The organism is Phenylobacterium aquaticum (assembly GCF_022695515.1).
Classification (GTDB): domain Bacteria; phylum Pseudomonadota; class Alphaproteobacteria; order Caulobacterales; family Caulobacteraceae; genus Phenylobacterium; species Phenylobacterium aquaticum.
The window spans coordinates 55,323-110,873 of sequence record NZ_JALDPT010000010.1 but is presented as its reverse complement, the minus strand read 5'-3'; the positions used below and the strand labels follow the sequence as shown (position 1 = coordinate 110,873).

Below are 55,551 nucleotides of genomic sequence, written 5' to 3'. Positions count from 1 at the left end.
GGTTCTGCTCCATCAGGGCCAGCGCGCGATTGTAGAAGGCGTCGGCGAATTTCGGATCCAGGGCGATGGCCCGGTCATATTCGGCGATGGCCTCGTCCTGCTGGCCGCGGCCGGCGGCGTCCAGGCCGCGGGCGTTGAACACGAAGGCCGCCTTGGGTTCGGCCGCCGCGGCGCGTCGAAGTCGGCCTTGGCGCCGGCGAGATCCTTGAGGCTCGCCCGCGCGCCGGCCCGGCTGACCAGGAGGCGGGCGTCGGCGGGCGCGAGCGCCAGGCCCTGATCGAAGGACTTGAGGGCCTCGCGGGACTTGCCCTGGTCGACCAGCAGATCGCCCCGCTCCCGCCAGGCCAGGGCCGATTTCGGGTCGTCCTTCACCGCCCGGTCATAGGCCTTCAGCGCGCGGGCCGCGTCGCCCGCCGCGCCCCAGGACTCGGCGGCGTAGAGAAAGTCGCCGGCCCGCTCATAGGCCGGGGCGGCCTGGGCCCAGTCGCCGGCGTCGGCATAGACCGCCGCGCGCAGCCCCCAGGCGGCGGAATCGTCGGGGGACAGGCGAAGCGCCTGATCCGCGGCCTCGGCGGCGGTCGACGGATCGCCCAGTGCGCGCGCTCCTGACCCATTTCGTACCAGGCGCCGGAAGACTGCGGGTCCAGTTCGGCGGCCTTGCGGAAGTCCGCCAGGGCGGCCTTGTGGTCGCCCAAGGCGCTGCGGTGCAGGCCCCGATTGTTGAACCCGTCGAAGTCCGGCGAGAGGCTGACCGCCTTCTCGTCGTCGGCCAGGGCGGCCTTGAAGTCCCCCTGGGCGGCGCGGATGTCGGCCCGCAGCAGCAGGGCCTCGGCGTCATCGGCCTTGAGCGCGAGGGCGGCGGCGACCTCTTTCTCGGCCAGAGCGGGGCGATCCGTGTCCAGGTAGAGCCGGCCCAGGGATTTGTGCGCGACGCCGTGCTCGGGATCGCGTTTCACGAGATCCTCCAGCACCGCGATGGTCTCCGGAATCTTGTTCTGTGCGCGCAGCACGGCGGCGCGGATGAACAGCCCCGCGCCCGTCTCGGGCGACAGCTTGAACAGCCGGTCGGCGGTGGCGAGCGCGCCGGCGTAGTCGTCCCGGCTGGCCTGCATATAGCCCAGGTCATAGAGCGCGGTCTGGTCCTCGGGATCAGCCTTCACGGCGGCCTTGAAGTCCGCCAGGGCCTCGGTGTCCCGACCCAGCTCCCGATAGGCCTCGCCGCGGCGCGCCAGGATGTCGCCGTCCCCGGGCGCGGCCTGGTGCGCCCGCTCAAAATAGGCGAGCGCTTCCGCCCAGCGGCCGGCGTCCGCGCTTCAGCCGGCCCGCACCGCAAGGGCGTAGGGATTGTCGGGCGCGATGGCCAGGGCCTTGTCATAGGCGTCCCGTTCCGCCTCCGGCGGGGCGCCGGAGGCCCGCAGGATCGCGCCCAGGTTCAGCAGGGTGCGGATGCTGCGCGGATCGGCGGCCAGGGCCGCCCGCACATCCGCCAGGGCGGCGGGGAATTGACCAAGGTTCTGCTCCGCCTCCGCGCGGAGATTCAGGGCGAGCGCGTTCCCCGGGGCCAGGGCCAGGGCCGCGTTCGCCTCGGCGATGGCGTCCTTGGGCCGGTCGAGATCCAGCATCAGGCTGCTGCGGATGTTCAGGACCGCGACCTTGTCCGCGGTGGGGAGGGCGGCGTCCTGCAGCAGGGCGGCGCAGGCGGTGAGCCGCGCGGTCGCGGGCTCCTCGGCCTTGGCGCAGGTCTCGGCGGCCGAGCCCGCCAGGGCCGGCAGGGGGGCGAGCAGCAGGGTCAGGGCCGCGAAGGCCGGGGCGCGGGTCATCGGGCGGTCTCCTCCGGACCAGGCAGGACGGTGATCTGCAGGGGGGCTGGGCCGAGCCAGCGGCGGGCGGCGGCGCGCACCTCCTCCAGGCCGATCGCGCCCACCAGCTGCGGGTTCTGGCTCAGGTCGCGGACATGCTGGGGCTGGCGACTGGAGCCCGACAGATAGGCCGCCCAGATGGCGTTGGCCTGGCGACGCTCGGCCATGCCGCTCAGCCGCGGCTGGCGGACCGCCTCCAGCTCGGCGGCGGTGATCTCGCCGCGCGAAAGCCGTGCGGCGACGGCCAGGGCCTCGACCCGCACCGCCTCGACATCGGCGGGATAGGTCTCGACCTGGGCCTCCAGCACGCCCTGGTCGCCGCCGTCGGTGACATAGGCGTGGACCTCGGGCGAATAGGTCTTGCCCAGCCGGTCGCGGGCCCCGTGGACCAGGGCGTCGGAGAAGATGTCGGCCAGGAGATCGACGGCGGCTTCCTCGCGGCGGGTGTCCGCCCCGCCCACGAACAGGGGCCAGGTCAGGCCGACCATGGCCCGGTCGGACGGTCCCTGGTGGGTCAGGCGCACGGGGGCCGCGGGGGTTTCGCCGAACCGCAGGAAGACGATGTCGGGCCGCGCCCGAGGGCGATCGGCGCGCGGCGGGAGGGCGCCGAAGGTGCGGGCGACCAGGGCCGTGGCGGTCTTCTCGTCCACGTCGCCCACCAGGGTGACCTCCAGCGGCGCCTCGGTCAGCGGCCCCTTGAACAGCCGGGCGACCTCGGCGGCGGTCGGCGCCGTGAACTGGGCGCGGGGCGGCGGGACCTGGCCGGCGCGGGGCGCCAGCAGGGCGAATGGGACCGCCGAGACGAGGCTCGACGGATCTGTCCGATAGTCGCGATAGGCCTGGTCGACCGCGGCGTGGATGCGGGCGTCGATCTGCGGCCGGAAGCCGGGATCGCTGACATAGGCGGCCATCACCTCAAGCTGGGTCTCCAGATTGCTGGTGAGCGGCGAGGCCGACAGTTCGAAGGCCTTGTCCTGGACCTCGAACTGGAACGGCCAGTCCAGGGGCGCGAGCGCGTTGTCGATCTCGCGATAGGACTGCTTGCCGAGCCCGCCGAACAGCACCAGGTCGGCGACCACCCGGGCCGTGAACAGCTCGCCGGGCGGGATCTCGCGCCGTCCCGCCCCCAGGGCGATGCGCACCTCCACCGAATCCTTGGCGAAGGTGGTGGTCTTGAAGTTCAGCACCACCCCGTTCTGGAAGGTCAGGCGCACGAAATCCGGGCTCGCCTCGCGGCGCTTCCGACCCGGCCGCGGCCGAAATCCTCATAGGCCCAGGTCGGGGTCGGCGGATCCTGGAAGGCGGCCAGCGCCGGGGCCGCCTCGGCCTGACGCCAGGCGTCGATCAGGGCCGCGCGGGCCGGCGGCGCCTCGCCCTGGGCGTCGATCAGCGGCCCGGAGCCGGCCCAGTCGCGGACGGCGGCCAGGCGGACGTCCTCCGGAGTCACGTTCTCCATCTCCACCCCGTAGGCCCGCAGCAGCTGGCGGGGTTCGACGAAGACCGCGCGGGTCAGCAGGGTCTGCAGGATCTCGTCCGCCAGGTCGTTGGCGGTCTCGGTGGAGACCACGGAGATCCCGCCGCGCAGGGTCGCGCGGCGAACCTCCAGGGCCGCCTCCAGCTCCGTCTCGGTCGGACCGTCCTGGCGCAGCCGGCGGAATTCGGCCTCGGCGGCCGCCAGGGCCCCGGCCCAGGCCTGGCCCTTTGGCGCGATCTCCAGGCAGGTGGCCGCCGCGTCGCGCGCGGCGCCATAGATCGACGCCTGGCCGTCGAGAAGGGTCGGGTCGTGATCGGCGCGGGCCGCCAGCCGGGCGTTGAGGATGGTGACCCACAGATCCTGCAGGTCGGCGGCGCGCCGGTCCGCCAGGCTGAGCGCGCCCACCGGCCCGCCGGGCCTCAGCCGGCAGACATCCAGGCGGTCGGACAAGCCGGCGTCGGGAAGGGTCAGGGCGTCCACGCCCCGCCGCGGATCGGGGGCGGCCCGCGAGGCCCGCGCCGGCAGCGGTCCGGCCGTCTTCCAGGTCTCGAAGGCCCCCTTGATCCAGCCCTCCATCACCTCGACCGGCAGGTCGCCGGCCATCGCGACGACGGCGTGTTCGGGGCGGTACCAGCGGTCGTGGAAGCGGCGCAGATCCTCCGCCGAGGCCCGGCGCAGGACGGCCTCCAGACCGATCGGCGCCCGGGCCGTCGACCGCAGCTCCGGCCCCTGGAACCGGGTGATCGCGTCCTCGGCCACCTGGTCGTTGGAGTTGCGCGCCTCCTTCTCGGCCAGCACCACGCCCCGTTCGCGCTCCACCGCCTCAGGGGCGAAGACCACCCCGTCGGCGACGTCCCGCAGCCAGCGGAAGGCGAGGCCCAGGCGGGCGGCGTCCCCGTCCGGCAGGTCGAGCTGGTAGAAGGTGGAGAACATCTGGGTGAAGGCGTTGTGGTCGCGGCCCGCCGCGACGCCCAGCTCGGCCAGGTCGTGCTCCAGCCGGCCCTCCTCGAAGTGGGTGGTGGCGCGGAACGCCATGTGCTCGACGAAGTGGGCGAGGCCGCGCTCGCTCTCGGCCTCCTCATAGCTGCCGACATCGACGGCGAAGCGGATGGAGACCGAGCCCTTGGGCGCGGCGCTGCGGATCACCGCATAGCGCAGACCGTTGTCCAGGGTCCCGCTGCGCAGGGCGGGGTCCTGGGGCAGGTCCGCCGCCGCCGTGGACTGAGCCTGAGCGGGCGCGGCGCCGACCAGGGCGCCTAGCAGCAAGACTCCCAGGAACAGCGTCGTCGCGCCGCCCCGTCCGCAGGTCCTTTTCACCCCGTTCCCCCTCACGCTCCCGCAACCCAAGGTACTCAAAACTGGGATTTCGCCAATCTTTTTGTTCACGCCCTGTTCGCATCCCGCTTGGCAGGCGGCCGACGGATCGCCAAACTGGAGGTCGCGGCGCGCTTCCCGGCGTCGTCGATGAGGGACGCCCACATGGATCAGACGCCGTCGCACTGGCTGGTGAAGTCCGAGCCCGCCAAATACGGCTTCGACGACCTGGTGCGCGACGGCCGCACGGTCTGGGACGGGGTGCGCAACAACCAGGCCGCCCTCTATCTCAAGGCCATGAAGCTGGGCGACGAGACCTTCGTCTATCACTCGGTCGACGGCCTGGCGGTGGTGGGGATCGCCAAGGTGGTGCGCGAGGCCTTCCTGGATCCCAGCGATCCGGCCGGCCGCTTCGTGGCGGTGGAGTTCGCCCCGGTCCGGGCGCTGAAGTCGCCGGTGACGCTCGCCCGCATGAAGGCCGAACCGGTGCTCGCCGGCATGGCCATGTTCCGCCAGTTCCGCCTGTCGGTCTGCCCGATCACGCCGGAGGAATGGGACGTGATCCTGAGGATGTCGGAGACTTAAGGCTCCACCGTCATCTGGGTCTGGAGGATCAGGGCCAGCAGCTTGCCCTCGGCGCTGGTGACCTTGGTCTGCCAGACGCTGGAGCGCCGGCCGATATGCAAAGGCGTCGCTTCGCCGGTCACCGTGGTCCCGACCTTGGCCGAGCCCAGGAAATTGGTCTTGGACTCCAGCGTCGTGGTCCGCGCGCCGGGGGGCAGGTTCAGGAAGCCGCCGATGGCGCCCAGCGCATCGGCGAAGGCCATGAAGGCGCCGCCGTGCAATATGCCGCCGGCCGTGCAGAGGTCCTCGCGCACCACCAGGTTTCCGACCACCCGGTCCTTGGCCCGCTCGGTGATCTCGACCCCCATCAGGTTTGAGAACGGCATTCCGGTGTCCTGCGCCATCATCCTGTCCTTGCTGGTCAACCGCGGCCTCGCCTTGCGCCCGCCGCCCCTTAGGCGTAACGGGACGCTCCGCTTTTCATAGGGAGAGACCCCGATGGGCTATCGCGTCGCCATCGTGGGCGCCACAGGCAATGTGGGCCGCGAGATGTTGAACATCCTCGAGGAAGTCGATTTCCCCGTCGACAAGATCCACGCCATCGCCAGCCGCAAGTCGATCGGCGTCGAGGTCTCGTTCGGCGACAAGATCATCAAGTGCCAGGACGTGGAGCAGTTCGACTTCTCCACCGTCGACCTGGTGCTGATGAGCGTCTCGGGCGCCTTCTCCAAGCAGTGGGCCGCCAAGATCGGCGAGGCCGGTCCGATCGTGATCGACAACTCCTCGGCCTGGCGCATGGACCCCGACGTCCCCCTGATCGTGCCGGAGGTGAATCCCGACGACGTCGAGTGGGCCGACCGCAAGAACATCATCGCCAACCCCAACTGCTCCACCGCCCAGCTGGTGGTGGCCCTGAAGCCGCTGCATGACCGCGCGCGCATCAAGCGGGTGGTGGTCTCGACCTATCAGTCGGTCTCCGGGGCCGGCAAGGAAGGCATGGACGAGCTGTGGGACCAGACCAAGGGCGTCTTCGTCCTCGGCGCGCCGGAACCCAAGAAGTTCCCCAAGCAGATCGCCTTCAATGTGATCCCCTATATCGGCGCCTTCGACGACGACGGCTACACCGACGAAGAAGCCAAGATGTGGAATGAAACCCACAAGATGATCGATCCCGACATCAAGCTGACCGTCACCTGCGTGCGGGTGCCGGTGATGGTGGGTCACTCCGAGGCTGTGAACATCGAGTTCCACGAACACCTCGACGCCGACGAGGCCCGCGACCTCCTCCGCGACAGCCCCGGCCTGGTGGTCATCGATCAGCGTCACGACAAGGGCTACATGACGCCGAAGGAGGCCCAGGGCGAGTTCCCGGTCTTCGTCAGCCGCATCCGCAATGACCCGACCGTCGAGCATGGGCTGAACATGTGGGTCGTGGCCGACAATCTGCGCAAGGGCGCGGCGCTCAACGCCGTCCAGATCGCCCAGCTGCTGCACGAGCGCGGCCTGATCGGCCAGAAGACCCTGGCCTAGCGCCTCAGCGGGGAGGGCGCGCGTCCTCCCCCTGTCATCCCGGTTTCCCCGCAGGGGAAGACCGGGACCTATAGTCACCGATCCAACCTGCAGGCCCTGCGCGTATGGGTCCCGGACAAGCGCTGCGCGCTTTCCGGGATGACATCTGTGGGGGATGGCGCGGCGTCGCGACGTTGATAGATAAAATCTATCTCAATCCCAAAAACTATCAATTTCACCAATGCTGCGGCGCGGTGTAGGACAGCTCTCGTTTCCTCCCGAAACGCCAACCTTGAGAGCGCGATGTCCCTTATCAATACCGAAATCAAGCCGTTCAAAGCCGAAGCCTTCCAGAACGGCAAGTTCATCACCGTCACGGACGCCGACCTGAAGGGCAAGTGGTCGGTGGTGTTCTTCTACCCGGCCGACTTCACCTTCGTCTGCCCGACGAGCTCGAGGACCTGGCCGATAACTACGCCGAGTTCAAGAAGCTGGGCGTCGAGATCTATTCGGTCTCCACCGACACCCACTTCGCCCACAAGGCCTGGCACGACACTTCGGAAGCCGTGAAGAAGATCCAGTACGTGATGGTCGGCGACCCCACGACGACGATCTCGCGCAACTTCGACGTCCTCATCGAGGAAGCCGGCCTGGCCGATCGCGGCACCTTCGTGATCGACCCCGAGGGCAAGATCCAGATCGTCGAGATCACCGCCGGCGGCATCGGCCGTGACGCGCTCGAACTGCTGCGCAAGGTGAAGGCCGCCCAGTACGTGGCCTCGCACCCGGGCGAAGTCTGCCCCGCCAAGTGGCAGGAAGGCGAGAAGACCCTCGCCCCGTCGCTCGACCTGGTCGGCAAGATCTAAACGAACTGCCCCGCGTCGCCGCCGCCCGTCCCCCGTCTCCCCCAGACAGGGCGGCGGCGACGCACCCCCTTTGAATTTCCGCAATTCGCGCTGTCGCGCAGGAGCCCGCCATGCTGGACGCAAGCCTGAAGTCCCAGCTCAAGACCTATCTGGAGAACCTCCGCCATCCGGTGGAGCTGGTCGCCAGCCTCGACGCCCAGCCCAGGTCGGCCGAGATGCGCGACCTGCTGGAAGACATCGTCTCGGTCTCCGACAAGGTCTCGCTCCGCCTCGACGGCGACGACGCCCGCACGCCGAGCTTCGGCATCACCCTGCCCGGCGAGACCCCGCGCATCGTCTTCGCGGGCCTGCCCATGGGTCACGAATTCACCTCCCTGGTGCTGGCCCTGCTGCAGGTCGGCGGCCACCCGCCGCGCGTCTCCGACGAGGTCATCGCCCAGATCAAGGCCCTGCCCGGCCCGTTCAGCTTCGAGACCTATTTCTCGCTGACCTGCCAGAACTGCCCCGACGTGGTGCAGGCGCTGAACCTGATGAGCGTGCTCAATCCCAACATCCGCCACACGGCCATCGACGGCGCCCTGTTCCAGGCCGAGGTCGAGGCCCGCAAGGTCATGGCCGTGCCGACAGTGCTCGCGAACGGCGAGACCTTCGACCAGGGCCGGATGAGCGTCGAACAGATCCTGGCCAAGCTCGACACCGGCGCGATCGCCCGTGAGGCGGAGAAGATCGCCGCCAAGCCGGTGTTCGACGTGCTGGTGGTGGGCGGCGGCCCGGCCGGCGCGGCCGCGGCGGTCTATGCGGCCCGCAAGGGCATCGCCACCGGCCTGGCGGCCGAGCGCTTCGGCGGCCAGGTGCTCGACACCATGGCCATTGAGAACTTCATCTCCGTGCCGCACACCGAGGGCCCCAAGCTGGTCTCCGGCCTGGAAGCCCATGTCCGCGACTATGATGTCGACGTCATGAACCTGCAGAAGGCGGTGGGCCTGACCCAATCGGGCGGCCTGACCGAGATCGCGCTGGAGAGCGGCGCGACCCTGAAGGCCAAGACCGTCATCCTGGCCCCCGGGGCCCGCTGGCGGCAGATGGGCGTCCCCGGCGAGGAGACCTACCGCAACAAGGGCGTGGCCTATTGCCCGCACTGCGACGGCCCGCTCTACAAGGGCAAGCGCGTGGCGGTGATCGGCGGCGGCAATTCCGGCGTCGAGGCGGCCATCGACCTGGCGGGCATCGTCGCCCACGTCACCCTGATCGAGTTCGACAGCCAGCTGCGGGCCGACGCCGTGCTGCAGCGCAAGCTGTTCAGCCTGAAGAACGTCACGGTGCTGACCTCGGCGCTGACCACCGAGGTTCTGGGCGACGGCGAGAAGGTCATCGGCCTGACCTGGCAGGACCGCACGGACCAGTCCCTGCACGGGCTGGAGCTGGAGGGGATCTTCGTCCAGATCGGCCTGGTGCCCAACACCGAGTGGCTGAAGGGGGCTCTGGCCCTGTCGCCGCGCGGGGAGATCGAGGTCGACGCCCATGGCGCCACCTCGCTCAAGGGCGTGTTCGCGGCCGGCGACGCCACCACCACGCCGTTCAAGCAGATCATCATCGCCGCCGGCGACGGGGCGAAAGCCGCGCTCTCGGCCTTCGACCACCTGATCCGCCTCGCCCCAGTCGAGGCCGAGGCGCAGGCGGCTTAGGCCCCGCGTGTTCCCTCTCCCGCTCTGCGGGAGAGGGTTAGGGTGAGGGCTCTTTCGGCCAATGCCTTCTCCCTGACGTCGGGGATCGCCCCTCACCCAACCCTCTCCCCGCAATGCGGGGCGAGGGCTTTTGGGCGCAGTGATCGGCCAATCTATCGCACTTCAATCTGCGATAGATAATTCCTATATTCCACCCATGCTCCCCACCATCCGCCAGCTGCAGTACCTCAAGCTCCTCGCCGAGCATGGGTCGTTCGGGCGCGCCGCTGAGGCCGCCCATGTCACCCAGCCGACCCTGTCGGCGGGCATCCAGGAACTGGAGCGCACGCTCGGCGCGCCGGTGGTCGACCGGGCCCGCTCCGGCGTCATCCTGACCGCCGTGGGCGAGGCCGCGCTCACCCGCGCCAATGTCATCCTCAACGAGGCCGAGGAGCTGGTGCAGTCGGCGCGCAACGCCGCCCAGCCCCTGACCGGCCGCTTCCGCCTGGGCGTCATCCCGACGGTCGCCCCCTTCCTGCTGCCCAAGGCCCTGCCGATCCTGCGCGCCCGCTTCCCCAAGCTGCGGCTCTTCCTGCGCGAGGACCTGACCCAGCGCCTGATCGCGGCGCTCAAGGCCGGCCAGCTGGACGCCGCCTTGATCGCTCTGCCCTTCGACATGTCGGGCCTCGCCCATGCCCACGTCTCCGACGACGAACTGCTGGCGGCGCTTCCGGCCAATCACCGGCTGCTGGCCGGCGGCGGATCCCTGCCCGTGGAGCTGGAGGGCGAGGACCTGATCCTGCTGGAGGACGGCCACTGCCTGCGCGACCATGCGCTCGCCGCCTGCGGGCTGAAGCCGCCCAAGGCCACCGGCGACGAGGAGGCCTTCGCCGCCACCTCCCTGCCGACCCTGGTGCAGATGGTGGGCTCGGGCCTCGGCGTCACCTTCTTGCCGGCCATGGCCGTGCGCGCCGGCCTGACCGAGGCGGCGCCCGTCGCCGTCCGCCCCCTGCGCGCCGACCATCCGAGCCGCGAGATCGTCGTCGCCTGGCGGGCCGGCTCCAGCCGCGGGGCGGAGGGCCGGCTGCTGGCCCAGACCCTCCAGGACGCCTGACCATCCTCCCCCGGCTGGACGGGGGAGGGGGACCGGCGAAGCCGGTGGAGGGGGCGGCCTCCTCCACGGCGCCCAGTCACGCCCCCTCCACCCCGCTGCGCGCGGTCCCCCTCCCCCATCGACATGGGGGAGGAAAGATTATTCCAGATATATCTAAAAACGACTTGCGGTCCGATAGGGCTCGATATATCTAGCAATCAGACATATCGAAATAGGATCGAAATATGCATAGACATCATTGGAACCGCCACGAACATCACAGCCGTCACGGCTGGGGCGGACATCTGCGCGACCACATCCGCGGCCGCCATGGTCGGGGGCCTGAGGGCCGCATCGGTCGCCTGCTGGAGCACGGCGATCTTCGCTTCGTGGTCCTGGCGCTGGTCTCCGAAAAGCCCCGTCACGGCTATGACGTGATGAAGGAGCTGGAGGAACGCACCGGCGGCGCCTACCGCCCCTCGCCCGGCGTGATCTACCCGACCTTCTCGCTGCTGGAGGACGAAGGCTTCGTCACTCAGGTGGGCGTCGAGGGCGGCCGCAAGGCCTATGAGATCACCGAGGCCGGCCGCGAGGCGCTGGAAAAGAACCGCGCCGGCGTGGACGCCATCTTCGCCCGCCTGGACGATGCCGGCAGCCAGTCCTCCGGCGCCCGGCCCAAGCTGCAGCGCGCGATGCAGAACCTCGGCACGGCTCTGGCGCTCCGCATGCAACGCGGCGACGTCACCGAAGCCCAGATCGACGCCATCGCCGCCGCCATCGACGAAGCCGCGGCCAAGGTCGAGCGGACCTGAGGGGCGTCCACAGCGGCTTTCCCGCTTCGTCCCACGCGGTCACCCCCAACCTCGTCACCCCCACTCCGTCACACCCATCCTCGTCACCCCAAGACTTGTTCTTGGGGCCCCTCTCACCGGATCTGCTGAAGCGGAACGTGCGCACCGCCTCGCCGCGTCAAAGCCCGCCAGGCATTGCAGCCGATAGAGGGGTCCCCGGGACAAGCCCGGGGATGACGGGGGTGGGGGATGACGGGTTGGCGGAGCGCCCCGCCCCTCAATCCATCAGCTTCTGCGCCAGGTACGTATAGTGCCGGGCCCAGCGGCGGGCGTTGAGTTCGGGGTCGGCGTCGTTCGCATGCCCCCCGAACGTCTGCTCGTAATAGAGATAGGGGACCCCCATCGCCTCCAGCTTGGCCGCGAACTTCCGCGCATGGCCGGGGTGCACCCGGTCGTCGCGGGTGTTGGTGGTGATGTAGGCCTCGGGGTATTTCACGCCGGCCTTCAGGTTCTGATAGCCCGAGTACTTGGCGATGAAGGCCGCGTCGGCGGGGACGTCGGGGTCGCCATATTCCCCGATCCACGAGGCCCCGGCCGACAGCTTGTGATAGCGCAGCATGTCGATCAACGGGCTTTCCACCACCACCGCGTTCCACAGTTCGGGATGCTGGGTCATGGACACCGTCGTCAGCACCCCGCCGTTCGAGCGGCCATAGATGCCGAGCCGGCGCGGCGAGGTGATCCCGCGCGCGGTCATGTCCTTGGCCACCGCGGCGAAGTCGTCGAAGGACAACTGGCGCTTCTCGCGCAGCACGGCGTCGTGCCAGGCCGGGCCGAACTCGCCGCCGCCGCGGATATTGGCGATCACATAGGCGCCGCCCCGCTCCAGCCAGATCTTGCCCATCTCCGGCAGATAGATCGGCGGCTTGGCGATCTCGAAGCCGCCATAGCCGTACATGATGGTCGGCGTGGAGCCGTCGAGCTTGGCGGCTTTCGGCCAGACCACGAAATAGGGGATCTTGGTCCCGTCCGACGAGGTCGCCCAATATTGCCGGACCTCGTCCTTGGAGGCGTCGAACCGCGGCGGCAGGGCCTTGACCTGGGTCGCCGTCGCGGCCGCCGCATCGGCCAGCCATAGGCTGGTGGGATCGAGGAAGCCCTCCGCCGCCACGAACAGCTGATCGTCGGCCGAGGCCGTGGCGCGCAGGGTGAAGGTGGCGTCCTTGGGGAGGGGCAGGCGCTTGGGCGCCGACCACTTGCCGCTTGCGAAGGCGTAGACGTCGACCGCGCCCTTCACCTCGTCCAGCAGGTTCACCACCAGCCGGGAGTGGGTGGAGTCCACCGACTGGATCGCCTGGCGCGGGCCGGGCTGGAAGACCAGGGTGGGCTTGGCGTGGGCCGCGTCGGCCTTGAGCGCCGCGAGGTCGTAGGAGATCAGGGCGCCGGCTCCGAACCCGCCCCAGGCCTCCTTCAGGGCGAACACCAGCTGGCCGTCCACATAGGTCTCGAAATCGGCCTTCTTCGGCAGGGGAATGACGACCTGGGCGGTCCCGTCGATCAGCCGGTGCTCGCTCTCGAAGAAGCTCACCCCGCGGCGGACCATCAGGGCGTCGGCCTTGCCGCCGGCGCCGCGCAGAACGATGGGCTGGTCGGACACGTCGGACTTCTCGCCCCGGAACACCTCGCGGACCGAGCCGTCGCGGCCGACGATCTTGACCACATAGGCGTAGCCCGAGGCGGTCACCTCGCCCGGGGTCCATTCGCGCGCGACGGCCAGGTGGTCGGCGTCGAGCCAGTCGACGGCCTGCTTGCCCTCGGCGAAGCGGAAGCCGCCGGGGACGAAGGCCTTGGCGGCCGTGTCATATTCGCGGATCTCGACGGCGTCGCCGCCGCCGTTGGAGAGATGCACCAGGCAGACCGTCTCGGCCGGCTTGCGGCAGTCCGCGCCCTTCCAGATCCAGTTCCGGCCCTCGGCCTTGGCCAGAGCGTCCAGGTCGAGGGTTGTGTCCCAGGCCGGCGCCGCCGTGCGGTAGCTCGCCAGGCTGGCGTGGCGCCAGACGCCGTGGATGTGCTCCGCGTCCTGCCAGAAATTGTCCGCGCCCCCGGCCCGGAACTCCGGCCACGGAATGCGGTCCTTGGCGGTGAAGATGGCGCGCGCCTCGGCGTGGAAGGTCGCGTAGCGCGGATCGGTCTCCAGCCGCCCGGCGGTCCTGGCGTTCTGGCCCTCGACCCAGCTCATCGCCTTGGGGGCGTCGATCTCCTCCAGCGCCTGGAACGGATCGGCGGGCGCCTGGGCGTGGGCGAACGCAGGCAGGGCGAGGGCGGCGGCGAGGAGCAGGTGTCTCATGGCGACGATTTATGGGCGCCGGGCAGGACTTGTCTCGCCAAAGGTGATCCCGCGCCCGTTCTCCCCTATATAGCCGGCCATCATGAGCCGTCCGTTCCTGAAGATGAACGGGCTCGGCAACGACTTCGTCGTGGTCGACGCCCGCACCGCCCCCTTCGATCCCTCGCAGATCGAGGTGCGGAAGATCTGTGACCGGACCTCCGGCGTCGGCTGCGACCAGCTGGTCTCGCTTGAGCGCTCGACCAAGGGCGACGCCCGGGTGCGGTTCTGGAACGCGGACGGCGAAGAGGTCGGCGCCTGCGGCAATGCCTCGCGCTGCGTCGGCTGGCTGTTGATGGAGGGCGCGGGGACCGACGCCGCCGTGCTCGACACCCGCGGCGGTCTGCTGCGCGCCGCCCGCGCCGGCGACCACCGGGTCAGCGTCGACATGGGCGAGCCCCGCCTGGCCTGGGACCAGATCCCGCTGGCCGAAGAGATGGACACCAAGGGCATCGAGCTGCAGGTCGGGCCGATCGACGCGCCGATCCTGCACACGCCGGGCTGCGTTTCCATGGGCAATCCGCACGTGGTGTTCTTCGTGCCCGACGCCGAGGCCGCGCCTGTGCGCGAGGTCGGGCCGATGATCGAGCATCACTATCTGTTCCCCGAGGGCGTGAATGTCGGCTTCGCGCAGGTGAAGGCCCGCGACCATATCCGCCTCAAGGTCTGGGAGCGGGGCGCCGGCCTCACCAAGGCCTGCGGCACCGGCGCCTGCGCGGCCCTGGTCGCCTGCGCCCGGCGCGGCCTCACCGATCGCAAGGCGACGCTGGAGCTGGACGGCGGCGACCTCGTCATCGAATGGCGCGAGAGCGACGGCCACGTGATCATGACCGGGCCGCTGGAGATCGAGTTCACGGGCGAGCTGCCGTGAGCAGCGACCACGACCTGCTGGACACCGGCTCCGTCGCTGACGCGCCAGTGCGCGAGGACGATCCGAACGCGGACGTCCGGGTGGTGACGTTCGGCTGCCGGCTGAACGCCTATGAAAGCGAGGTCATCCGCGCCCGCGCCGCCGAGGACGGGCTGGCCAACGCCATCGTCTTCAACACCTGCGCGGTGACCGGCGAGGCCGTGCGCCAGGCCCGCCAGGCGATCCGCAAGGCCCGGCGCGAACGGCCCGACGCCAGGCTGATCGTCACCGGCTGCGCCGCCCAGATCGACCCCGCCGCCTTCGCCGGCATGGCCGAGGTGGACCTCGTGCTCGGCAATGCGGAGAAGGCCCAGGCCGGATCCTATGCGCCCCAGACCGAGCCGGTCCGGGTGCGGGTCAATGACATCATGAGCGTGCGGGAGACCGCGGGCCACCTGATCGACGGGCTGAAGGACCGGGCGCGGGCCTATGTCGAGGTCCAGAACGGCTGTGATCACCGCTGCACCTTCTGTGTCATCCCCTATGGCCGCGGCAATTCCCGCTCCGCCCCGGCCGGCGAGGTGGTCGAGCAGATCCGCAGGCTGACCGCCCAGGGCTATCAGGAGGTGGTGCTGACCGGGGTCGACGTCACCAGCTGGGGCGCCGACCTGCCGGGCCAGCCGACCCTGGGCCAGCTGGTCGCGCGCATCCTGAAGCTGGTTCCGGAACTGCCCCGGCTTCGGCTGTCGTCCATCGACGCGGCCGAGATCGATCCGGACCTGATGCGCTGCCTGGCCGACGAGCCGCGGCTGATGCCCTATCTGCACCTGTCGCTGCAGGCGGGCGACGACATGATCCTGAAGCGGATGAAGCGCCGCCACAGCCGCGCCGATGCGCTGAAGCTGGTGGCCGAGGTCCGTGCGGTGCGGCCGGACACCGCCTTCGGCGCCGACCTGATCGCCGGCTTCCCGACCGAGACCGACGAGATGTTCGAGAACACCGTCCGCCTGGTCGAGGAGACGGGGCTGGCCTTCCTGCACGTCTTCCCGTTCAGCCCGCGCCCCGGCACCCCGGCCGCCCGCATGCCGCAGCTGACCCGTCCCGTGATCAAGGCCCGCGCCGCCCGGCTGCGCGCCGCCGGCGAGGCCGCGCTCGCCCGCCATCTGGCCCGTCAGATCGGCCGCGAGGTCCTGGGGCTGGTCGAGCGGGGCGGCGTCGCCCGCGCCGAGGACTTCACCGAGATCGCCTTTGTGGGCGAGGCGGTGGTCGGATCGATCGTGGCCCTACGCGTCACGGGCGCCGAGGGCGGGAAGCTGATCGCGGAACGGGTCTAGAGACCGCTCCCTCGCCCCGCTCGCGGGGAGAGGGTTGGGGTGAGGGGCCGCGGACGCGACGTTGCACCGACCCCAGCAAGAAAGAGCCCTCACCCTAACCCTCTCCCGCCAAGCGGGAGAGGGAACAACGCTCAGCTCTTCCGCCCCGGAAAGCCCGGCAGGCTCCAGTCCCACAGGATCGCCCCGGCCCGCACGCCAAAGGCCAGACCCGCGCCCGCCAGCCCGGCCGGCAGGCCCGGGACCCCGAACATCTGCAGGATGACGAACAGGCCCGCCCCCAGCATGGCGCAGGTCACATAGATCTCGCGGCGCAAGAGCACCGAGGGTTCATGGGCCAGCACATCGCGGATCACCCCGCCGAAACAGGCGGTCAGCACCCCCATCACCACGGCCGGCAGGGGCGGGGCGCCCAGCGCCGCGGCCTTGGCCGCGCCGACGATGCAATAGGCGGACAACCCCACGGCATCTAGCCAGAGCAGCACCTTGGCCCGTCCCTGGCCCGGGCCCACGATCCAGACCACCAGGGCCGCGGCCAGGCAGCCGGCCAGATAGCCCGGCTTGGCGATCCAGAACACCGGCGCGCCGAGCAGCAGGTCACGCAGGGTTCCGCCGCCCACGCCGGTCACGGCGGCGAAGAAGCCGAAGGTGACGATGTCGTGCTTGCGCCGCGCCGCGGCCAGGGCCCCGGTCGCCCCGAACACGGCGACGGCGGCGTAGTCGAGCCAGACAAGGGCCGTGGCGATCTGATCCATCAAGCCTGCTCTATCCCGCCCGCGCGCGAGCCGCTAGAAGGCGGCCCATGACCGAACCGAAGAAGGGTTGGCTCCAGCGCCTCGCCGGCGGGCTCACCCGCTCGTCCAAGGCGCTGACGGAGCAGGTGGCCGCCACCTTCACCAAGCAGCCGCTCGACCAGGCCAAGCTCGACGAACTCGAAGAGATGCTGATCGAGGCCGATCTCGGCCCGCACTCGGCCGCGCGCATCACCGCCCGCTTCGCCGAGGAGAAGTTCGGCAAGAGCGTCGACGAGGACGAGATCAAGCAGGCGCTGGCGCTCGCCATCGGAGACGAGCTCTCAAGCCGCCAGGGCGCGTTCGACCCGCTGTCTGGCCCCCGGCCCTATGTGGTGCTGTTCATCGGGGTCAATGGTTCGGGCAAGACCACGACCTTGGGCAAGATCGCCGCCGACCTGAGGACCAAGGGCGCCAAGGTGCTGATCGTCGCCGGCGACACCTTCCGCGCCGCCGCCGTCGAGCAGCTCAAGGTCTGGGCCGACCGGGCCGGCGCCGACTTCATGTCGCGGCCCACCGGCTCCGACGCCGCGGGCCTGGCCTTCGAGGCCCTGGAGCGCGCCAAGGCCCAGAACTACGACGTCGTGCTGATCGACACCGCCGGCCGCCTGCAGAACAAGCAGGGGCTGATGGACGAGCTGCACAAGGTCATCCGGGTCATCAAGAAGCTGGAGCCCGAGGCGCCGCACGAGACCTTGCTGGTGCTCGACGCCACGGTCGGGCGCAATGCGCTGGCCCAGGAGAACATCTTCGGCAACCAGATCGGCGTGTCCGGCATTGTCATGACCAAGCTCGACGGCACCGCCCGCGGCGGCGTGCTGGTGCCGGTGGCCCAGGCTTCGGACAGCCCGATCAAGCTGATCGGAGTGGGCGAAGGCATCGAGGACCTGCAGCCGTTCAACGCCCGGGCCTTCGCCCGCTCCCTCGTCGGCCTGGAGGATCAATGACCGCCTCGTCCGCAGCGCCCAAGTGGGTGCGCTATGTCGTCGACTACGGCGCCCTGATCGTCTGGTTCATCGCCTTCTTCGCGACGGGCCGGAACCTGATCCAGGCGACCTGGGCCCTGATGGCCGGCTCGGCCCTGGCTCTGGCCATCGGCCTGATCTTCGAGCGCCGCATCGCCCCCATCCCGCTGATCGCCGGCGGCGCGGCCCTGGTGTTCGGCGGCCTGACGCTGGTCTTCCATGACGCCCGCTTCCTGAAGATGAAGCCCACCGTCATGAACCTGATCTACGGCCTGGGCCTGCTCGGCGGCCTGGCCCTGCGCAAGAACCCCCTGCAGCTGGTGGTCGGCGCCGCCTTCCAGATGGACGAGGCCGGCTGGCGCAAGCTCACCCTGCGCTACGGCCTGTTCTTCCTGGCGCTCGCCGCGCTCAACGAATTCGTCTGGCGCACCCAGCCCGACACCACCTGGGTCCTGTTCCGGTTTCCCGGCCTGATGATCCTGACCATCGCCTTCGCCCTGACCCAGGCGCCGGTGATGATGCGCCACGCCCTGGAGGCCGAGGCCGACTGAGGCCATTGGACCGCCCACGGACCGTCTGTCGTCAAACCGACGTGAAGCGCCTATAAGGTCCCGTCAGCTCCAAGCGGCGAGGACGGGTCGATGTCTAAGGGCAAGTCGGGCGGCAAGTCGGGCGGGCTCCCCGCCCTGGACCGGTCCCCCAGCCATCTCCTGCATCGGGCCCTGCAGCTCGCCCTCGATATCTATGCCGACGAATTCGGTCCGGGCGGCGTCACCCAGCGTCAGTACGCGGTGCTGGCGGCGGTCGAGACTCAGGAAGGCCTGACCCAGACCGACCTGGTGCGGATCACCGGCATCGACCGCTCGACGCTCGCCGACATGGCCGCGCGCATGATCGCCAAGGGCCTGCTGGAGCGGCAGCGCTCGGCCGCCGACGCCCGCGCCAACGCCGTCAGCCTGACCGAGGCCGGCCGCATGGCCCTTGAGGAGGCGCGCCCGAAGATGGCCGCCGCCGACGCCCGCCTCTTGAAGCTGATCTCCGGCGGCAAGCGCGAGGCCCTGACCGGCCTGCTGCGCGACCTGATCAAGGCCGGCGACGAGGCCGGCGCGCCCGCGCCCGAGAAGCTCGCCAAGAAGGCCAAGGCCGACAAGCCGAAGCTCGACAAGCCCAAGAAGGCCAAGGCGGAAAAGCCGGCCAAGGCCGAGAAGCCGGAAAAGAAGAAGGCCAAGAAGGCGGCTTGAGTCTCAATTCTCCCTTGCGAAGCGGGGGAGGGGGACCGCCGCAGGCGGTGGAGGGGGCGGCCCCATCCACGGCGCTTGAACTCGCCCCCTCCACCATGCTGCGCATGGTTCCCCTCCCCCATGTCATGGGGAAGGATGGGCGTTAGACCTTGATGTCCAGGAGCGAGCCGGGTCGCAGGATCCGCGTCGGCGCCTCGGCCGGCAGGGCGGTGGGGATCTTCTGCACATAGGCGGCCTGGGCCGCGGCCGGTGAAGCCGCGCGCTGCACCGGGGCGGACTGGGCCAACGTCTGGGTCTGGACGGTCTGGGGCGCGGCCTTGCCGAGCGCCGCCTCGAAGAAGGCCCGCTGCGCCGCCGACCGGCCCGCGTCGGCGTTGGCCGGCCGCTGGGGCGTCGGGGCCTGGGGCTGGAAGTTCGGGCGGATCGGCGCGGCCATGGGATCCCGGAAACATGGTTAACCAGACCCTACCCTGGGCCGGCCGCTCCGAAGATATGGTTAACGCGGGACCTTGGCCAGCATCGCCTGGGCGTCGGCCTCGGTCAGGGGCCCGGAATGCTTGTCGAGGATCATGCCGTCGGCGCGAGAGATAGGTCTCCGGCACGCCGGTGACGCCCAGCTCGATGCCGGCCCGGCCGTCGCGGTCGACCAGGCGGGCGGCATAGGGATCGCCCAGCCGGGTCAGGAAGGCTTGGGTGTTCTCCGGCGCGTCCTTGTAGGCCACGCCCACCAGCCGCACGCCCTGGCGCTTCAGGGCGACCAGCACCGGGGCCTCCAGCTCGCAGGGGGCGCACCAGGAGGCGAAGACATTGATCAGAACCGGGCCCTTGGCGATCTCGCGCAGGGCCACAGGCCGGCCGTCATCCAGGCTGGGCAGGGAGAGCTCCGGCAGGGGCTTGCCGACCAGGGCGCGGGGCTCGACCTTGGGGTCATGGTGCAGGGCGTAGGCGCCGAAGAGCAGGGCCAGGGCCGCCAGCACGGCCAGGGGCGCGAGCGCCAGCCAACGGCTCACGCCTGCGGCTCCCGGCTCGCCTGCTGCGCGGCGTTGAGCTCCTCGGTCCGCTTCCGCCAGCGGCGGGCATAGGCGAGGCTGGTCCAGATCATGGCCGCCAAGGTCGCGGCGGTGATCGCATAGGCCGGGCCGATGAAGGCGGCGTACTTGCCGGTGATGAGGTCGGCCATGGGGTCAGGCCCTCGCCGCGCGCAGGGCGGCCGCCTCGGCGCGCTTGCGCCAGACTTCGCCGCGGATGCGGACCAGCCACAGGGCGCCGAAGGCCGCCATATAGGCCAGGCCCATCAGCAGGAGCGGGGTAAGGAACACCGGGGCCAGGGTCGAGCCGCCCTTGCGGAACACCGAGGCGCCCTGGTGCAGGGTGTTCCACCAGGTCACCGACCAGTGGACGACCGGCAGATTGACCAGCCCCACCAGGGCCAGGATCGCGCCGGCGCGGGCGGCCTTGGTCTCGTCGTCCAGGCTGGCCCGCAGCGCCATATAGGCCAGGTAGAACAGGAACAGCACCAGCACCGAGGTGAGGCGCGCGTCCCACACCCACCAGGCGCCCCACATCGGCCGGCCCCAGAGCGAGCCGGTGATCAGCGCCAGCGCCGTGAAGGCGGCGCCCAGCGGCGCGGCGGCCTGGGCGGCGGCGTCGGCCAGGGCGTGGCGGAAGACCAGGGCCAGGAAGCTCGCGACCCCCATGCAGACATAGACGAACATGCTCATCCAGGCCGCGGGCACATGGATGAACATGATCTTGACCGTCGCGCCCTGCTGGTAGTCCTCCGGGGCGGCGAAGCCGAGCCACAGGCCGGCGGCGGCGAGCAGGAGGGCGATCGCCCCGAACATCGGCGCGGCCCAGCGTGAGAACGCCATGAAGCGTTCGGGATTGGCCAGGAAGGCGGGCGCTGGGATCATGGCTCGCGGATTAGCTTCCCCGGGCGACCGGAGCAATGGGATAGATCAAGGCGCTCCCGCGGGGAGGTCGCGGACCGGCCGGCCCAATGACCAAGCCGGCCGGTCCGCGTCGACGTCAGCCTTCGTGGCCGCCGTCCATCTTGTGACCGCCCATGCGATGGCCGCCCATGCGGGCGCCGGGATGTTCGCCATGGCCCATCATCGGGGGCAGGGCGTCGAAGGCCTTCTGCTGGGCCGGGGTGAGCTGGGCGTAGAAGCGTTTCACCGCCGCGATGTGCTGGTCCATCATCGCCTCGTGCTCGGCCATCCTGGCCTTCATGTGGTCCAGGCGCTGGGGCGTGGTCAGCCTGGCCATCTCCTCATGCTCGGCCTTCATCTTCTCGCGCAGGCCTTCCGGCGGCTTCATGGCGGCGACCAGGGCCTGCAGGGCCGGCTCCTGGGCCGGAGTCAGCTGCAGGACGTCGCGCAGGTGCTGGATGTGGTGCTGCATCATGGCGGCGTGGTCGCCATGACCCTCCATGGGGCCGGCCATGTCATGCACGCCGCCCATCATGCCGGGCGGCGGGGGCGCGGTCTGGGCCACCGCGACGCCGGCGGCCGCGAGGATCAGCATCGACGCGCCGATCGCGGCCGGTCGGAAGGATTTCAGGTTCATGGGTGTCTCCGTTGTCGCGCCCCTGCAGCCTCTAACGGGCGGCGGGGCCGAGTCCGGCGGCGGCCCAACCTTAAGCTTTCGTCATGTTCGACGGCGGTTCAGCTCAGCGCGTTGCGGCAGGCCGCGGCCATGGCCACCGGGCCGAGCGCGACGGCGGCGGCCGCATAGGCCGACAGCAGGGTGAAGCCCGACCGCCAGGGCAGGCCGGAGGCGAAGGCGTCCAGCGCCCCGCCGCCGAAGATCACCGGCGGCACGAACAGCGGCAGGACGATCACCGCGGTCAGCAGGCCGCCGCGGCGGGCGCCCAGGCTGAGCGCCGCCCCGATCCCGCCGGTGAAGGCGAAGGCCAGGCCGCCCACCAGGGCGCTGGCGAAGATCAGCGGCGCGAGCGCCAGCGGCGCGCCGAGCGCAATGGCCGCGATGGGGGCGGCCAGCGCCAGGGGCGCGCCGGTGGCGACCCATTGGCCCAGGCACTTGATCGCGCAGGTCAGCTCCAGCGGCATGGGCGAGAGGGTGATGAGGTCCAGCGCCCCGTCCTCATAGTCGCGCTCGAACAGCCGATCGAGGCTGAGCAGGGCGGCGAGCGCCAGGCCGATCCAGGCCATGCCGGGCGCCACGGCGGCCAGCCGCGCCGGCTCCGGCCCGGTGGCCAGCGGCAGCAGGGTGGCGACGCCGGCATAGAATCCCACCGAGACCAGCGGCCCGCCGCCGCGGCCCCAGGCCAGGCGCGCCTCGCGGGCGAACAGCTCCAGGGCGGCGCTCATGCGGCGACCCCGTCGGCGCGGATGTCGACCGATTGCGCCGGCACGGGCAGGGGGTCATGGATGGCGGCCAGGATCAGGCCGCCCCCGGCCAGGTGCTCGGCCATGATCTCGCCGAACCGGGCCCGCCAGCCGGAATCCAGCGGGCTGAGCGGCTCGTCCAGCAGCCACAGGGGTCGGGGCGCCGACAGCATGCGGGCGAGCGCCAGGCGCCGCCTCTGGCCGGCCGACAAACGGCGGATCTCCAGGTCGAGCAGGGGCGTGATCTCCAGCCGACGCGCGGCCTCGGCCGCCGCCGGACCGGACCCGCCGTTCCAGCGGGTCCAGAAGTCGAGTTCCTCCCGCGCCGTGCGGCCGGACTTCAGCCCGTCGAGGTGACCCAGCAGGTGCAGGCCCTGGGCCCGGGCGTCCGCCGGATCGGTGTCGCCGAAGCTGATTCGCCCGGCCTCCGGGGTGATCAGCCCGGCCACAGCGCGCAGCAGACTGGTCTTGCCGGCCCCGTTGCGCCCGGTCAGCGCGCAGGCCTCGCCTGCCGCCAGATTGAGCGTCAGCCCCGAAAACAAGCGGCGCCCTCCCCGCGCCAGGGCGAGGTCAAGGATCTCCAGGCGTGTGATCATAGGTCGCGCGCGCCCGTTGCATGGACGGGAAAGAATCTAGGGGCTATGACGCGCGCGGCCGGCGCCGCCTCGGGGGGCGTACGCGGCGCTGGGGCGAACGCTGTGTGTCCGCCTCGAAAAGCGCGCGATCCCCGATGCGGTCGTTGAGCGGCCGAGAACAGAGGAAGGATCCTTTAGCATGGCGTCTCTCGACAGCCTGAAGACCCGCCGCGAACTGACGGTGGGCGATAAGACCTACGTTTACTACAGCCTTCCGGCGGCGGAGGAAGCCGGTCTGACCGGAGTTTCGCGTCTTCCCGCCTCCATGAAGGTGCTGCTGGAAAACCTGCTGCGTAACGAAGACGGCGACACCGTCGCCCCCGACGACCTCAAGGCGTTGGCCGCCTGGCTCGACAACAAGGGTTCGGTCGAGCACGAGATCAGCTTCCGCCCCGCCCGCGTCCTGATGCAGGACTTCACCGGCGTGCCCGCCGTGGTCGACCTGGCCGCCATGCGCGACGCCATGACCAACCTCGGCGCCGACCCGGAAAAGATCAATCCGCTGACCCCCGTCGACCTCGTGATCGACCACTCGGTCATGGTCGACTATTTCGGCACTGCCAAGGCCTTCGGCGAGAACGTCGATCGCGAATATCAGCGCAACATCGAGCGTTACCGCTTCCTGCGCTGGGGCTCGTCGGCCTTCAACAACTTCCGCGTCGTGCCCCCCGGCACCGGCATCTGCCACCAGGTGAACCTGGAATATCTGGCCCAGACCGTCTGGACCGGTGAGGACGGCGCCGCGACCGTCGCCTATCCCGACACCGTCGTCGGCACCGACAGCCACACCACCATGGTCAACGGCCTGTCGGTCCTGGGCTGGGGCGTGGGCGGCATCGAGGCCGAGGCCGCCATGCTCGGCCAGCCGATCCCCATGCTGATCCCGGAAGTCATCGGCTTCCGCGTCACCGGCGCCCTGCCGGAAGGCGCGACGGCCACCGACCTGGTGCTCACCGTCACCCAGATGCTCCGCAAGAAGGGCGTCGTCGGCAAGTTCGTCGAATTCTTCGGCCCGGGCCTCGCCGGCCTGACCCTGGAAGACCAGGCGACCATCGCCAACATGGCCCCGGAATACGGCGCCACCTGCGGCTTCTTCCCCGTGACCAAGGCCACCATCGACTATCTGCGCGCCACCGGCCGTGAAGCCGCCCGCGCCGACCTGGTCGAGGCCTACGCCAAGGCGCAAGGCCTGTGGTTCGAGCCGGGCGATCCGGATCCGGTGTTCACCGACACCCTGGAACTCGACCTGGGCTCGGTCCTGCCGTCCCTGGCCGGCCCCAAGCGTCCCCAGGACCGCGTGCTGCTCTCCGACGCCGCCGCTGAATTCAAGTCCGCCCTGGGCAAGGACTTCGGCAAGGGCGACGACTACGCCGCCCGCACCCCGGTGGTCGGCGAGAAGTTCGACGTCGGCAACGGCGACGTTGTGATCGCGGCCATCACCTCCTGCACCAACACCTCCAACCCCTCGGTGCTGATCGCCGCCGGCCTCGTGGCCAAGAAGGCGGTCGAGAAGGGCCTTAAGGTGAAGCCCTGGGTGAAGACCTCGCTGGCCCCCGGCTCTCAGGTGGTCACCGACTATCTGAAGTCCGCCGGCCTGACCAAGAGCCTGGACGCCCTGGGCTTCAACCTGGTCGGCTATGGCTGCACCACCTGCATCGGCAACTCCGGCCCCCTGCCTGAGCCGATCTCCGAAGCGGTCCAGGCCGGCGACCTGGTCGCCTGCTCGGTCCTGTCAGGCAACCGCAACTTCGAAGGTCGCGTGAACCCCGACGTCCGCGCCAACTATCTGGCCTCGCCGCCGCTGGTGGTCGCCTATGCTCTGGCCGGCTCCATGCTGATCGATCTGGCCACCGAGCCGCTCGGCGAGGGCAAGGACGGCGAGCCCGTCTATCTGAAGGACATCTGGCCGACCTCGGAAGAAGTTGCGACCCTGCAGCGCAAGCACGTCACCCAGAAGATGTTCGCCACCCGCTATTCGGACGTCTTCAAGGGCGACAAGAACTGGCAGGGCATCAAGGTGGCCGGTGGTCAGACCTACGCCTGGGACATGGGCTCGACCTATGTCCAGAACCCGCCCTACTTCCAGAACATGCAGATGGAGCCCGCGGCGGTCACCGACATCGTCGAGGCCCGCGTGCTGGGCGTGTTCGGCGACTCGATCACCACCGACCACATCTCCCCGGCCGGCTCGATCAAGCTGACCTCGCCCGCCGGCGTCTATCTGCGCGATCACCAGGTCCCGACCTCGGAGTTCAACCAGTACGGCGCCCGTCGCGGAAACCACGAGATCATGATGCGCGGCACCTTCGCCAACATCCGGATCCGCAACAAGATCACGCCGGAGATCGAAGGCGGCGTGACCAAGCACTTCCCGTCGGGCGACGTGATGGCGATCTATGACGCCGCCATGCGCTACCAGTCGGAGGGCCGCCCGCTGGTGGTCTTCGCCGGCAAGGAATACGGCACCGGCTCGTCCCGCGACTGGGCGGCCAAGGGCACCAAGCTGCTCGGCGTCCGCGCCGTGATCGCCGAAAGCTTCGAGCGGATCCACCGGTCGAACCTGGTCGGCATGGGCGTCCTGCCGCTGCAGTTCCTGCAGGAAGGCTGGCAGAAGCTGAACCTGACCGGCGAGGAGATCGTCACGATCCGCGGCCTCACCGAGTTGTCGCCGCGCCGCCAGCTGACGGTCGAAATGTACCGTCCGTCGGACGGCCGCATCGCCCGCTTCCCGGTCCGCTGCCGCATCGATACGCCGACCGAGCTTGAGTACTTCAAGAACGGCGGCGTGCTGAACTACGTGCTCCGCAACCTCGCCAAGGCGGGTTAAGCCGAAAAACGTCCCGCGCCCGGTTGCATCCAGCCGGGCGCGGTGGCGTATTTGCGGACTGATGTCCGTTTCCGCGCCTCGCGCCTTCTCACACCTTCTTGAACGCCGGGCGGGCCTGACTCCGCTTAAGTGCGGGCCGATGCGTCGCGCCGCCGTCCTCAGCCTGTTCCTCGCCGCCCTGCCGGTCCTGGCCTTCGCCGCCAAGCCGCCGGTGCTGGTCGAGCTCTACACCGCCCAGGGCTGCGCCTCCTGCGGCGAGGCCAACGCCTATCTGGGCAAGCTGGCCGAGCGCCCGGACGTGCTCGCCCTGACCTTCCCTGTCGACTACTGGGACTATCTCGGCTGGGCCGACACCTTCGCCAAGCCCGAGTTCACCCTGCGCCAGAAGGCCTATGTGGCCCGGCTGTCCCTGCGCGAGCCCTATACGCCCCAGGTGGTGGTCGACGGCCGCGCCCAGGTGGGCGGCCTGCAGACCGACAAGGTCGAGAAGCTGGTGACCTCCGCCGCCGCCGGCGCGCGTAAGGGGCCGGACATGGCCTTCCTGGGCGTCCGCCGGATCAATATCGGCGCCGGCGCCGCGCCCAAGGGCGGGGCCGAGGTCTGGCTGGTGCGCTACGACCCGCGCGAACAGGACGTCGTGGTCAAGAAGGGCGACAACAAGGGCCAGACCGTCGCCCACACCAATGTGGTGCGCGAGATCAAGAAGCTCGGCATGTGGTGGGGCAGGCCCTCGGCCTACAAGATCCCGCCCGCGACCGAGGAGGGCCTGGCCATGGCGGTCCTGGTCCAGGCGCCCAAGGGCGGCAAGGTCATCACCGTCGCCCGCAAGGCCCCGCCGGCCGTCGTCGCCGCGCCCGCCCGCTGATCCAGGCTCCAGAAACGTCAAAGCCCGCGCGGTGGGGGGAAACCGCGCGGGCCAGACGTTGGGGAGAGAATTTAGAGTGTCGGCTGACCAGGACCCACGTTCCAGGGGGGCTGGGGGGGCTGTTCAGGATCCGGGACCCGCGTGTCTCTGTTCAACCGACAATGACTTTATCGTCGGCGGATCAGGCGGGCGCGGGTCCGAAATAAGGTCATTTCACGGCGCGATATTGCGGCATGTCCCGAATCCGGGGCGGCTGTGTCCCCAAGGTGACGCTCGCCATGGGCGGGGGTTTGGGTCTAGGATTCGCGTCAGATGGCCTTTGACCCGTCCCCTCCGGCGCCCCAGTCCGGCCAGGTCTTTTTCGACCGGCGCGAACTGTCGCGCATCCTCCACCTCTATGGCCGCATGGTCGCCGCCGGCGAATGGCGCGACTATGCGATCGGCGCGACGGACGAGGTCTGCGTGTTCTCGGTCTATCGCCGGGCCTCGGAGAACCCGCTCTACCGCATCGAGAAGCGCCCGGCGCTCGCGCGCCGCCAGGGCGCCTGGGCGGTGATCGGCGAGGGCGGCATGATCCTGAAGCGCGGCCACGAACTGGACCAGGTCCTGCGCATCTTCGACAAGGGCAGGTTCAAGGTCGTGGACTGATGCCCAAACAAAAACCCCGGCGGTCGCCCGCCGGGGTTTCGTGTTTCTGGTGCTCTGGTGGGCTTAGCGACGGCCGCCGGTCAGACGGAGCAGAAACTGGAAGAGATTGATGAAGCGAATGTACAGGGTCAGTGCGCCGAAATTGGTCATGACGCCCAGACCCTGCTGATCGCCGGCCATCTGATAGTAGTTCATCTTCAGCTCTTGCGTGCCAGTGGCGATCAGGCCTCCGAAGATGAAGACGCCCAGGATGTTGACGACGAAATCCAGCCCCTGCAGATGCAGGAACATGTTGGCGACCATGGCTGCCAACAAACCCCAGACCCCCATTATCAAGAAGCTGTTGAACGCAGTCATGTCGCGCTTGGTCGTATAGCCAACCAGCGACAGCACACCGAAGGCTGAGGCCGTGATCAGGAAGGTCGTGGCGATCGAAGAGCCCGTATAGACCAAGGCCAGCACGCCGAGCGACGCACCCATCAGGGTCACGACTGTCCAGTATGTAATTCCGCTTGTGCGCGGGGTCTGGTTGCGAACGCCAAATCCCGAGAAAAGGATGACCAGGATTGGCCCGAATGCGACGGCCCAGCCAAGGGGAGCCATTCCCACCAAGCGGCCATCGACCGTAACGCGGAACAGCAGGTCGCGGACGGGTTGAACGGATGATGTGAGGAAGGCCATCGCCGCCGAGACCACCAGGCCCAGCGCAACCTTATTGTAGACGCCCAGCATGAAGCTGCGAAGTCCCGCGTCCACCGACATGTCGGCGCGATCGGCGGGGATCGTGCGCGTGTAGCCGCGGTTGAAGTCGCTCATCGGAGGCAAAGCCCTCTTTCACACGCCCCAAGCGGGCGCACACCAGAATATCGGTGCGCTTCTTGGCTTTAGCAAGGCGCCCCTTGGGACAGCGGGTCTTGTCTGGCGCCGGAAGGCCGCTAGCCTTGGGGGCATGATCCGCCTGTTCGCCGCCCTGGCCGTCCCCGACGAGATCGCCGAGGGCCTGGCCCGCCGCCAGAACGGCCTGGCCGGCGCCCGCTGGCGTCCGCGCGAGGCCCTGCACATCACCCTGAAATTCGCTGGCGACCTGCGCGAGGACGTGGCCGCCGACCTCGATGCGGAGCTGTCCACCGTCGCCGGGGAGCCTCTCACCCTGGAGCTGTCCGGGGTCGGCTGCTTCGGCGAGGGCGCCGACATCCACGCGGTCTGGGCCGGGGTGGACGACAATCCCGCCCTGAAGCGCCTGGCCAAGGCCTGCGACAGCGCCGCCCGCCGCGCCGGCCTGGCGGCCGAGGCCCGGGTCTATCGTCCGCACGTGACGCTCGCCTATCTGCGCCGCCCGGACCCCGACAAGGTCGCCTGGTGGATCCAGGCCAACAACCTCCTGCACTCCCCGCCCTTCGAGGTGCGCAGCTTCGGCCTCTATTCCAGCGTCGTGACGGATGCGGGATCGCGGTACCAGCTGGAGCGGGAATATCCGCTCACGCCGCCCTAAGCCCTCGCCCCCTTTGGGGGAGAGGGTTGGGTGAGGGGACCGCGCGGCGATGGCCGCCGCTCGCTCGAGGTTCGGCAAGGGCCCCTCACCCCAGCCCTCTCCCCGCGAAGCGGGGCGAGGGAGCAGGCCGTGCCGGCGTCACGCCCTGTGGTGAATCGCCTCGTCCTCGGTCAGGGGCAGGTCCAGGCGGTGGACCATCTCCTTCGGGACCACCTGCCAGAACTTGCCCAGATAGCGGTCCCAGTCGCGCAGGATCCCCTCGGCATAGGCCGAGCCGGTCTCGCGCGCGTGCTCCTCGACCAGGCCCTTGAGCTCGGCCGCCCAGGCCCGGGTCGCGATCCGCCGGACGAGGACGCTGTCGGGATTGAGGTTGGTCAGGAACCGGTCGTGGGGATCGAGCACGAAGGCCATGCCCCCGGTCATCCCCGCCGCGAAGTTGAAGCCGACAGGCCCCAGGATCACCGCCCGGCCGCCGGTCATGTATTCCAGGCCGTTGGCGCCGCAGCCCTCGACCACGGCGACCGCGCCGGAATTCCTGACCCCGAACCGCTCGCCGGCCAGGCCGGCCGCGAACAGCCGCCCCGCCGTCGCCCCATAGAGCACGGTGTTGCCGAGGATGGCGTTGGTCTCCGCCGCCGCCAGGTGCGGGGAGGGGCGGATGATGATGGTCGCCCCCGACAGCCCCTTGCCGACATAGTCATTGGCCTCGCCGGTCAGCTCGATGCGCAGGCCCTGGACCGCGAAGGCCCCCAGGCTCTGGCCGGCCGAGCCCTTGAGCTGCACGGTCAGGTGGCCGGGGGCGAGGCCCGTCATGCCGAACTTGCGCACGATGTGCGACGAGGTCCGCGACCCGATGGCCCGGGCCGTGTTCCGCACCGTGTAGGTCAGCTGCATCTTCTCGCCGCGTTCCAGCATGGGCGCGGCGTCGCGCACGATCTGGGCGTCCAGGGTGTCGGCGACCTCGTTGCGGCCCTCCACGGTGCAATAGGGCGCGTTCAGCCCCGGATCGGCCTTCACCAGGAGCGGGTTGAGGTCGAGGTCGTCCAGGTGCTCGCCGCCGCGGGAGACCTGTTGCAAGAGGTCGGTGCGCCCGACGATGTCCTGCAGGGACTTGAAGCCCAGCTGGCCCAGGATCTCGCGCACCTCCTCGGCGATGAAGGTGAAGAGGTTGATGACCTTTTCCGGCGTGCCGGTGAACTTGGCGCGCAGGGCCTCGTCCTGGGTGCAGACCCCCACCGGGCAGGTGTTGGAATGGCACTGGCGCACCATGATGCAGCCCATGGCGATCAGGCTGGCGGTGCCGATCCCGAACTCCTCGGCCCCCAGCATGGCGGCGATCACCACGTCGCGGCCCGTCCGCATGCCTCCGTCGGCGCGCAGCCGCACGGAGTGGCGCAGATTGTTGAGGGTCAGCACCTGGTGGGCTTCCGACAGCCCCATCTCCCAGGGCCCGCCGGCGTACTTGATTGAGGTCTGGGGCGAGGCGCCGGTGCCGCCGACATTGCCGGAGATCAGGATCACGTCCGCCTTGGCCTTGGCGACGCCGGCGGCGATCGCCCCGATGCCGGTCATGGCCACCAGCTTCACGCAGACCCGGGCGTCAGGGTTGATCTGCTTGAGGTCATAGATCAGCTGGGCCAGGTCCTCGATCGAATAGATGTCGTGGTGCGGCGGCGGCGAGATCAGCATCACGCCGGGCGTCGCATGGCGCAGTTTCGCGATCAGCTCGGTGACCTTGAAGCCGGGCAGCTGGCCGCCCTCGCCGGGCTTGGCGCCCTGGCTGACCTTGATCTCGATCTCGCGGCACTGGTTGAGGTACTCGGCCGTCACCCCGAACCGGCCCGAGGCGATCTGCTTCACCGCCGAGTTGGGGTTGTCGCCATTGGGCAGGGGCCGGTAGCGCGCCGAATCCTCGCCGCCCTCGCCGGAGACGCTCTTGGCCCCGATCCGGTTCATGGCGATGTTCAGCATACCGTGAGCCTCGGGGCTGAGCGCCCCCATGCTCATGCCCGGCGTCAGGAACCGCTTGCGGATCTCGTTGACGCTCTCGACCTCGTCGACCGGTACGGGCCGTTCGCTGGAGCGCCAGTCGAGCAGGTCGCGCAGCTGCACCATGGGCAGGCGGCGCATGCCGTCGGAGAAGCGCTTGTAGATCCCGTAGTCGCCGCTCTCGCAGGCGGTCTGCAGGGTGTGGACCATGCGCGCCTCGAAGGCGTGGGCCTCGCCCGAGCGCCGGGCCTTATAGAACCCGCCGACCGGCAGGCTGATGGCGGCGGCGTCCCAGGCCTTGCGATGCAGCTCGACCGCCTTGGCCTCCAGGCCCGCCAGACCGATGCCGGAGATGCGCGAGGGCATGCCCGGGAAGAACTCGGCCACCAGGGCGCGCGACAGCCCCAGGGCCTCGAAGTTGTAGCCGCCGCGATAGGAGGAGATCACCGCGATCCCCATCTTGGCGATGATCTTCAGGAGCCCGCCCTCGATGGCGGCCTTGTAGTTCAGGCAGACCTGGCGAAGGGACAGGTCCCCGGTCAGGCCCCGCTCCAGCCGGTCCTGGAAGCTCTCCTGGGCCAGATAGGCGTTGACCGCCGTCGCCCCCACCCCGACCAGCACCGCGAAATAATGGGTGTCGAGGCACTCGGCCGAACGCACGATGATCGAGACGTAGGAGCGCAGGCCCTTGGCCACCAGCCAGGAGTGCACCCCGCCGGTCGCCAGGATCATGGGCAGGGCGACCCGCCCCGGTCCGCAGGCCTCGTCGGTCAGCACAATGGTGGCGCAGCCGCGCAGGGCCGCGTCCTCGGCTTCGGCCCGGATACGGTCGAGATTGGCGCGGAGAGCGTCGCCGGGCCGGGCTTCCGGCGCCGGGATCGGCATGGTGGCGTCGATCACCGCCACGCTCTTGGGGCCGATATAGTCGATCACCCGCTGGTACATGCCGGTGGTCAGGACCGGGCTCTCCAGCACGAAGACGTCGGTCTGGGCCTCGTCCTGGGCCAGGACATTGCCCAGGTTCTTGAACCGGGTCTTCAGGCTCATCACCGCCGACTCGCGAAGCGAATCGATCGGCGGGTTGGTCACCTGGCTGAAGTTCTGCCGGAAGAAGTGCGACAGCGGCCGGTACTGGTCCGACAGCACCGCCAGCGGGGTGTCGTCGCCCATGGAGCCCACCGCCTCCTTGGCGTCCTCGACCATGGGGGCGAGGATCAGCTCGATATCCTCGAGCGTCAGGCCGGCGGCGACCTGACGGCGGATCAGCTCCTCGCGGCCATAGGCCCGGGGCTCCGGCCCTGGCGCCACCTCGGCCTCCAGGTCGACCATGTTGCCCAGCCACTGGTCATAGGGGTGCTGGGCGGCGAGGCGGTCGATGATCTCGTCCTCCTCATAGAGCCGGCCCTCGACCAGATCGACGGCGACCATGCGGCCGGGCGCGATGTGCGCCTTCTTGACGATGCGGGTCTCGTCCACCCGGCACATGCCGGCCTCCGAGCCCATGATCAGCAGGCCGTCGTCAGTATAGGTGACGCGCAAGGGGCGCAGGCCGTTGCGGTCCTTGCCGGCCACCACCCAGCGGCCGTCGGTGGCGCAGACGGCGGCCGGCCCGTCCCAGGGCTCCATCACCGCGTTACAATAGGCGTAGAGCGCCTTGTGCTCGGGCTTGATCTGGTCGTCCGACTTGGCCGCCCAGGCCTCGGGGATCAAGAGCGCCTTGGTCATGGGGGCGTCGCGGCCGGCCCGGACCAGCACCTCGAAGGTGTTGTCGAGCGCCGCGGAATCCGATCCGCCCGGCTGGATCACCGGCTTCACGTCGTCGCCCATCTCCCCGAAGGCGTCGGCGGCCATGCGGATCTCATGGCTCTTCATCCAGTTGACGTTGCCCTTCAGCGTGTTGATCTCGCCGTTGTGGGCCAGCATCCGGAACGGCTGGGCCAGCCGCCATTCGGGGAAGGTGTTGGTCGAGTAGCGCTGGTGGAAGATCGCCACGGCGGCCGAGAACCGGTCGTCGGTCAGGTCAGGATAGAACTCGTCGATGTGCTGGGCCAGGAACATGCCCTTGTAGATCAGCGACCTGGCCGACAGGGAGCAGATGTAGAAGGCCTGGATATTGGCCGCGGCCACGCGCTTCTCGATCCGCTTCCTGCAGATGAACAGGGCGCGCTCCAGCGCCTCGCCGTCCAGGCCCTTGGGCGGGGACAGCATGATCTGCTCGATCTCCGGCCGGGTGGCGTTGGCCTTCTCGCCGATCACCCGGGTGTCGGTCGGCACCTGGCGCCAGCCATAGATATAGAAGCCGAAGCGCAGGGCTTCCGCCTCGACGATGGTGCGGCAGGTCTCCTGGGCGGCGAGGTCCGTGCGCGGCAGGAACACCTGGCCGACCGCGATGGGGCCGGGACGCAGGGTGTGGCCGATGCGCTCCACCTGGTCGGCGAAGAAGTCCTGGGGCACCGAGACCAGCACGCCGGCCCCGTCGCCGGTCTTGCCGTCGGCGTCGATCGCGCCCCGGTGCCAGACGCTCTTCAGCGCCCGGATGGCCAGCTCCACCACTTCACGGCGCGGCTTGCCGTCCAGCGCGCAGACCAGGCCCACGCCGCAGGCGTCGCGCTCGGAGGCCGGGTCATAGGCGTGGCCGTCGATCAGCCTCTGGCGGTTGGCGAGGTAGCGCTGGGTCTCACTGGATTGGATGTCGTGGCTCATCATCATCACTCCGCCGCGGCCAGGGCCGGTTGGGACAGATAGCTATGGATGGCGTCGGCGGCGTCGCGGCCGTCGCGGATCGCCCAGACCACCAGGGAGGCGCCGCGGACGATGTCGCCGGCGGCGAAGACGCCCGGAATCGAGGTCATCAGGGTGCGGTGGTCGGCCTTGACCGTGCCCCAGCGCGAAACGGTCAGCTCCGGGGCGCCGAAGGCCGTGGGCAGGTCCTCGGGGTCGAAGCCCAGCGCCTTGATCACAAGATCGGCGGGTAGGTCGAAATCGCCGCCCTCGACCTCCTCCGGGGCTTGCCGGCCGGTCGGGTCCGGCGGACCCAGCCGCATGCGCGCGGCCCGCACGCCCCGGGCCTGCTCGGCCTCGCCGGTGACGGCGCGGGGTGCGGCCAGCCATTCGAACACCACGCCCTCCTCCTCGGCATGGGCGACCTCGCGGGTCGAGCCCGGCATGTTGGCGCGGTCGCGGCGATAGAGGCAGGTGACCGAGGTCGCACCCTGGCGCACGGCGGTGCGCACGCAGTCCATGGCGGTGTCGCCGCCGCCCACAACGACGACGGACTTGCCCGCCGCGTTCAGCCGCCCGGACTCGAAGTCCGGCACATGGTCGCCGAGCCCTGAGCGGTTCGAGGCGATCAGATAGTCGAGCGCCGGGGTGACGCCCGCCGAGCCCGAGCCCGGCACGATCAGGTCGCGGGCCGCATAGACCCCGGTGGCGATCAGCACCGCGTCGTGGCGCGCGCGCAGCTCATCCAGGCTGGCGTCGCGGCCGACCTCGAAGCCCAGGCGGAATTCGATCCCGCCCTGCGCCAGGCGCGCGGTGCGCCGGGCGACCACGTCCTTCTCCAGCTTGAAGCCGGGAATGCCGTAGATCAGCAGGCCGCCGGCCCGGTCGTGACGGTCATAGACGGTCACCGCATAGCCGGCCTCGCGCAGGCGTTCGGCGGCGGCCAGGCCCGCGGGGCCCGCGCCGATCACGCCCACCGAGCGGCCCTGATCGATCCCTGGGCGCAGGGGCGCGACCCAGCCTTCTTCCCAGGCCTTGTCGGTCAGATAGCGCTCGACCGCGCCGATCGTCACGGTGCCGTGGCCCGACTGTTCTATGGTGCAGCTGCCCTCGCAGAGTCGGTCCTGCGGGCAGATGCGGCCGCAGATCTCGGGCATGGAATTGGTCGCCTGGGAGAGCTGATAGGCCTCCTCCAGCCGGCCCTCGGCGGTCATCCGCAGCCAGTCGGGGATGTTGTTGTGCAGCGGGCAGTGGGTCTGACAGAACGGGATGCCGCATTGCGAACAGCGCGACGCCTGCTCCGACGCCTTGGCGTCGATGAAGTCGGCATAGATCTCATGGAAATCACGGTTACGCGCCTGCGCGGCCCGCTTGGCCGGCGTGGTCCGTTCCACGGTGGTGAACTTCAGCATCCGCTCGGCCATGGGCCCGCCTCCGGTGATCCCGATGGATCGCCCATAGCGTCAATTTCGGGTCCGCGGAAGTTGATAGGCAAATATATGGACGATAATGCGGGGCGGGGGACCGGACTGGCGGCGGCCCGCCCATAATCTTAGCTGAATTAGTCCCAAAACTGGATGAACGCCTTTTTTACCCTAATGCCTGCCTTCCTGCGGCAGGACACCAACCACGAGGCCTCTCATGTCGGACTGGATCAACGCCATCATTCTGGGGGTGGTGGAGGGCCTGACCGAGTTCATTCCCGTCTCGTCCACCGGCCACCTCCTGCTCACCAAGATGCTGCTCGGCCTGCCCGACGGCTTCTGGGACACCTTCGCCGTCCTGATCCAGCTGGGCGCGATCCTGGCGATCGTGGCCCTCTATTTCGGCCGCCTCTGGCAGGTGCTGATCACCCTGCCGACTCGCGCGGAGTCGCGACGCTTCGCCCTGTCGGTGCTGATCGCCTTCATCCCCGGGGCCATCGCGGGCCTTCTGCTGCATGACATCATCAAGACGGTGCTGTTCGAGAGCCCGCGCCTGATCTGCTGGTCGCTGATCATCGGCGGCTTCGTGTTCTTCGCCCTGGACCGCTGGGCGCCGAAGCCTACGGAATCCGACGCCATGAACCTGCCGCTGGTCACCTCGCTGGTGATCGGCCTCTTCCAGTGCCTGGCCCTGGTGCCCGGCGTCTCGCGCTCGGGGGCGACCATCCTCGGCTCGATGCTGATGCGGGTGGAGAAGCGCGCGGCGGCCGAATTCTCGTTCTTCCTGGCCATCCCGATCATGGCCGGCGCCTTCGCCCTGGACGCCTGGAAGAACCGCCACGCGATCTCGATGGATCAGGCGGGGATCATCGCGCTCGGCTTCGGCGTCAGCTTCGTGGTCGGCTTCATCGTCGTGCGCACCCTGCTGGACTTCGTCAGCAAGCGCGGCTTCGCCCCCTTCGCCTGGTGGCGGATCGTGGTGGGGGTCGGCGGACTGGTGTTCCTGACCATGACCGGGCGCTAGGCCCGGTCCGGCGGGCGGCGGCTCAGACCGCCGCGAACCGCTCGGTCTCGTCGGCGTACTGGCCGCCCTTGCGGAAGCGGTAGAGATAGGCCGGGGCGATCGCCTCGACGGTGGTCGCCGGGATCCCCAGCTCGGCCAGGCCCGGCTTGTCGCCCGAGACCACATTGTCGGCCTTCAGGAGCTCGACCTGGTCGCTGGTCAGGGGCGGGGCGACGGGGGTGAGCGCGATGATCTCGCAGGCCTTGCCGATCAGGCCAGCGACGGCCGAGGGCAGGGGCAGCAGCAGGCGCTGGCGGCCGGTCTCGGCCATGATGTATTCGAGCACCTCGCGGAAGCTGAACACCGCAGGTCCGCCCAGCTCATAGGTCTGGCCGGCGCAGGCCGGATCGGTCGCGGCCTTGGTGATCGCCTTGGCCACATCGCCCACATAGACCGGCTGGAAGCGGGTCTTGCCGCCGCCGATCAGCGGCAGGACGGGGCTGATCACCGCCATCTCGCCGAACTTGTTGAAGAAGCCGTCGCCCGGCCCGAACACGATCGAGGGACGGATGAAGGTCGCGGTGGGGAAGGCGGCGCGGACCGCCTCTTCGCCCATGGCCTTGGTGCGGGCGTACTTGGACGGCGACTCCGCGTCGGCGCCCAGGGCCGAGACCTGGACCAGCCGGGAGACGCCGGCGGCGGCCGCGGCGGTCGCCACGTTCTTAGCGCCCATGGCGTGGATCGACTGGAACTTCTGGCGGCCGGTCTCATAGAGCACGCCGACCAGGTTCACGCAGGCCTGGGCGCCTTCGAGCGCGCGGCGCACCGAGGCCTCGTTGCGGATATTGGCCTGGACCACCTCGATCTGACCGACATCGCCCAGCAGGCGCATGGTGTGGGCCAGGTGCGGCTGGCGCACGGCGACGCGGACGCGGTTTCCCTGTTTGGCGAGGGCGCGCACCACTTGGCTTCCGATAAAGCCCGAGCCGCCAAAAACCGTGACCAGATCCTGCATGGTGTCCGTGTATCTAAAGGGTTCCGGAAGGGCTCGGATAGACGATGCGCGCCCCCGCCGCAATGCGACTTCACCGCCCGCGGCGACGCTTCTTCCGAAACATCTTGGAACTAGGCGTTGACCCGGAAAGGGCGGCGCCCTATCAGACCGCCTCCCGATCCGAAGGGACGGGGCCCAGGTGGCGGAATTGGTAGACGCGCTGGCTTCAGGTGCCAGTGGCTTAACGGCCGTGAAGGTTCGAGTCCTTTCCTGGGCACCACCCTTTGGATCGCGGTGGGTGACTTAACCCCCGAAGTCCCCTCAAATGCTCGGCGGCGCGGATCGGCGCCGCGTGAGACCAGGCGACGCGACCCGCATCCGGCGGGACCGGGAGCAAGACCGACCTTGGCGAATTTCCTCCATGACGGCGACCTGCCCGACGGCGTGTTCGCCGGGGCGACCTCCGTGGCCGTCGATTCCGAGACCATGGGCCTGAGGCTCGGCCGCGACCCGCTCTGCGTGGTCCAGCTGTCGGCCGGCGACGGCGACGCCCACATCGTGCAGCTGAAGCGCCCTGACTATGACTGCCCCAATCTCAAGCGGCTGCTGACCGATCCGTCGGTCACCAAGATCTTTCACTTCGGCCGCTTTGACATCGCCATGTTCCATCTCCACCTGGGGGTGGTGACCCAGCCCGTCTACTGCACCAAGATCGCCTCCAAGCTCGCCCGGACCTATACGGACCGGCACGGCCTGAAGGACGTGTCCAAGGAGCTGATCGGGGTGGACATGTCCAAGGCCCAGCAAAGCTCGGACTGGGGGGCGGCCAAGCTCTCCCCCGACCAGTTGGCCTATGCGGCCTCCGACGTCCTGCACCTGCATGCGCTCCGCGCGCGCCTCGACGACATGCTGGCCCGCGAAGGGCGCGACGCGCTCGCCCGCGCCTGCTTCGACTTCCTGCCCCATCGCGCCCTGCTGGATGTCAGGGGCTGGGAAGAGGTCGACATCTTCGCCCACTCGTGAGGCGCGCTTGAGCCTGGCCGACATCTCCCAACCGCCGCCGGCCGCGCCGCGCGGAGCGGTGGAGCGCTGGCAGGCCCATTCGCGCCTGATCCGCCGCCTGCGGATCGTGCTGCCCGCGGCGATCGCGGTCATCATCGTGGCCCTGATCGGTTTCGTGATCCACGGCTCCATCGTCGGCGCCCGCGCCAAGCCCTCCGACGCCGATGCGCCGATCCAGCTGGTCAAGCCGCGCTTCGTCGGCCGCGACTCCAAGGGCCGCGCCTTCGTGCTCACCGCCAAGACCGCGACCCGCGACGAGAAGGACTATCAGCGCGTCCTGCTCGACACGCCGGAACTGATCCTCGACGAGGAGGGGACCAACCCCACCCACGTCACGGCGCGCTCCGGGGTTTATCGCGAGGACGCCAAGATGCTGAATCTCGATGGTGGCGTGAAATTGAACGGCGGGGACGTGAATTTCTCCACCGCAAGCTCCATCTTCAACACGGCGACGGGGGAGCTGGAGGGCAAGGGCGTGATCCAGGGCGCAGGCGCGCTTGGAGAAATCATTGCCAAGTCCTACGGCGTCTACGACAAGGGCGAGCGGATGGTCTTCAAGGGCGGCGTTCATACGCGCGTCGAGTCACACTAGTCTCCCTCGGAACGGCATGGGCATGATCGAGCTGGCGATGATGAAACGATGGGCGGTGGCGGCGGTCGCTTGCGGGATGACCCTGGCGGGACCCGCCTCGGCTCAGCTCGCCCAGAATTCCGATGCGCCGGTCGACATCACCGCCGACCAGCTCGAGGTGGTCAACGCCCAGTGCCTGGCGGTCTATACCGGCGGGGCCGAGGCCCTGCAGGACACGGTGCGCCTGCGCGCCGACACCCTGAAGATCTATTACAAGCCGGGAACCGGCGGTTCGGCCCGCGGCTCTGGTCCGGGCGGCGGCAAGTGCGGCAGCCTGCTCGACCGCATGGAGGCCGTGGGCTCGGTCTATTACGTCACCCCGCTGCAGCGGGTGCATGGCGACAACGCCCTCTATGAGGCGACCGCCGACACCATCACCATCTCCGGCGACGTGGTCGCGCCCGCGGCCAGGACGTGCTGCGCGGCTCCAAGATGGTCATCAACGTCAAGACCGGCGACGCCCAGATGCTGAGCGGGGTCAAGGGGCGCAACAAGCCCGGCCGCGTGCGCACCGTGCTCTATCCCAAGCAGCAGACGGCGGACGCTCCTCCCGCCGCCGCGCCGCGCTAGGCGCCGTCTTGAAGCCCGAACGCTTTGACGCCCTGCCGGGTCTCGCCGGCGAAGGGCTTGTGGTCGACAATATCGGCAAGGCTTTCCGCGGCCGCACGGTGGTCAAGGGCGTGTCCCTGCGCCTGCGCCGCGGCGAGGTCGCCGGCCTGCTCGGCCCCAATGGCGCGGGCAAGACCACCTGCTTCTACATGATCACCGGCCTGATCCCGGCCGACTACGGGGCGATCTATCTCGACGGCGCCAACATCACCGCCCAGCCCATGTACCAGCGCGCCCGCATGGGCGTCGGCTACCTGCCGCAGGAAACCTCGATCTTCCGCGGCATGACCGTGGAAGAGAACGTCATGGCCGTGGTCGAGCTGCGCGAGCGCGACATCGCCAAGGCCAAGGCGACCGTGACCCAGCTGCTCGACGAGATGCGCATCAGCCATCTGCGCCAGGCGCCGGCCGTGTCGCTGTCGGGCGGCGAGCGCCGCCGCGTGGAAATCGCCCGGGCGCTCGCCAGCGAGCCGGCCTTCATGCTGCTGGACGAACCCTTCGCCGGCATCGACCCGCTGGCCATCGCCGACATCCGCGAAGTCATCGGTTTCCTGAAGAACCGCGGCATCGGCATCCTGATCACCGACCACAATGTCCGCGAGACGCTCGACATCATCGACCGCGCCTCGATCATCGCCGCCGGCGAGGTCCTGTTCGAAGGCTCCCCCCAGGAGATCGTCGACGACCCCGAAGTCCGCCGCGTCTATCTCGGCGACCATTTCGGCTGACCGTCAAATAGGCTGCTCATCCCCGCGCAGGCGGGGACCCAAGCGGCGCCCGTCACCATCACCGGCTCCAAGCTCCATTGCCTGACCCTACGTCAGCGGTGATCCTCTCCCCGGCCGCGCGACAGACGCGGGACGCCGGGGGGAATGCGTATGGCGACACAGCCGAAGAACGTGGTCGTGCTGCTGCTCGACAGCCTCAACCGCCACATGCTGGGCGCCTATGGCGGGACTGAGTTCGAGACCCCGGTGCTGGACGCCTTCGCCCAGAGCGCGGTCCGCTTCGACAATCACCACACCGGCTCCCTGCCCTGCATGCCCGCCCGCCACGACATTCTCTGCGGGGCGCTGGATTTCCTCTGGCGGCCCTGGGGCTCGGTGGAGATCTGGGAGGACGCGGTCACCTATGAGCTGCGCAAGGCCGGCGTCGCCTCCCAGCTGATCAGCGACCACCCGCACCTGTTCGAAACCGGCGGCGAGAACTACCACGCCGACTTCACCGCCTGGGCCTATGAGCGCGGCCACGAGGGCGACGCCTGGAAGACGCGGCCCGATCCCAGCTGGGTGGGCGCCCCCTCCATGGGCCGCGGCCACATGCCCTATGACGACAGCCGCGGCTGGTTCCGCGGCGAGGCGGACTTCCCGGGCCCCCGCACCATGGCCGCGGCGGCGAAATGGATCGACGACAACGCCGGCCATCACGACCGATTCTTCCTGTTCGTCGACGAGTTCGACCCGCACGAGCCCTTCGACACGCCGGAGCCCTGGGCCTCGAAATACGATCCCGACTGGGAAGGCCCGCACATGATCTGGCCGCCCTATATGCAGGGCGCCCTGGCCAAGGGGGTGCTGACCGAGGCCCAGGCCCGCCAGCTGCGCGCCTCCTACGGCGGCAAGCTGTCGATGATCGACCACTGGCTGGGCAAGGTGCTCGACGCGATTGAGCGCAATGGCATCGCCGACGACACCGCCGTAATCCTCTGCACCGACCACGGCCACTATCTCGGCGAGAAGGACATCTGGGGAAAGCCCGGCGTGCCGGTCTACAACACCCTGGGCCACATCCCGCTGATGATCCGCTGGCCGGGCGTGGCCCCCGGCGACTGCTCGGCTCTGACCACCAGCGTCGACATCTTCGCCACCCTCTGCGACGCCTTCGGGGTGGAGGTGCGCCAGCGCACCCACGGCAAGTCCCTGGTCCCCCTGCTCGACGGCTCGGCCGACAAGGTGCGCGACTGGGTGCTGACCGGGGTCTGGGGCCGCGAGGTGCACTTGGTCACCGACCGCTACAAATACGCCCGTGGTCCGGCCGGGGCCAATGCGCCGCTCTCCATGATGTCCAACCGCTGGTCGACCATGCCGACCCATGTGGTCGACCGCGCCGTCGCCATGCCCCTGCCGGACGAGCGGGCCTTCCTCGACCGGATGCCGGGCTCGAAGATCCCGGTGATCCACCAGCCCTTCGCCGAGGGCGACCACCTGCCGTTCTGGGCCCTGGTCAAGCCAACCGGCAACTATCTCTTCGACCGCCAGGCCGACCCGGACGAACAGACCAATCTCGCGGGCGCGCCGATCGAGGCCGAGCTCGCCGCCCAACTGACCGCCGTGCTCAAGGAATTGGAGGCGCCCAACGCCCAGTTCCAGCGGCTCGGCCTCACCCCCTGAAGGACAAGACCATGCTGAAATCTCTGCGGTTCTCGCGCTTGGCCTCGCCGCCCTCACCTTGAGCGCCTGCGCCAAGGACATCCCCTATGCGACGCTGAAGGCGAAATACACGACGCCGGCCTCGCGCTTCGTCGCCCTGCCCGACGGGGTCACGGTCCACTATCGCGACCAGGGGACGCCGAGCGCCCCGCCCATCATCCTGGTCCACGGCTTCGCCGCCAATCTCGACACCTGGGAGCCCTGGGTCCAGCGCCTGGGCAAGGACCATCGGGTCGTCACCCTCGACCTCGCCGCCCACGGCCTGACCACGGTTCCCGCCGGCTACAAGGTCACCACCGAGGGCCAGGTCGCCATCGTCGACGGCGTCGCCCAGACCCTGAAGCTCGACCACTTCGCGCTGGCCGGAAACTCCATGGGCGGCGGGGTGGCCTGGAACTACACCCTGGCCCATCCCGACAAGGTCAGCGCCCTCATCCTGGTGGATTCCGCCGGCGCCCCCGTCGATCCGGCGGCGGTCAAGAAGAAGGGCGGCCCGCCCTTCGTCTTCGTGCTGCTGCGCAATCCGGTCGGCCGCGCCCTGCTGCGCCAGATCAATCCCCGGCCGCTGGCTGAGAAGGGGCTGAAGCAGGCCTATATCGATCCCACCCTGGTCACGCCGAAGCTGGTCGACCGCTATGTCGAGCTGGCTTTGGCCCCCGGCCATCGCGACCTCCTGCTCAACGGCCAGGCCGCGCCGCGCAAGCCGGTGACGGCCGAGACCTTCAAGGCCATCCACGCCCCTACGCTCGTCATGCACGGCGAGGCCGACACCGTGATCCCGGTGGCCGCCGGCAAGGCGCTGGCCGCCGCGATCCCCGGGGCCAAGCTGATCCTCTATCCCGGCGTGGGCCACGTGCCGATGGAGCAGATCCCCGACAAGTCGGCGGCGGACCTGGAGGCCTTCCTGGCGACGGTCCCGGCGCAGTAAATTCACGCTTCCACCCCAAGCCTGGACAAATCCGCCCTTCGCCCCGACTAATGCGCGCCTTGGTTTCCGCGAAGTCGGTTGGGGTGGGGATTTTTCATGCGTGGTTTGCTTCTTGCGTCGGTGTTTTCGGTGGTCCTGGCGGGCCCGGTCCTGGCCCAGACCGCCGACGGTCCCCAGCCCAAGTTCACCGGCCGTGACATCTTCGGCCTGCAGCAGGCCGCCGACCCCGAGATCCGTCCCGATGGCGGGGCCGTCGCCTATGTGCGGGTGACCAACGACATCATGACCGACCGGTCGCGGCGGTCGATCTGGCTGGTGGATGCGAAGACCGGCGCCCAGACCCCGTTGGTGGCCCAGGAAGGCTCGAGTTTCTCGCCCCGCTGGTCGCCGGACGGCCAGCGCCTGGCCTATGTCGCCGTAGTGGGCGGGTCGCCCCAGCTGTTCGTGCGCTGGGTCGCCGCCGGCCGCGAGGCCAAGGTCGCCACCCTGGAGCAGGCGCCGGGCGACGTCACCTGGTCGCCGGACGGCAAGACGCTCGCCTTCACCATGATGGTCCCTGACGAAGGCGCCAAGCTCGGCGCGCCGCCGTCGCCCAAGCCCGAGGGCGCCCAATGGGCCGAGCCCCTGCGGGTCGAGGACCGCGTCAACTGGCGGGCCGACGGGGAGGGCGAGCTGAAGCCCGGCTACTCCCAGATCTTCACCATCTCCGCCGATGGCGGCGCCCCGCGCCAGCGCACTTTCGGCCGCTTCGACGCGCAAGGCCCGCTGGCCTTCACCGGCGACGGCCAGGGGCTGCTGTTCGCCACCGACCGCGACAAGAACTGGGAACGCGACGCGGGCGAGGCCGACCTCTACCGCCTGTCGCTCGCCGACGGGACGCTGACCCAGCTGACCCATCGGGTGGGCCCGGACTACGCCCCGGTCGTCTCGCCCAACGGCAAGCAGGTCGCCTATCTCGGCTATGACAACGCCCGTCACCGCGGCTACGAGAACCAGCTCGTCTATCTGATGGACGCCGACGGCAAGAACGCCCGGGCGCTGACCGCCAGCCTCGATCGCTCTGTCGACACCGTGGTCTGGAGCGGCGACGGCAAGAGCCTGGTGGTCGGCTATGTCGACAAGGGCGTGACCAAGGTCGCCCGCCTGGGCCTGGACGGCAAGCTCACCCCCCTGGCCGAGGGCCTGACCGGCGGCGGCCTGGATCGGCCCTATGCCGGGGGCGAATTCTCGGTCGCCCGCGACGGGACCGTGGCCTTCACCAAGGGCGATCCGGCCCATCCGGCCGAGCTGGCCGTGACCAAGGGCGGCGCGCCGCGCATCCTGACCGCGCTCAACGCCGACCTCCTGGCCGGCAAGACGCTGGGCAAGGTCGAGGCCCTGCCGGTGACCTCGTCCTATGACAAGAAGCCGATCGGCGCCTGGATCGTCACCCCGCCCGGCTTCGACCCGGCCAAGAAATATCCGCTGATCCTGGAGATCCACGGCGGCCCGTTCTCGGCCTATGGCCCGTCCTTCTCCACGGACGACCAGCTCTATGCGGCGGCCGGCTATATCGTGGTCTATTCCAACCCGCGCGGCTCTACCTCCTATGGCGAGGCCTTCGCCAACGAGATCGACCGCAACTATCCCAGCCACGACTATGACGACCTGATGAGCGTGGTGGACGCCGCCATCGCCAAGGGCTCGGTCGACGACAAGCGCCTCTATGTCACCGGCGGCTCCGGCGGCGGGGCTCTGACCGCCTGGATCGTCGGCAAGACCGGCCGCTTCGCCGCCGCCGCCACCCAGAAGCCGGTGATCAACTGGGCGAGCGAGGTCCTGACCGTCGACGGCTATACCGGCATGGCCCGCGACTGGTTCGGCAAGATGCCGTGGGAGGACCCGCAAGGATATTGGGCCCGCTCGCCGCTGTCCCTGGTCGGCAATGTGGTGACCCCCACCCTGGTGGTGGTCGGCGACCATGACCTGCGCACCCCGCCCAGCGAGGCCGAGCAATATTACCAGGCCCTGCAGCTGCGCGGCGTGCCCACGGCGCTCGTCAAGGTGCCCGGCGCCAGCCACGGCGGCATCGCCGCCCGGCCCTCCCAGGCCGCCGGCAAGGCCGCGACCATCCTGGCCTGGTTCGAGCGCTACAAGGCCCCGCCCGCGGCCAAGTAGGCCCCTCGACGCAAGAAAGGCGCCAAACCTTTCCGCCATTAACCATTCGGTGGGAATGCCGGCCCTAGCCTGTCACGCAAGAAACAGGCCAGGAGGCGGATTTGGCGCTCGGCGCGCGTTTGGAGATGCGGCAAGGCCAGGGGCTGGTGATCACGCCCCAGCTGCAGCAGGCCATCAAGCTGCTGCAGCTCTCCAACATGGAGTTGGAGGCCTATGTCGAGGGCGAGCTGGAGCGCAACCCGCTGCTCCAGAGGGACGACCGTGACTCCGAACCGGAAGCCGAAGCCGCCCCCCGCGAGGCCGAGGAATACGCCTCCGACCAGATCCCCGACGGCGCCGCCAGCGTCGAGATGGACATCAATCACGACGCCGAGGCCTCGCCCGGCGAGCGCGCCACGGGCGACTCGGCCGACGGCCAGGAGGCCGGCGGCCAGATCGACTGGTCCAAGGCCGGCAAGGGCGGCTCCTTCGAGGATCTCGACGATTTCGAACAGCGCCTGACCCGCGACAAGACGCTCGCCGAGCACCTGGAGGACCAGCTGGTGGTCGCCGGGTTCTCAGGGCCCGAGCTGGCCGTGGCCCGCGTCCTGGCCGACGCCGTGGACGAGGGCGGCTATCTGCGCTGCGATCTGCCTGAGACCGCCGAGCGGCTCGGCTGCGACCTGACCTTCGTCGAGGACGTGCTGCGCATGCTGCAGCGCTTCGAGCCGGTGGGCGTCTTCGCCCGCGACGTGCGCGAATGCCTGATGATCCAGCTGAAGGACCGCGACCGCTGCGATCCGGCCATGATGGCGCTGCTGGACAATCTCGATCTCCTCGCCCGCCGTGACATGCCCGGCCTGCGCCGCGCCTGCGGCGTGGACGACGAGGACCTCAAGGAGATGATCTCCGAGCTGCGGGCCCTGACGCCCCGGCCCGGCGCGGCTTTCGGCGGCGAGCCCGCCACCCCGGTCGCCCCCGACGTCTTCATCCGCGAGGGCCTGGGCGGGCTGTGGCACGTGGAGCTGAACAGCGACACCCTGCCCCGGCTGCTGGTCGACCAGCGCTATCACGCGCGTGTTTCGGCCGCCGCCCGCACCGATCAGGAAAAGGTCTTCGTCGCCGACTGCATGGCCTCGGCCAACTGGCTGGTGAAGAGCCTCGACCAGCGCGCCAAAACCATCCTCAAGGTCGCCTCCGAGATCGTCCGCCAGCAGGACGGCTTCCTGGCCTTCGGGGTCGAGCACCTGCGCCCCCTGAACCTGAAGACCGTGGCCGAGGCGATCGGCATGCACGAGTCCACGGTCAGCCGGGTGACCTCCAACAAGTACATCGCCACCCCGCGCGGCATGTTCGAGATGAAGTTCTTCTTCACCTCGGCCATCCAGGCCACCGAGGGCGGCGAGGCCCACTCCGCCGAGAGCGTCCGCCACCGCATCCGCCAGCTGATCGACGCCGAGCGCGCCGAGGCCGAGGTTCATTCCGACGACCGCATCGTCGAGATCCTCAAGGAGACCGGCGTCGATATCGCCCGGCGCACCGTCGCCAAGTACCGCGAAGCCATGCGCATCCCCTCATCCGTCGAACGCCGCCGGATGCTGAAGCAGAGCGCCTAGACGAACGGCGCTTCCAGACCCTCGGCCTTGAAGGTGGCGGCCACCGCCGGCCGGGCCAGCAGGCGCGCGGCATGGGCCCCGATGTTCGGTAAGAGGCGCGCGGGCTTCGGCAGGGTGCGGCCCCAGCGGGTCATCATCAGGAGATAGAGATCGGCGGCGCTCAGCCGCTCGCCGAGCAGCCAGGGCCCGGCGCCCAGCAGGGCGTCGATGCGCTCAAATGCGGCCGTGATCCGGGCGCCCACCGCCGCCTGCACGGCCGGAACGCCGGCCGGGTCGGTGGTGAACTCGGCCGGATAGAACCAGGCCCGGAACTCGGTCTGCAGGGTGTTGGTGATCTGCGCCATCCACCGGTAATAGGCCGGCCGGTCCGGGTCGCCGGGCGCAGGCGCGAGCCCGGCCTGCGGATAGGCGTCGGCCAGGTAGAGGCCGATGGCGACGGTCTCATAGAGCACCAGGTCGCCGTCGATCAGCACCGGGATCTTGCCGGCCGGATTGAGCTTCAGATAGGCGGGGCTCGACTGGGCGCCTGCGTCGCGGTCGACGAAGGCCAGCTCGAAGGGAACCCCCAGCTCGCGCAGCAGCAGGTGCGGGAACAGGCTCGCATTGCCGGGATTGTAGTGCAGGGTGATCACGGGGCGTCTCCCACCGTCAGGTCATAGAGGTTCCAGCTGGTCTTCACCGCCAGCTGATCATAGAGCGTCCGCGCCCGGTAGTTGTCGTCGGCCGTCGTCCACCGGATCGTGCGCCAGCCCCGCGCCCGGCCCACCTCGCGCACATGCTCGATCAGGGCCCGGCCCACGCCGCCCGACCGCGCGTCCGGCGCGACGAACAGGTCGTCCAGATAGCCCATGTCCTCGCCGAAGGCCGGCCGGGGCTGCCGGCGGAAGTGGGCGAGGCCGATGGGCCGCCCCGCCACCAGGGCCAGCCGCCCCTCGACCTCGTGGCCCGGGTCCATGAGCCAGGTCCACACCGCCTCGGCCACCGGGTCGGTGAGCTGGCGCTTGTAGAAGGTCGAATAGCTGTCGAACAGCGTCCGCCAGGCGGGCTTCAAATCGGGGCGGGCGGCGATGTCGAGGATCTCAAGCGGCATGGTCAGGTCTCCTTGAGCCCCGTCATCGCCGACGGGCGGTCTGGTCGAAAGCCCCAATTCCGGACAGCCGACCAGACCACTTGGCCTCAGCGCGGCAGGGCCTCGGCGATCTGCACGGCGTTGAGCGCCGCGCCCTTCAGCAGCTGGTCGCCGGACAGGAAGAGCGACAGGGTCCGGCCGGTGGGATCCGACAGGTCGGCGCGGATCCGGCCCACCAGCACGTCGTCGCCGCCCGAGGCCTCGTTGGGCATGGGGTAGTGATTGGCCGCGTGATCATTGACCAGCCGCACGCCGGCCGCGTCGGCCAGCCAGGCCTCGGCCTCCGCCGGGGTCACGGGGCGCTCGAACTCGACCGTCAGCGCCATGGAGTGGGCGCGCAGCACCGGCACCCGCACGCAGGTGAAGGACAGCCGCATGTCCGGCGCCGCCAGGATCTTGCGGATCTCGGCCATGGCCTTCAGCTCTTCGCCGTTATAGCCGCTGGCGGCGTCGACATCGGCGTTGTGGCTGAACAGGTTGAAGGCGTAGGGGTGCGGCAGCACCTTCGGCGCATAGGCCTCGCCGGCAAGATAGGCGGTGGTGGAGGCCTCGAGTTCGGCCATGGCCGCGGCCCCGGCGCCGGAGGCCGACTGATAGGTGGCGCCGATCACCCGGGTCACCGGGTTGCGGGCGTGCAGCGGGGCCAGAGCCATCACCGCGATGGCCGCCACGCAGTTGGGATTGGCCACCAGGGCCGGGCGGTCGGCGAGCAGGGCGCCATTGACCTCGGGCACCACCAGGGGCGTGCCCTCGTCCATCCGGAAGGCCGAGGAATTGTCGATCACCACGCAGCCGGCCGCGGCAGCGATCGGCGCGTACTGGCGGCTGATGGTGGCGCCGGCCGAGAACAGGGCCACGTCCATGCCCTGCAAGCTGTCAGGGCCCAGCGCCTCGATCACCACGTCCTGACCCTTGAAGGGCAGGGTGCGGCCGGCTGAGCGCGCCGAGGCGAGCAGCCGCAGCGAGGCGACGGGAAAGCCCCGCCGCTCAAGGCAGCCCATCAGTTCAACGCCCACGGCGCCGGTGGCGCCGACAATGGCGACGTTCAGGGGGCGGGCCTGGGCCTGGTCGGGGAAGCTGGGATTGGGATGCGTCATGGGTCTCTCCGGGGATGAGCCGGGGACCGGGAGCGGCGAAGGTTAGGAAACCCTGCGACCCCGTCCTGCCGGCGGGGTCTGCTGAGGGTTGTTATGCGGCGTGCGCGCGCGAACCCCCAGGCCCCGAGAGCCCGGTCGTTTTAATCGCGCTTTTAATGGTCATGCACCGCATGAAGGCCCGATAGCCCATCAACCCCGCGCCTGTCAAAGCCTGCGGCTTTTCGCCTCCCGCCGATCACGCCTGCGGCACACGGGAAGGGTGCTTGACACCATCTGCGGACAGGCGCGTTCTTCTCCTCATGCAAGTCCAAGTCGCTGGAAAGCATGTCGCCGTCGGAGAGGCCCTGCGTGAGCGGGTCACCGATGAAATCACCGGCTCCATCGGGAAGTACTTCGATCGCGGCGGCATCGCCGACGTGGTCGTCAGTCGCGAGGGCCATTCCTTCAGGGTCGACTGTGCGGTGAAGCTGGCCTCCGGCCAGTCCCTGCAGAGTCACGGTCTGGGCAATGACGCGCATGGCGCGTTCGACGCCGCCCTGGCCAAGATCGAGAGCCGCATTCGCCGGTATAAGCAGCGATTGAAAAGCCACTCGATCGCCGCCACCGCACGCCAGGCCGAGACCGCCTCCTATTTCGTGCTGCGCGCGCCGGACGATGACACCGACGAGGCCTGGGACGACGCCGACTCAGCGGCGACCGGTCCCTTCCCCTCGGCCATGGTGATCGCCGAAACGGAGAAAGCGCTCCGCACGATGACCGTTTCCATGGCGGTCATGGAGTTGGACTTGACGGAATCTCAAACAATCGTGTTTAGGAACGCGGCCCACGGCGGATTGTCCGTGGTATATCGCCGGCCCGACGGGAACATCGGCTGGATCGATCCCGAACGCACCAAATCGCCGAACGGGAACGGGGCGAACGGAACGGCTCCCTAGGGATCGCGTTTCGCCTGCTCCGCGTCGGTCTACGTGGGGCGGGCAGTGTAATTGGGCGTCGCGAGACAATGTTGATTGGTGAGATTCTGGATCGCGCGGCCATCGCGCCGCGTGCGAGCGCGTCCAGCAAGCGTCAGGTCCTGGCGGCGATCTCCGAGATCGCGTCGCGCAATTTCGGCCTGGAGTCCGCCCGCGTGCTCGAGGCCCTCACCGAACGCGAGAGCCACGGCTCCACCGGCGTCGGCCACGGCGTCGCCGTGCCCCATGCCCGGGTCGAGGGCCTGCAGCGGATGTGCGGCGTGTTCATGCGCCTGGAGCAGCCGGTCGACTTCGCCGCCATCGACGACCAGCCGGTCGATCTGATCTTCGCCCTGCTGGCTCCGGCCAATGCGGGGTCGGAGCATCTGCGGGCCCTCGCCCGCGTCTCCCGCGTCCTGCGCCAGGGCGACCTGCGCGAACAGCTGCGCCAGGCCCGCACCGCCGACGCCATCCACGTCCTGCTCGCCCAGGAAGCCCGCTCGACCGCGGCCTAGACGCGGGCCTGCAGGGTCGATCGCAGGAAGACGGTCCACGAACCACACGAACCACACGAACGGATTCGTGGCCGCCCCCGGCGGGGTGGGTTGTCGAGGTGATGGACAGAAGCCTGTCGGAAACGACCTGAACTGGCGCGGGCTCGTTCGTGTCGTTCGTGTGGTTCGTGGACAATAAGATCTAGTGCACCGACACCGGCGCGAGCTCATGGGCCAGCGCGGCGGCCATGGCGGTGTCCTTGTCGGTCATCACGGCCAGGCGTTCGCCATTGGCGCGGTGGACCGCGTAGAGCACTTGGTCGGGCTGGAGTTCGAAGCCCTCGATCTGGCCGTTCGGGGTCGAGGCCAGGATCTCGGCGGCCTTGATCGGCCGGACATAGACGAGATCGGGGCCGCCCAGGGCGGCGAAGGCTTCCAGAGAAAGATCGGTCGCGAAATTGGGTGTCATAATGACCACCTCCTTGAAACACTAACGCTTATGACGCCCTCCGGGTTCGGCCGGGCGCCCAGTCCGTCCTCAGCCGGCCGTCTGGATCGGAATGCGTTTCACCAGACGATCGGGTTCGGGACGGTCGAGATCGATGTGCAGCAGGCCATGCTCGAGCAGGGCGCGCTCGACCACCATGCCGTCGGCCAGGACGAAGGAGCGCACGAAGCCGCGCGCGGCGATGCCGCGATGCAGATAGGCGTCCTCGGCCTTGCCCCCGCCGTCCTCGCGCTTGCCCGCCACCGTCAGGTGCCGGTCCTCAAGCGTGATCTGCAGGGTGTCGGGCGTAAAGCCGGCCACCGCCAGGGTGATGCGAAGCGCGCCCGCGCCCCGGTCCTCCACATTGTATGGCGGATAGCTTTCGGCGGCGGCCTTGGCCGCGCGCTCGATAAGGCTTCGCGTATGCTCGAACCCCAGCAGGAAGGGGCTGTCGAAAACCACAGATCGATTCATTCCAGAGTCCTCGCAAGATCAAGCGACTCTCCGAGGCTCCGCCCAGAACCGGCGCGTCCCTCGGATGACTTCAATGTGGTGATGCTTTCCGCAAGGTTCAATGGAGCGTCGCGCCAACTCTGTTCCGCTCTTGCCTGAGGCGCGAGCCAAGGCCAGGAAAGGGCATGGTCAGACCCCTGAATTTCGCCCTCGCCTATGCGGTCGACAGCTTCTCCATGGCCGGCAAGATCATGGGCCGCCAGAGCGCGGGACAGGGGCTCCTGAAGGCCATCGTCGACATGTGGCCGGCCGGCGAGTTGCACGCCCTGGGCGTCTTCTCCGGCGAGGCCAAGGCGTTCGGCGAGCAGCTCCAGGGTCTGAAGTTCCGGGGCCGCCTGCAGTGGCATCGGGGGCCGCCCGCCCCGCTGGGGGATCGGCTGGGCGCCCTCTACTGGCCGGCCCCCGTCGTTCCGCGCCTGGCCCATGCCCGCAACGCGCAGGACCCCCGCCGCTACAGCCTGTTCGGCGTCACCCACACCCTGGCGACGGTGGAGAGCATGGACGCCGTCGCCGTCCAGGCGCTCGCGCCCTTCCAGCCCTGGGACGCCTTGATCTGCACCTCGCAGGTGGCCCGCGACGTGGTGCTGCGGCTGCAGGCCGACTATCGCGACTGGGCGGCGCGCGAGCTGGGCGCCGACCGCTTCGTCCAGGTCCAGACGCCGGTGATTCCGCTCGGCGTCGACACCGACGCCCTGCGCCGGACCCCGGCGACCATCGCCCGCGCCCGGACCGCGCTCGGCCTCGCCGAGGACGAGGTGGCGTTCCTGTTCGCCGGGCGGCTGGTCTTCCACGCCAAGGCCAATCCCGCCCCGCTCTATCAGGCGCTTGAGGCGGCCGCCCGGCGGACGGGCCGCCGGCTCGTCCTGCTCGAGGCCGGGGTGTTTCCGACGCCCGCGGTGCGCGACGTCTATCGCGCGGCCCAGGCGGCGCTCGCCCCCTCGGTGCGCATCCAGCATGTCGATGGCGCCGACGCCCGGGCCTACGCCTCGGCCTGGCAGGCGGCCGACGTCTTCGCCTCCCTGGCCGACAATGTGCAGGAGACCTTCGGCCTCACCCCCATCGAGGCCATGGCCGCGGGCCTGCCCGTCCTGGTCAGCGACTGGAACGGCTATCGCGATACGGTCCGTGACGGGCTCGACGGCTTCCGGGTGCGCACCGTGGCCGCGCCGCCCGGCGCCGGCGGCGATCTCATCTCCCGCTATGCGGAGGAGCGCGACACCTATGACCAGTTCGTCGGCCGGCTGTCCTTCGCCACGGCCGTGGATGTCGCCGAGCTTACAGACCGCATCGCCACCCTGGCCGGGGACGCCGAGCTGCGCGCCCGCATGGGCGCGGCGGGCCGGGCCCGCGCCGTCGCCGACTATCGCTGGCCGGTGATTCTCGAGCGGTACCTGGACCTGGTGGAAGAGCTGGACGGCCTGCGCCGGGCGGCTCCGGCCGCGCCGCCGGTCGCCTGGCCCGCCCGGCCTGACCCCTTCGCCCTGTTCGCGACCTATCCGACGGCGATCCTGTCCGACGCCTGGACGGTCGCCGCCGCCCCGGGGTCGGGCCAGGCCCTGCAGACCCTGCTCCAGCTTCACCTCGCCAAGGCCCTGGTCGACGAACACCTGCCGCAGGCGACCCTGGTCGCCCTGCACCGCCTGGCGGAGGCCGGCGCCCCCAGCGTCGCCAGTCTTGTGGCCGCCATGGGCGGCCCGCCGGCCGTGGCCCGTCGTGGCGTGATGTGGCTCGCCAAGTTCGGCCTGGTCGTCCTGACCCCGGCCTGAGCCCTACCAGCGGTTCTCCACCTCCTCGGCGAAGCCCAGCAGGTTGTCGATCCTCAGCCGCGTCCCGTCGTCCAGCCCGACCGCGCCGGAGAACCGGCCGAACACCTGGTGCTGGATCGAGCGCAGGATCCCGAGGTCGGTGGCCGAGGCCCGGTCGACGATCGGCTCGAAGCTCATCTCGAACCGGCCGTCGTTGCTGGTGAAGCGCCAGGGCCCGCCATCGTGCGCGCCCTTGGGCAGGTGGAAGGTCACCTCGCCCAGCTTGTGGGCCACGCCGTCCAGGAAGACCATGTTCTCGCTGGCCGCCGAGGTGTCCCCGAACCCGTGGCCGATGTTGAAGCCGAAGGGCCGCCCGTCCACCAGGCCCGAGGCCGAGCCCCAGTACCAGGTGTTGTCATAGGTCCAGACGCCCCGGCCCCAGTCGAGCACCCCGAAGGCCTCGGCCGGATCGAACCGGTGGCGCGTCCCGCCCACGACCACCTCGCCCTCGGCGGCCAGGCAGTTGATCTTCTGGTTGTAGTAGAAGGCCCTGGGCGCGTTCGGGAACGGGGTGGCGATCACCATCCGGTCCATGGGCGGCTGGCGCAGGAAGATCTCGCCCTTCAACCCCTTGCCGCCGTCAAATCCCGGCTGGTCGACGATCAGCCGCCGCCCGCCCGCCTCGTGGCGGAATTCAAGGCGGATCCCGCCGTGCGCCTGGACGATGTCGCCCGCCTCTGCGGTCTCAGGCAAGCCCATGCGCCCCATGGGAAAGCCCAGCATGGCCGCGCCATTGGTCGCCGTCTTGGCCTCGAAATCCATCCAGGCGGTGGCGAGCAGGCCCATATAGCCGTTGTCGGCCACGGTTAGCGCCAGGCCGAACCTGGGCCCCAGCACCGCGTAATAGTCCCATTCCTTCAGCCGCCACTTCGGCGCCTTCACGGCGGCGCGGGCATAGGTCTTCACCTCGGCGGTCGCCCAGCCGGGCTCTGTCAGCCGGCCTCTGGCGTCGAGCAGGGGGCCGGGCCCCATTCGGTGCTGCATCTCGTCTCCCCCTGGCGACCCCCGGCCTGTATGGCCCGGACCGCCAGGGGCGGGAAAGGCCCTAGCGCTTCTGGTCCAGGTCGCGCACCGCGCCGCGGGCGGCGCTGGTGGTGAAGGCGGCATAGGCCTTGAGCGCGGTGGAGACCTTGCGGTTGCGGGGCGCAGCCGGCCGCCAGGCGGCGTCGCCCTTGGCCTCCATGGCCGCGCGCCGCGCCGCGATCTCGGCCGGCGCCACCTGCAGGCTGATGGAGCGGTTGGGGATGTCGATGGCGATGATGTCGCCGTCCTCGACCAGGCCGATCAGGCCGCCCTCGGCGGCTTCCGGCGAGACGTGGCCGATCGACAGGCCCGAGGTGCCGCCGGAGAAGCGGCCATCGGTGATCAGGGCGCATTCCTTGCCCAGGCCCTTCGATTTCAGATAGCTGGTTGGGTACAGCATCTCCTGCATGCCCGGCCCGCCGCGCGGCCCTTCATAGCGGATGACCACCACGTCGCCGGCCTTGACCTTGCCGGTCAGGATGGCGCTGACCGAGGCGTCCTGGCTCTCGAACACCGCGCGGGGCCGGAGAATTTCAGGATGCTCTCGTCCACGCCGGCGGTCTTGACGATGCAGCCGTCGGGGGCGAGGTCGCCCTTCAGCACGGCCAGGCCGCCGTCCTGGGAGAAGGCGTGGGCGGCGTCGCGGATCACGCCCCCGGCGCGGTCCAGGTCCAGTTCCTCCCAGCGGCGGCTCTGGCTGAACGCGACCTGGGTCGGCACCCCGCCCGGGGCGGCGCGGAAGAAGGTGCGCACGTCCTCGCTGTTGGTCCGCGCGATGTCCCAGCGGTTCAGGGCCTCGGCCATGGTCGTGGCGTGGACGGTCGGTAGGTCGGTGGTGAGCAGGCCGGCGCGGTCCAACTCGCCCAGGATCGCCATCACGCCCCCGGCGCGGTGGACGTCCTCCATGTGCACGTCGGACTTGGCCGGGGCGACCTTGGACAGGCACGGCACCTTGCGCGACAGCCGGTCGATGTCGTCCATGGTGAAGTCCACCTCCGCCTCGTGGGCGGCGGCCAGCAGGTGCAGCACGGTGTTGGTCGAGCCGCCCATGGCGATGTCCAGGCACATGGCGTTCTCGAAGGCCGCGAAGCTGGCGATCTTGCGGGGCAGCACGCTCTCGTCGTCCTGCTCGTAATAGCGCCGCGTGATGTCCACGACCGTGCGGCCGGCCTCCAGGAACAGCCGCTCGCGGTCGGCGTGGGTGGCCAGCACCGAGCCGTTGCCGGGCAGGGACAGGCCGAGCGCCTCGGTCAGGCAGTTCATCGAATTGGCGGTGAACATGCCCGAGCAGGAGCCGCAGGTGGGGCAGGCGGCCCGCTCGATCGCCGAGACCTCGGCGTCCGACACCGCCTCGTCGGCGGCCGCGACCATGGCGTCCACCAGGTCCAGCGCCACTTCCTTGCCCTTCAGCACCACCTTGCCGGCCTCCATCGGCCCGCCGGACACGAAGACCGTGGGGATGTTCAGCCGCAGGGACGCCATCAGCATGCCGGGCGTGATCTTGTCGCAGTTGGAGATGCAGACCAGCGCGTCCACGCAGTGGGCGTTGGCCATGTATTCCACGCTGTCAGCGATCAGTTCGCGGGAGGGCAGGCTGTAGAGCATGCCGTCATGGCCCATGGCGATGCCGTCATCGACCGCGATGGTGTTGAATTCCTTGGCCACCCCGCCGGCCTGCTCGATCTCGCGGGCGACCAGCTGGCCCAGGTCCTTCAGGTGCACGTGGCCGGGCACGAACTGGGTGAAGCTGTTGACCACCGCGATGATCGGCTTGCCGAAATCGCCGTCCTTCATGCCTGTGGCGCGCCACAGGCCGCGGGCGCCGGCCATGTTGCGGCCGTGGGTGGAGGTGCGGGAGCGATAGGCGGGCATGGCGGGATCTCGCGTGAAGGTCCCGTCTCCGTAGCCCATCGCCAGACAGTGGTGAAATATATTACTCTGACCCAATTAGGTCGCAGGACATATCACCGATGGACGTGCGCCAGCTTCGCCA

Annotated in this window: 50 protein-coding genes, 1 tRNA gene and 5 pseudogenes (1 of these 56 cut by a window edge); 29 read left to right on the top strand and 27 right to left on the bottom strand. The window is 69.6% G+C overall.

Features of this window, described 5'->3' with window-relative positions:
- The 6 genes and pseudogenes from MQH10_RS09675 to MQH10_RS09655 form a co-directional block, all read right to left on the bottom strand.
- On the bottom strand, positions 1-142 hold the 5' portion of the coding sequence (locus MQH10_RS09675; RefSeq protein WP_242563844.1) for a tetratricopeptide repeat protein. Its footprint begins 278 nt before the window's first position; only the first 142 of its 420 coding nucleotides appear in the window; the start codon lies at positions 140-142; its stop codon lies beyond the left edge, outside the window.
- A gap of 41 nt (positions 143-183) precedes the next feature.
- Positions 184-594 (bottom strand): annotated as a pseudogene (locus MQH10_RS27055) (tetratricopeptide repeat protein); the annotation flags it as partial.
- Between the two features lie 50 nt (positions 595-644).
- Positions 645-1,295, bottom strand: a pseudogene (locus MQH10_RS26365) (tetratricopeptide repeat protein); the annotation flags it as partial.
- A gap of 18 nt (positions 1,296-1,313) precedes the next feature.
- Entirely contained in the window at positions 1,314-1,820 is a 507-nt protein-coding gene (locus MQH10_RS09665) for a tetratricopeptide repeat protein (RefSeq protein ID WP_242563843.1), read from the bottom strand.
- Entirely contained in the window at positions 1,817-3,073 is a 1,257-nt protein-coding gene (locus MQH10_RS09660) for a M16 family metallopeptidase (RefSeq protein ID WP_242563842.1), read from the bottom strand. Before MQH10_RS09660 ends, MQH10_RS09665 begins: the two co-directional genes overlap by 4 nt.
- Complete coding sequence (locus tag MQH10_RS09655) at positions 3,064-4,650, bottom strand: M16 family metallopeptidase (RefSeq protein WP_242563841.1); 1,587 nt, start codon at positions 4,648-4,650, stop codon at positions 3,064-3,066. Before MQH10_RS09655 ends, MQH10_RS09660 begins: the two co-directional genes overlap by 10 nt.
- 162 nt (positions 4,651-4,812) lie before the next feature.
- On the opposite strand from MQH10_RS09655, the gene MQH10_RS09650 reads away from it, so the two are divergent.
- Complete coding sequence (locus MQH10_RS09650) at positions 4,813-5,232, top strand: EVE domain-containing protein (RefSeq protein ID WP_242563840.1); 420 nt, start codon at positions 4,813-4,815, stop codon at positions 5,230-5,232.
- On the opposite strand, the gene MQH10_RS09645 is transcribed toward MQH10_RS09650, so the two are convergent.
- Positions 5,229-5,615: a PaaI family thioesterase gene (locus MQH10_RS09645; protein WP_242563839.1), complete on the bottom strand. Its 387-nt coding sequence runs from the start codon at positions 5,613-5,615 to the stop codon at positions 5,229-5,231. The genes MQH10_RS09650 and MQH10_RS09645 overlap by 4 nt on opposite strands.
- 94 nt (positions 5,616-5,709) lie before the next feature.
- Between MQH10_RS09645 and MQH10_RS09640 the strand changes: the two genes are divergently transcribed.
- From MQH10_RS09640 to MQH10_RS09620, 5 genes and pseudogenes are all read left to right on the top strand, one after another.
- Positions 5,710-6,741, top strand: a complete 1,032-nt coding sequence (locus MQH10_RS09640) for an aspartate-semialdehyde dehydrogenase (RefSeq protein WP_242563838.1) — start codon at positions 5,710-5,712, stop codon at positions 6,739-6,741.
- A 282-nt stretch (positions 6,742-7,023) separates the two neighbouring features.
- A pseudogene (ahpC, locus tag MQH10_RS09635) lies at positions 7,024-7,586 on the top strand (alkyl hydroperoxide reductase subunit C).
- Between the two features lie 110 nt (positions 7,587-7,696).
- Positions 7,697-9,271 (top strand): alkyl hydroperoxide reductase subunit F, encoded by a 1,575-nt coding sequence (gene ahpF / locus MQH10_RS09630; RefSeq protein WP_242563837.1) that lies wholly within the window; start codon positions 7,697-7,699, stop codon positions 9,269-9,271.
- Between the two features lie 196 nt (positions 9,272-9,467).
- The gene (locus MQH10_RS09625; RefSeq protein WP_242563836.1) at positions 9,468-10,364 is read left to right on the top strand and encodes a hydrogen peroxide-inducible genes activator; all 897 of its coding nucleotides are present in this window, start codon (positions 9,468-9,470) and stop codon (positions 10,362-10,364) included.
- A 224-nt stretch (positions 10,365-10,588) separates the two neighbouring features.
- Positions 10,589-11,155, top strand: a complete 567-nt coding sequence (locus MQH10_RS09620; protein WP_242563835.1) for a PadR family transcriptional regulator — start codon at positions 10,589-10,591, stop codon at positions 11,153-11,155.
- Between the two features lie 256 nt (positions 11,156-11,411).
- Here the strand turns inward: MQH10_RS09620 and MQH10_RS09615 are convergent, their stop codons facing one another.
- A complete protein-coding gene (locus MQH10_RS09615) occupies positions 11,412-13,481 on the bottom strand; it encodes a prolyl oligopeptidase family serine peptidase (RefSeq protein WP_242563834.1) in 2,070 nt (689 codons plus the stop codon).
- Between the two features lie 82 nt (positions 13,482-13,563).
- On the opposite strand from MQH10_RS09615, the gene dapF reads away from it, so the two are divergent.
- The gene (gene dapF / locus MQH10_RS09610) at positions 13,564-14,391 is read left to right on the top strand and encodes a diaminopimelate epimerase (protein WP_242563833.1); all 828 of its coding nucleotides are present in this window, start codon (positions 13,564-13,566) and stop codon (positions 14,389-14,391) included.
- 14 nt (positions 14,392-14,405) lie between these two features.
- The gene (gene mtaB / locus MQH10_RS09605; protein WP_419720760.1) at positions 14,406-15,704 is read left to right on the top strand and encodes a tRNA (N(6)-L-threonylcarbamoyladenosine(37)-C(2))-methylthiotransferase MtaB; all 1,299 of its coding nucleotides are present in this window, start codon (positions 14,406-14,408) and stop codon (positions 15,702-15,704) included.
- A gap of 131 nt (positions 15,705-15,835) precedes the next feature.
- On the opposite strand, the gene MQH10_RS09600 is transcribed toward mtaB, so the two are convergent.
- On the bottom strand, positions 15,836-16,456 hold the full coding sequence (locus tag MQH10_RS09600; RefSeq protein ID WP_242563831.1) for a trimeric intracellular cation channel family protein: 621 nt from the start codon (positions 16,454-16,456) through the stop codon (positions 15,836-15,838).
- 47 nt (positions 16,457-16,503) lie between these two features.
- Here MQH10_RS09600 and ftsY point away from each other — a divergent pair, with 47 nt between their 5' ends.
- The 3 genes from ftsY (at position 16,504) to MQH10_RS09585 (ending at position 18,698) form a co-directional block, all read left to right on the top strand.
- Entirely contained in the window at positions 16,504-17,439 is a 936-nt protein-coding gene (gene ftsY / locus MQH10_RS09595) for a signal recognition particle-docking protein FtsY (RefSeq protein WP_242563830.1), read from the top strand.
- The gene (locus MQH10_RS09590) at positions 17,436-18,008 is read left to right on the top strand and encodes an inner membrane-spanning protein YciB (RefSeq protein ID WP_242563829.1); all 573 of its coding nucleotides are present in this window, start codon (positions 17,436-17,438) and stop codon (positions 18,006-18,008) included. Before ftsY ends, MQH10_RS09590 begins: the two co-directional genes overlap by 4 nt.
- 90 nt (positions 18,009-18,098) lie before the next feature.
- Positions 18,099-18,698 carry a MarR family winged helix-turn-helix transcriptional regulator gene (locus tag MQH10_RS09585; protein ID WP_242563828.1) on the top strand — a complete coding sequence of 200 codons (600 nt, stop codon included), beginning with the start codon at positions 18,099-18,101 and terminating at the stop codon, positions 18,696-18,698.
- 142 nt (positions 18,699-18,840) lie between these two features.
- Here MQH10_RS09585 and MQH10_RS09580 read toward each other — a convergent pair whose 3' ends face one another.
- The 7 genes and pseudogenes from MQH10_RS09580 to ccmA all read right to left on the bottom strand — a co-directional run bounded on the left by MQH10_RS09580 (position 18,841) and on the right by ccmA (position 22,644).
- Positions 18,841-19,134 carry a hypothetical protein gene (locus MQH10_RS09580; RefSeq protein WP_242563827.1) on the bottom strand — a complete coding sequence of 98 codons (294 nt, stop codon included), beginning with the start codon at positions 19,132-19,134 and terminating at the stop codon, positions 18,841-18,843.
- A gap of 60 nt (positions 19,135-19,194) precedes the next feature.
- Positions 19,195-19,708: pseudogene (locus MQH10_RS09575) on the bottom strand (DsbE family thiol:disulfide interchange protein).
- Positions 19,705-19,878, bottom strand: a complete 174-nt coding sequence (gene ccmD, locus MQH10_RS09570) for a heme exporter protein CcmD (RefSeq protein WP_242563826.1) — start codon at positions 19,876-19,878, stop codon at positions 19,705-19,707. The pseudogene MQH10_RS09575 and the gene ccmD overlap by 4 nt, the downstream one beginning before the upstream one ends.
- A 4-nt stretch (positions 19,879-19,882) precedes the next feature.
- Positions 19,883-20,611 carry a heme ABC transporter permease CcmC gene (ccmC, locus tag MQH10_RS09565; RefSeq protein ID WP_242563825.1) on the bottom strand — a complete coding sequence of 243 codons (729 nt, stop codon included), beginning with the start codon at positions 20,609-20,611 and terminating at the stop codon, positions 19,883-19,885.
- A gap of 115 nt (positions 20,612-20,726) precedes the next feature.
- Positions 20,727-21,266 (bottom strand): Spy/CpxP family protein refolding chaperone, encoded by a 540-nt coding sequence (locus MQH10_RS09560; protein WP_242563824.1) that lies wholly within the window; start codon positions 21,264-21,266, stop codon positions 20,727-20,729.
- A gap of 98 nt (positions 21,267-21,364) precedes the next feature.
- Entirely contained in the window at positions 21,365-22,030 is a 666-nt protein-coding gene (gene ccmB, locus MQH10_RS09555; RefSeq protein ID WP_242563823.1) for a heme exporter protein CcmB, read from the bottom strand.
- Positions 22,027-22,644 (bottom strand): heme ABC exporter ATP-binding protein CcmA, encoded by a 618-nt coding sequence (gene ccmA, locus MQH10_RS09550; protein WP_242563822.1) that lies wholly within the window; start codon positions 22,642-22,644, stop codon positions 22,027-22,029. The genes ccmB and ccmA overlap by 4 nt, the downstream gene beginning before the upstream one ends.
- A gap of 178 nt (positions 22,645-22,822) precedes the next feature.
- Here ccmA and acnA point away from each other — a divergent pair, with 178 nt between their 5' ends.
- From acnA to MQH10_RS09535, 3 genes are all read left to right on the top strand, one after another.
- Positions 22,823-25,510 carry an aconitate hydratase AcnA gene (gene acnA / locus MQH10_RS09545; RefSeq protein ID WP_242563821.1) on the top strand — a complete coding sequence of 896 codons (2,688 nt, stop codon included), beginning with the start codon at positions 22,823-22,825 and terminating at the stop codon, positions 25,508-25,510.
- A gap of 139 nt (positions 25,511-25,649) precedes the next feature.
- The gene (locus MQH10_RS09540) at positions 25,650-26,375 is read left to right on the top strand and encodes a DUF1223 domain-containing protein (protein WP_242563820.1); all 726 of its coding nucleotides are present in this window, start codon (positions 25,650-25,652) and stop codon (positions 26,373-26,375) included.
- A 312-nt stretch (positions 26,376-26,687) separates the two neighbouring features.
- Positions 26,688-27,023: a DUF2794 domain-containing protein gene (locus MQH10_RS09535; protein ID WP_242563819.1), complete on the top strand. Its 336-nt coding sequence runs from the start codon at positions 26,688-26,690 to the stop codon at positions 27,021-27,023.
- Between the two features lie 63 nt (positions 27,024-27,086).
- On the opposite strand, the gene MQH10_RS09530 is transcribed toward MQH10_RS09535, so the two are convergent.
- On the bottom strand, positions 27,087-27,839 hold the full coding sequence (locus MQH10_RS09530; RefSeq protein ID WP_242563818.1) for a Bax inhibitor-1/YccA family protein: 753 nt from the start codon (positions 27,837-27,839) through the stop codon (positions 27,087-27,089).
- A gap of 133 nt (positions 27,840-27,972) precedes the next feature.
- Here MQH10_RS09530 and thpR point away from each other — a divergent pair, with 133 nt between their 5' ends.
- Complete coding sequence (thpR, locus tag MQH10_RS09525; RefSeq protein WP_242563817.1) at positions 27,973-28,515, top strand: RNA 2',3'-cyclic phosphodiesterase; 543 nt, start codon at positions 27,973-27,975, stop codon at positions 28,513-28,515.
- Between the two features lie 138 nt (positions 28,516-28,653).
- Here the strand turns inward: thpR and gltB are convergent, their stop codons facing one another.
- Both gltB and MQH10_RS09515 read right to left on the bottom strand, forming a co-directional pair.
- On the bottom strand, positions 28,654-33,207 hold the full coding sequence (gene gltB / locus MQH10_RS09520; RefSeq protein ID WP_242563816.1) for a glutamate synthase large subunit: 4,554 nt from the start codon (positions 33,205-33,207) through the stop codon (positions 28,654-28,656).
- A 5-nt stretch (positions 33,208-33,212) separates the two neighbouring features.
- Entirely contained in the window at positions 33,213-34,649 is a 1,437-nt protein-coding gene (locus MQH10_RS09515) for an NAD(P)-dependent oxidoreductase (protein WP_242563815.1), read from the bottom strand.
- Positions 34,650-34,866: 217 nt separating this feature from the next.
- On the opposite strand from MQH10_RS09515, the gene MQH10_RS09510 reads away from it, so the two are divergent.
- Positions 34,867-35,673 (top strand): undecaprenyl-diphosphate phosphatase, encoded by an 807-nt coding sequence (locus MQH10_RS09510; RefSeq protein WP_242563814.1) that lies wholly within the window; start codon positions 34,867-34,869, stop codon positions 35,671-35,673.
- Between the two features lie 22 nt (positions 35,674-35,695).
- Here MQH10_RS09510 and MQH10_RS09505 read toward each other — a convergent pair whose 3' ends face one another.
- Positions 35,696-36,667, bottom strand: coding sequence for a complex I NDUFA9 subunit family protein (locus MQH10_RS09505; protein ID WP_242563813.1), 972 nt, complete (start codon positions 36,665-36,667; stop codon positions 35,696-35,698).
- Between the two features lie 172 nt (positions 36,668-36,839).
- Here MQH10_RS09505 and MQH10_RS09500 point away from each other — a divergent pair.
- The 10 genes from MQH10_RS09500 (at position 36,840) to rpoN (ending at position 46,057) form a co-directional block, all read left to right on the top strand.
- A tRNA-Leu gene (locus MQH10_RS09500) sits at positions 36,840-36,926 on the top strand.
- A gap of 125 nt (positions 36,927-37,051) precedes the next feature.
- Positions 37,052-37,669, top strand: coding sequence for a ribonuclease D (locus MQH10_RS09495; protein WP_242563812.1), 618 nt, complete (start codon positions 37,052-37,054; stop codon positions 37,667-37,669).
- Between the two features lie 7 nt (positions 37,670-37,676).
- Positions 37,677-38,300, top strand: a complete 624-nt coding sequence (lptC, locus tag MQH10_RS09490; protein ID WP_242563811.1) for an LPS export ABC transporter periplasmic protein LptC — start codon at positions 37,677-37,679, stop codon at positions 38,298-38,300.
- Between the two features lie 22 nt (positions 38,301-38,322).
- The gene (locus MQH10_RS09485) at positions 38,323-38,811 is read left to right on the top strand and encodes an LptA/OstA family protein (RefSeq protein WP_242563810.1); all 489 of its coding nucleotides are present in this window, start codon (positions 38,323-38,325) and stop codon (positions 38,809-38,811) included.
- On the top strand, positions 38,772-38,909 hold the full coding sequence (locus MQH10_RS09480; RefSeq protein WP_242563809.1) for a hypothetical protein: 138 nt from the start codon (positions 38,772-38,774) through the stop codon (positions 38,907-38,909). The genes MQH10_RS09485 and MQH10_RS09480 overlap by 40 nt, the downstream gene beginning before the upstream one ends.
- Before the next feature lie 32 nt (positions 38,910-38,941).
- The gene (gene lptB, locus MQH10_RS09475) at positions 38,942-39,676 is read left to right on the top strand and encodes an LPS export ABC transporter ATP-binding protein (protein ID WP_242563870.1); all 735 of its coding nucleotides are present in this window, start codon (positions 38,942-38,944) and stop codon (positions 39,674-39,676) included.
- Between the two features lie 150 nt (positions 39,677-39,826).
- A complete protein-coding gene (locus MQH10_RS09470) occupies positions 39,827-41,338 on the top strand; it encodes a sulfatase (RefSeq protein WP_242563808.1) in 1,512 nt (503 codons plus the stop codon).
- Between the two features lie 58 nt (positions 41,339-41,396).
- Positions 41,397-42,305: an alpha/beta fold hydrolase gene (locus MQH10_RS09465; protein WP_242563807.1), complete on the top strand. Its 909-nt coding sequence runs from the start codon at positions 41,397-41,399 to the stop codon at positions 42,303-42,305.
- Between the two features lie 96 nt (positions 42,306-42,401).
- Positions 42,402-44,462 (top strand): alpha/beta hydrolase family protein, encoded by a 2,061-nt coding sequence (locus MQH10_RS09460; RefSeq protein ID WP_242563806.1) that lies wholly within the window; start codon positions 42,402-42,404, stop codon positions 44,460-44,462.
- Positions 44,463-44,563: 101 nt separating this feature from the next.
- Entirely contained in the window at positions 44,564-46,057 is a 1,494-nt protein-coding gene (rpoN, locus tag MQH10_RS09455) for an RNA polymerase factor sigma-54 (RefSeq protein WP_242563805.1), read from the top strand.
- Here the strand turns inward: rpoN and MQH10_RS09450 are convergent.
- The 3 genes from MQH10_RS09450 to MQH10_RS09440 all read right to left on the bottom strand — a co-directional run bounded on the left by MQH10_RS09450 (position 46,054) and on the right by MQH10_RS09440 (position 48,283).
- Positions 46,054-46,689: a glutathione S-transferase family protein gene (locus MQH10_RS09450; protein ID WP_242563804.1), complete on the bottom strand. Its 636-nt coding sequence runs from the start codon at positions 46,687-46,689 to the stop codon at positions 46,054-46,056. The two genes, rpoN and MQH10_RS09450, sit on opposite strands and share 4 nt — an antisense overlap.
- Entirely contained in the window at positions 46,686-47,147 is a 462-nt protein-coding gene (locus MQH10_RS09445; RefSeq protein WP_242563803.1) for a GNAT family N-acetyltransferase, read from the bottom strand. Before MQH10_RS09445 ends, MQH10_RS09450 begins: the two co-directional genes overlap by 4 nt.
- Positions 47,148-47,233: 86 nt before the next feature.
- Positions 47,234-48,283 (bottom strand): aspartate-semialdehyde dehydrogenase, encoded by a 1,050-nt coding sequence (locus MQH10_RS09440; RefSeq protein WP_242563802.1) that lies wholly within the window; start codon positions 48,281-48,283, stop codon positions 47,234-47,236.
- A 299-nt stretch (positions 48,284-48,582) separates the two neighbouring features.
- Between MQH10_RS09440 and hpf the strand changes: the two genes are divergently transcribed.
- Together hpf and ptsN are read left to right on the top strand one after the other, a co-directional pair.
- Positions 48,583-49,218 carry a ribosome hibernation-promoting factor, HPF/YfiA family gene (gene hpf, locus MQH10_RS09435; protein WP_242563801.1) on the top strand — a complete coding sequence of 212 codons (636 nt, stop codon included), beginning with the start codon at positions 48,583-48,585 and terminating at the stop codon, positions 49,216-49,218.
- Between the two features lie 68 nt (positions 49,219-49,286).
- Positions 49,287-49,751, top strand: coding sequence for a PTS IIA-like nitrogen regulatory protein PtsN (ptsN, locus tag MQH10_RS09430; RefSeq protein WP_242563800.1), 465 nt, complete (start codon positions 49,287-49,289; stop codon positions 49,749-49,751).
- A 181-nt stretch (positions 49,752-49,932) separates the two neighbouring features.
- On the opposite strand, the gene MQH10_RS09425 is transcribed toward ptsN, so the two are convergent.
- Complete coding sequence (locus MQH10_RS09425) at positions 49,933-50,199, bottom strand: DUF1150 family protein (protein WP_242563799.1); 267 nt, start codon at positions 50,197-50,199, stop codon at positions 49,933-49,935.
- 69 nt (positions 50,200-50,268) lie between these two features.
- A complete protein-coding gene (locus tag MQH10_RS09420; RefSeq protein ID WP_242563798.1) occupies positions 50,269-50,691 on the bottom strand; it encodes an Hsp20 family protein in 423 nt (140 codons plus the stop codon).
- Between the two features lie 164 nt (positions 50,692-50,855).
- On the opposite strand from MQH10_RS09420, the gene MQH10_RS09415 reads away from it, so the two are divergent.
- On the top strand, positions 50,856-52,496 hold the full coding sequence (locus MQH10_RS09415) for a glycosyltransferase family 4 protein (protein WP_242563797.1): 1,641 nt from the start codon (positions 50,856-50,858) through the stop codon (positions 52,494-52,496).
- A gap of 3 nt (positions 52,497-52,499) precedes the next feature.
- Here MQH10_RS09415 and MQH10_RS09410 read toward each other — a convergent pair whose 3' ends face one another.
- Both MQH10_RS09410 and ilvD read right to left on the bottom strand, forming a co-directional pair.
- Positions 52,500-53,519, bottom strand: coding sequence for a DUF2804 domain-containing protein (locus tag MQH10_RS09410; protein WP_242563796.1), 1,020 nt, complete (start codon positions 53,517-53,519; stop codon positions 52,500-52,502).
- Positions 53,520-53,580: 61 nt separating this feature from the next.
- Positions 53,581-55,430, bottom strand: a pseudogene (gene ilvD / locus MQH10_RS09405) (dihydroxy-acid dehydratase).
- Positions 55,431-55,551: the final 121 nt, after the last annotated feature.

What these genes read in the sequence shown, in the direction of transcription:
- MQH10_RS09665 (WP_242563843.1), bottom strand. Translation starts at nt 1,820, where the DNA reads ATGACCCGCGCCCCGGCCTTCGCGGCCCTGACCCTGCTGCTCGCCCCC.
- MQH10_RS09650 (WP_242563840.1), top strand. Translation starts at nt 4,813, where the DNA reads ATGGATCAGACGCCGTCGCACTGGCTGGTGAAGTCCGAGCCCGCCAAA.
- MQH10_RS09645 (WP_242563839.1), bottom strand. Translation starts at nt 5,615, where the DNA reads ATGGCGCAGGACACCGGAATGCCGTTCTCAAACCTGATGGGGGTCGAG.
- MQH10_RS09640 (WP_242563838.1), top strand. Translation starts at nt 5,710, where the DNA reads ATGGGCTATCGCGTCGCCATCGTGGGCGCCACAGGCAATGTGGGCCGC.
- ahpF (WP_242563837.1), top strand. Translation starts at nt 7,697, where the DNA reads ATGCTGGACGCAAGCCTGAAGTCCCAGCTCAAGACCTATCTGGAGAAC.
- MQH10_RS09625 (WP_242563836.1), top strand. Translation starts at nt 9,468, where the DNA reads ATGCTCCCCACCATCCGCCAGCTGCAGTACCTCAAGCTCCTCGCCGAG.
- MQH10_RS09620 (WP_242563835.1), top strand. Translation starts at nt 10,589, where the DNA reads ATGCATAGACATCATTGGAACCGCCACGAACATCACAGCCGTCACGGC.
- MQH10_RS09615 (WP_242563834.1), bottom strand. Translation starts at nt 13,481, where the DNA reads ATGAGACACCTGCTCCTCGCCGCCGCCCTCGCCCTGCCTGCGTTCGCC.
- dapF (WP_242563833.1), top strand. Translation starts at nt 13,564, where the DNA reads ATGAGCCGTCCGTTCCTGAAGATGAACGGGCTCGGCAACGACTTCGTC.
- MQH10_RS09600 (WP_242563831.1), bottom strand. Translation starts at nt 16,456, where the DNA reads ATGGATCAGATCGCCACGGCCCTTGTCTGGCTCGACTACGCCGCCGTC.
- ftsY (WP_242563830.1), top strand. Translation starts at nt 16,504, where the DNA reads ATGACCGAACCGAAGAAGGGTTGGCTCCAGCGCCTCGCCGGCGGGCTC.
- MQH10_RS09590 (WP_242563829.1), top strand. Translation starts at nt 17,436, where the DNA reads ATGACCGCCTCGTCCGCAGCGCCCAAGTGGGTGCGCTATGTCGTCGAC.
- MQH10_RS09585 (WP_242563828.1), top strand. Translation starts at nt 18,099, where the DNA reads ATGTCTAAGGGCAAGTCGGGCGGCAAGTCGGGCGGGCTCCCCGCCCTG.
- MQH10_RS09580 (WP_242563827.1), bottom strand. Translation starts at nt 19,134, where the DNA reads ATGGCCGCGCCGATCCGCCCGAACTTCCAGCCCCAGGCCCCGACGCCC.
- ccmD (WP_242563826.1), bottom strand. Translation starts at nt 19,878, where the DNA reads ATGGCCGACCTCATCACCGGCAAGTACGCCGCCTTCATCGGCCCGGCC.
- ccmC (WP_242563825.1), bottom strand. Translation starts at nt 20,611, where the DNA reads ATGATCCCAGCGCCCGCCTTCCTGGCCAATCCCGAACGCTTCATGGCG.
- MQH10_RS09560 (WP_242563824.1), bottom strand. Translation starts at nt 21,266, where the DNA reads ATGAACCTGAAATCCTTCCGACCGGCCGCGATCGGCGCGTCGATGCTG.
- ccmB (WP_242563823.1), bottom strand. Translation starts at nt 22,030, where the DNA reads ATGAGCGCCGCCCTGGAGCTGTTCGCCCGCGAGGCGCGCCTGGCCTGG.
- ccmA (WP_242563822.1), bottom strand. Translation starts at nt 22,644, where the DNA reads ATGATCACACGCCTGGAGATCCTTGACCTCGCCCTGGCGCGGGGAGGG.
- acnA (WP_242563821.1), top strand. Translation starts at nt 22,823, where the DNA reads ATGGCGTCTCTCGACAGCCTGAAGACCCGCCGCGAACTGACGGTGGGC.
- MQH10_RS09540 (WP_242563820.1), top strand. Translation starts at nt 25,650, where the DNA reads ATGCGTCGCGCCGCCGTCCTCAGCCTGTTCCTCGCCGCCCTGCCGGTC.
- MQH10_RS09535 (WP_242563819.1), top strand. Translation starts at nt 26,688, where the DNA reads ATGGCCTTTGACCCGTCCCCTCCGGCGCCCCAGTCCGGCCAGGTCTTT.
- MQH10_RS09530 (WP_242563818.1), bottom strand. Translation starts at nt 27,839, where the DNA reads ATGAGCGACTTCAACCGCGGCTACACGCGCACGATCCCCGCCGATCGC.
- thpR (WP_242563817.1), top strand. Translation starts at nt 27,973, where the DNA reads ATGATCCGCCTGTTCGCCGCCCTGGCCGTCCCCGACGAGATCGCCGAG.
- gltB (WP_242563816.1), bottom strand. Translation starts at nt 33,207, where the DNA reads ATGAGCCACGACATCCAATCCAGTGAGACCCAGCGCTACCTCGCCAAC.
- MQH10_RS09515 (WP_242563815.1), bottom strand. Translation starts at nt 34,649, where the DNA reads ATGGCCGAGCGGATGCTGAAGTTCACCACCGTGGAACGGACCACGCCG.
- MQH10_RS09510 (WP_242563814.1), top strand. Translation starts at nt 34,867, where the DNA reads ATGTCGGACTGGATCAACGCCATCATTCTGGGGGTGGTGGAGGGCCTG.
- MQH10_RS09505 (WP_242563813.1), bottom strand. Translation starts at nt 36,667, where the DNA reads ATGCAGGATCTGGTCACGGTTTTTGGCGGCTCGGGCTTTATCGGAAGC.
- MQH10_RS09485 (WP_242563810.1), top strand. Translation starts at nt 38,323, where the DNA reads ATGATCGAGCTGGCGATGATGAAACGATGGGCGGTGGCGGCGGTCGCT.
- MQH10_RS09480 (WP_242563809.1), top strand. Translation starts at nt 38,772, where the DNA reads ATGGTCATCAACGTCAAGACCGGCGACGCCCAGATGCTGAGCGGGGTC.
- MQH10_RS09470 (WP_242563808.1), top strand. Translation starts at nt 39,827, where the DNA reads ATGGCGACACAGCCGAAGAACGTGGTCGTGCTGCTGCTCGACAGCCTC.
- MQH10_RS09460 (WP_242563806.1), top strand. Translation starts at nt 42,402, where the DNA reads ATGCGTGGTTTGCTTCTTGCGTCGGTGTTTTCGGTGGTCCTGGCGGGC.
- MQH10_RS09445 (WP_242563803.1), bottom strand. Translation starts at nt 47,147, where the DNA reads ATGCCGCTTGAGATCCTCGACATCGCCGCCCGCCCCGATTTGAAGCCC.
- MQH10_RS09440 (WP_242563802.1), bottom strand. Translation starts at nt 48,283, where the DNA reads ATGACGCATCCCAATCCCAGCTTCCCCGACCAGGCCCAGGCCCGCCCC.
- hpf (WP_242563801.1), top strand. Translation starts at nt 48,583, where the DNA reads ATGCAAGTCCAAGTCGCTGGAAAGCATGTCGCCGTCGGAGAGGCCCTG.
- ptsN (WP_242563800.1), top strand. Translation starts at nt 49,287, where the DNA reads ATGTTGATTGGTGAGATTCTGGATCGCGCGGCCATCGCGCCGCGTGCG.
- MQH10_RS09425 (WP_242563799.1), bottom strand. Translation starts at nt 50,199, where the DNA reads ATGACACCCAATTTCGCGACCGATCTTTCTCTGGAAGCCTTCGCCGCC.
- MQH10_RS09420 (WP_242563798.1), bottom strand. Translation starts at nt 50,691, where the DNA reads ATGAATCGATCTGTGGTTTTCGACAGCCCCTTCCTGCTGGGGTTCGAG.
- MQH10_RS09415 (WP_242563797.1), top strand. Translation starts at nt 50,856, where the DNA reads ATGGTCAGACCCCTGAATTTCGCCCTCGCCTATGCGGTCGACAGCTTC.
- MQH10_RS09410 (WP_242563796.1), bottom strand. Translation starts at nt 53,519, where the DNA reads ATGCAGCACCGAATGGGGCCCGGCCCCCTGCTCGACGCCAGAGGCCGG.